At 53.5% G+C, this 57,671-nt stretch carries 39 protein-coding genes (2 of these 39 cut by a window edge); 24 read left to right on the top strand and 15 right to left on the bottom strand.

Annotated features, from left to right (window positions below; all coding sequences use genetic code 11):
* Nucleotides 1-1,775, top strand: partial view of a TonB-dependent receptor domain-containing protein gene (locus NW211_RS04845; protein ID WP_258327105.1) — the 3' portion only. It extends 736 nt beyond the left edge of the window; 1,775 of the gene's 2,511 nt are visible here — the last part of the coding sequence; its start codon lies beyond the left edge, outside the window; its stop codon occupies nucleotides 1,773-1,775.
* 137 nt (nucleotides 1,776-1,912) lie between these two features.
* On the opposite strand, the gene NW211_RS04840 is transcribed toward NW211_RS04845, so the two are convergent.
* The 3 genes from NW211_RS04840 to tgt form a co-directional block, all read right to left on the bottom strand.
* Entirely contained in the window at nucleotides 1,913-2,407 is a 495-nt protein-coding gene (locus tag NW211_RS04840; protein ID WP_258327104.1) for an RNA polymerase sigma factor, read from the bottom strand.
* A gap of 106 nt (nucleotides 2,408-2,513) precedes the next feature.
* Nucleotides 2,514-3,590 (bottom strand): LptF/LptG family permease, encoded by a 1,077-nt coding sequence (locus tag NW211_RS04835; protein ID WP_375379574.1) that lies wholly within the window; start codon nucleotides 3,588-3,590, stop codon nucleotides 2,514-2,516.
* A gap of 11 nt (nucleotides 3,591-3,601) precedes the next feature.
* Nucleotides 3,602-4,732, bottom strand: a complete 1,131-nt coding sequence (gene tgt / locus NW211_RS04830; RefSeq protein WP_087408388.1) for a tRNA guanosine(34) transglycosylase Tgt — start codon at nucleotides 4,730-4,732, stop codon at nucleotides 3,602-3,604.
* Between the two features lie 337 nt (nucleotides 4,733-5,069).
* Between tgt and NW211_RS04825 the strand changes: the two genes are divergently transcribed.
* Nucleotides 5,070-5,951 carry a hypothetical protein gene (locus NW211_RS04825; RefSeq protein ID WP_143240922.1) on the top strand — a complete coding sequence of 294 codons (882 nt, stop codon included), beginning with the start codon at nucleotides 5,070-5,072 and terminating at the stop codon, nucleotides 5,949-5,951.
* A gap of 281 nt (nucleotides 5,952-6,232) precedes the next feature.
* A complete protein-coding gene (gene clpB, locus NW211_RS04820) occupies nucleotides 6,233-8,821 on the top strand; it encodes an ATP-dependent chaperone ClpB (protein ID WP_258327102.1) in 2,589 nt (862 codons plus the stop codon).
* Between the two features lie 209 nt (nucleotides 8,822-9,030).
* On the opposite strand, the gene NW211_RS04815 is transcribed toward clpB, so the two are convergent.
* Nucleotides 9,031-9,522, bottom strand: coding sequence for a DUF4890 domain-containing protein (locus NW211_RS04815; RefSeq protein ID WP_258327101.1), 492 nt, complete (start codon nucleotides 9,520-9,522; stop codon nucleotides 9,031-9,033).
* A 207-nt stretch (nucleotides 9,523-9,729) separates the two neighbouring features.
* Nucleotides 9,730-11,361, bottom strand: coding sequence for a sialidase family protein (locus tag NW211_RS04810; protein WP_258327100.1), 1,632 nt, complete (start codon nucleotides 11,359-11,361; stop codon nucleotides 9,730-9,732).
* A 187-nt stretch (nucleotides 11,362-11,548) separates the two neighbouring features.
* On the opposite strand from NW211_RS04810, the gene NW211_RS04805 reads away from it, so the two are divergent.
* The 3 genes from NW211_RS04805 (at nucleotide 11,549) to NW211_RS04795 (ending at nucleotide 14,983) form a co-directional block, all read left to right on the top strand.
* Nucleotides 11,549-12,820, top strand: a complete 1,272-nt coding sequence (locus NW211_RS04805) for a replication-associated recombination protein A (RefSeq protein ID WP_087408384.1) — start codon at nucleotides 11,549-11,551, stop codon at nucleotides 12,818-12,820.
* 155 nt (nucleotides 12,821-12,975) lie between these two features.
* Nucleotides 12,976-14,043, top strand: a complete 1,068-nt coding sequence (gene serC / locus NW211_RS04800) for a 3-phosphoserine/phosphohydroxythreonine transaminase (RefSeq protein WP_258327099.1) — start codon at nucleotides 12,976-12,978, stop codon at nucleotides 14,041-14,043.
* 19 nt (nucleotides 14,044-14,062) lie between these two features.
* Complete coding sequence (locus NW211_RS04795) at nucleotides 14,063-14,983, top strand: NAD(P)-dependent oxidoreductase (protein ID WP_087408382.1); 921 nt, start codon at nucleotides 14,063-14,065, stop codon at nucleotides 14,981-14,983.
* 222 nt (nucleotides 14,984-15,205) lie between these two features.
* On the opposite strand, the gene NW211_RS04790 is transcribed toward NW211_RS04795, so the two are convergent.
* Nucleotides 15,206-15,883, bottom strand: coding sequence for an MIP family channel protein (locus tag NW211_RS04790; protein ID WP_087408381.1), 678 nt, complete (start codon nucleotides 15,881-15,883; stop codon nucleotides 15,206-15,208).
* Between the two features lie 203 nt (nucleotides 15,884-16,086).
* On the opposite strand from NW211_RS04790, the gene NW211_RS04785 reads away from it, so the two are divergent.
* Complete coding sequence (locus NW211_RS04785; RefSeq protein ID WP_164470574.1) at nucleotides 16,087-17,280, top strand: FprA family A-type flavoprotein; 1,194 nt, start codon at nucleotides 16,087-16,089, stop codon at nucleotides 17,278-17,280.
* 237 nt (nucleotides 17,281-17,517) lie between these two features.
* Here NW211_RS04785 and NW211_RS04780 read toward each other — a convergent pair whose 3' ends face one another.
* The 3 genes from NW211_RS04780 to NW211_RS04770 form a co-directional block, all read right to left on the bottom strand.
* Nucleotides 17,518-19,929 (bottom strand): tyrosine-protein kinase family protein, encoded by a 2,412-nt coding sequence (locus tag NW211_RS04780; protein ID WP_258327098.1) that lies wholly within the window; start codon nucleotides 19,927-19,929, stop codon nucleotides 17,518-17,520.
* Nucleotides 19,930-19,934: 5 nt separating this feature from the next.
* Nucleotides 19,935-20,660 carry a polysaccharide biosynthesis/export family protein gene (locus tag NW211_RS04775; protein WP_158096847.1) on the bottom strand — a complete coding sequence of 242 codons (726 nt, stop codon included), beginning with the start codon at nucleotides 20,658-20,660 and terminating at the stop codon, nucleotides 19,935-19,937.
* A gap of 277 nt (nucleotides 20,661-20,937) precedes the next feature.
* Nucleotides 20,938-22,272, bottom strand: a complete 1,335-nt coding sequence (locus tag NW211_RS04770; protein WP_258327097.1) for a DcaP family trimeric outer membrane transporter — start codon at nucleotides 22,270-22,272, stop codon at nucleotides 20,938-20,940.
* A gap of 112 nt (nucleotides 22,273-22,384) precedes the next feature.
* Between NW211_RS04770 and NW211_RS04765 the strand changes: the two genes are divergently transcribed.
* The 3 genes from NW211_RS04765 to NW211_RS04755 all read left to right on the top strand — a co-directional run bounded on the left by NW211_RS04765 (nucleotide 22,385) and on the right by NW211_RS04755 (nucleotide 24,073).
* On the top strand, nucleotides 22,385-22,735 hold the full coding sequence (locus NW211_RS04765; RefSeq protein ID WP_258327096.1) for a hypothetical protein: 351 nt from the start codon (nucleotides 22,385-22,387) through the stop codon (nucleotides 22,733-22,735).
* Nucleotides 22,736-22,750: 15 nt separating this feature from the next.
* Nucleotides 22,751-23,335, top strand: a complete 585-nt coding sequence (locus tag NW211_RS04760; RefSeq protein ID WP_087408375.1) for a uracil-DNA glycosylase family protein — start codon at nucleotides 22,751-22,753, stop codon at nucleotides 23,333-23,335.
* Between the two features lie 108 nt (nucleotides 23,336-23,443).
* Entirely contained in the window at nucleotides 23,444-24,073 is a 630-nt protein-coding gene (locus NW211_RS04755; RefSeq protein WP_258327095.1) for a DedA family protein, read from the top strand.
* 98 nt (nucleotides 24,074-24,171) lie between these two features.
* Here NW211_RS04755 and NW211_RS04750 read toward each other — a convergent pair whose 3' ends face one another.
* Nucleotides 24,172-24,384 (bottom strand): hypothetical protein, encoded by a 213-nt coding sequence (locus NW211_RS04750; protein ID WP_258327094.1) that lies wholly within the window; start codon nucleotides 24,382-24,384, stop codon nucleotides 24,172-24,174.
* Nucleotides 24,385-24,443: 59 nt separating this feature from the next.
* On the opposite strand from NW211_RS04750, the gene NW211_RS04745 reads away from it, so the two are divergent.
* Both NW211_RS04745 and NW211_RS04740 read left to right on the top strand, forming a co-directional pair.
* Nucleotides 24,444-25,178: a copper homeostasis protein CutC gene (locus NW211_RS04745; protein WP_258327124.1), complete on the top strand. Its 735-nt coding sequence runs from the start codon at nucleotides 24,444-24,446 to the stop codon at nucleotides 25,176-25,178.
* A 12-nt stretch (nucleotides 25,179-25,190) separates the two neighbouring features.
* Nucleotides 25,191-26,387 (top strand): transglutaminase family protein, encoded by a 1,197-nt coding sequence (locus tag NW211_RS04740; protein WP_258327093.1) that lies wholly within the window; start codon nucleotides 25,191-25,193, stop codon nucleotides 26,385-26,387.
* 91 nt (nucleotides 26,388-26,478) lie between these two features.
* Here NW211_RS04740 and rpe read toward each other — a convergent pair whose 3' ends face one another.
* On the bottom strand, nucleotides 26,479-27,129 hold the full coding sequence (gene rpe / locus NW211_RS04735) for a ribulose-phosphate 3-epimerase (protein WP_258327092.1): 651 nt from the start codon (nucleotides 27,127-27,129) through the stop codon (nucleotides 26,479-26,481).
* A gap of 97 nt (nucleotides 27,130-27,226) precedes the next feature.
* Nucleotides 27,227-28,552 carry a retropepsin-like aspartic protease gene (locus NW211_RS04730; RefSeq protein WP_258327091.1) on the bottom strand — a complete coding sequence of 442 codons (1,326 nt, stop codon included), beginning with the start codon at nucleotides 28,550-28,552 and terminating at the stop codon, nucleotides 27,227-27,229.
* A 699-nt stretch (nucleotides 28,553-29,251) separates the two neighbouring features.
* On the opposite strand from NW211_RS04730, the gene NW211_RS04725 reads away from it, so the two are divergent.
* Nucleotides 29,252-31,702 (top strand): phosphodiester glycosidase family protein, encoded by a 2,451-nt coding sequence (locus NW211_RS04725; RefSeq protein WP_258327090.1) that lies wholly within the window; start codon nucleotides 29,252-29,254, stop codon nucleotides 31,700-31,702.
* 82 nt (nucleotides 31,703-31,784) lie between these two features.
* Here NW211_RS04725 and NW211_RS04720 read toward each other — a convergent pair whose 3' ends face one another.
* The 3 genes from NW211_RS04720 to NW211_RS04710 form a co-directional block, all read right to left on the bottom strand.
* Nucleotides 31,785-32,438, bottom strand: coding sequence for a helix-turn-helix domain-containing protein (locus tag NW211_RS04720; protein ID WP_258327089.1), 654 nt, complete (start codon nucleotides 32,436-32,438; stop codon nucleotides 31,785-31,787).
* A complete protein-coding gene (locus NW211_RS04715; protein WP_258327088.1) occupies nucleotides 32,435-33,796 on the bottom strand; it encodes an MATE family efflux transporter in 1,362 nt (453 codons plus the stop codon). The genes NW211_RS04720 and NW211_RS04715 overlap by 4 nt, the downstream gene beginning before the upstream one ends.
* Before the next feature lie 485 nt (nucleotides 33,797-34,281).
* On the bottom strand, nucleotides 34,282-35,184 hold the full coding sequence (locus NW211_RS04710) for a nucleotidyltransferase (RefSeq protein ID WP_087408367.1): 903 nt from the start codon (nucleotides 35,182-35,184) through the stop codon (nucleotides 34,282-34,284).
* A gap of 330 nt (nucleotides 35,185-35,514) precedes the next feature.
* Between NW211_RS04710 and NW211_RS04705 the strand changes: the two genes are divergently transcribed.
* From NW211_RS04705 to NW211_RS04655, 11 genes are all read left to right on the top strand, one after another.
* The gene (locus tag NW211_RS04705; protein ID WP_258327087.1) at nucleotides 35,515-36,105 is read left to right on the top strand and encodes an RNA polymerase sigma factor; all 591 of its coding nucleotides are present in this window, start codon (nucleotides 35,515-35,517) and stop codon (nucleotides 36,103-36,105) included.
* A gap of 76 nt (nucleotides 36,106-36,181) precedes the next feature.
* Complete coding sequence (locus NW211_RS04700) at nucleotides 36,182-36,343, top strand: hypothetical protein (RefSeq protein WP_164470573.1); 162 nt, start codon at nucleotides 36,182-36,184, stop codon at nucleotides 36,341-36,343.
* A gap of 342 nt (nucleotides 36,344-36,685) precedes the next feature.
* A complete protein-coding gene (locus tag NW211_RS04695; RefSeq protein WP_087408364.1) occupies nucleotides 36,686-37,228 on the top strand; it encodes an RNA polymerase sigma-70 factor in 543 nt (180 codons plus the stop codon).
* Between the two features lie 140 nt (nucleotides 37,229-37,368).
* On the top strand, nucleotides 37,369-38,301 hold the full coding sequence (locus NW211_RS04690; protein ID WP_087408363.1) for a FecR family protein: 933 nt from the start codon (nucleotides 37,369-37,371) through the stop codon (nucleotides 38,299-38,301).
* A gap of 127 nt (nucleotides 38,302-38,428) precedes the next feature.
* Nucleotides 38,429-41,986 (top strand): SusC/RagA family TonB-linked outer membrane protein, encoded by a 3,558-nt coding sequence (locus NW211_RS04685; protein ID WP_258327086.1) that lies wholly within the window; start codon nucleotides 38,429-38,431, stop codon nucleotides 41,984-41,986.
* Nucleotides 41,987-42,000: 14 nt separating this feature from the next.
* Nucleotides 42,001-43,701 (top strand): SusD/RagB family nutrient-binding outer membrane lipoprotein, encoded by a 1,701-nt coding sequence (locus tag NW211_RS04680; RefSeq protein ID WP_258327085.1) that lies wholly within the window; start codon nucleotides 42,001-42,003, stop codon nucleotides 43,699-43,701.
* 116 nt (nucleotides 43,702-43,817) lie between these two features.
* A complete protein-coding gene (locus NW211_RS04675; RefSeq protein ID WP_258327084.1) occupies nucleotides 43,818-47,648 on the top strand; it encodes a LamG-like jellyroll fold domain-containing protein in 3,831 nt (1,276 codons plus the stop codon).
* Nucleotides 47,649-47,733: 85 nt separating this feature from the next.
* The gene (locus NW211_RS04670; protein WP_258327083.1) at nucleotides 47,734-49,767 is read left to right on the top strand and encodes a LamG-like jellyroll fold domain-containing protein; all 2,034 of its coding nucleotides are present in this window, start codon (nucleotides 47,734-47,736) and stop codon (nucleotides 49,765-49,767) included.
* Between the two features lie 211 nt (nucleotides 49,768-49,978).
* On the top strand, nucleotides 49,979-53,323 hold the full coding sequence (locus NW211_RS04665; RefSeq protein ID WP_258327082.1) for a beta-N-acetylglucosaminidase domain-containing protein: 3,345 nt from the start codon (nucleotides 49,979-49,981) through the stop codon (nucleotides 53,321-53,323).
* Between the two features lie 64 nt (nucleotides 53,324-53,387).
* On the top strand, nucleotides 53,388-55,658 hold the full coding sequence (locus tag NW211_RS04660) for a GH92 family glycosyl hydrolase (protein WP_258327081.1): 2,271 nt from the start codon (nucleotides 53,388-53,390) through the stop codon (nucleotides 55,656-55,658).
* A gap of 38 nt (nucleotides 55,659-55,696) precedes the next feature.
* Nucleotides 55,697-57,671, top strand: the 5' portion of a protein-coding gene (locus NW211_RS04655) for a beta-N-acetylhexosaminidase (protein ID WP_258327080.1). The gene runs 368 nt beyond the window's last position; only the first 1,975 of its 2,343 coding nucleotides appear in the window; it begins with the start codon at nucleotides 55,697-55,699; the stop codon falls past the right edge of the window.

Genomic DNA, 57,671 nt, shown 5'->3' with positions numbered 1-57,671 from the left:
GGGCCAACGCCGACAACCGCGGCGGATTCGGCGGCAACATCTACCTCTCCTCGCAAATCGGCAAGTTCGCCTTCTCGGGCCGCTACTCGGGCAGCCGCTACACCAACGGCCACGGAGGCCGCTCGAAAGCCTTCTCCGAGACCTACGGCAGCGACGAGTTCAACCACTCGGCCGGTTACGGCAAGTCGCGATTCGAAGGGCTCGGCCACAACCTCTCGATCGAGGCCAGCTACGAAATCGACACCCTCAACCTCATCAGCTTCTCGGCCTTCGGCTGGCTGGGCAACAACAAGTCCAACTCCAACCTCGACTACACCTACTACAACCGGGCCAACGACATCAGCAGCCAATACCAGTCGCTCTCCCGCTCGAGCAGCGACTACGGTTCGGTGTCGGGTACGCTCGACTACCAGCGCTCGTTTGCCAAGAAAGACCGCACCCTCACGGCTTCGTACCAGTTTGAATACAACCCCAACAACTCGGACTATACCACCGAGAGCAACGGCCTCATCAACTGGAACAGCTACATCGAACGCAGCAAGAACAAGGCTCACGGTACCGAACAGACCGTACAGATCGACTACTTCGACCCCCTCACCGAGATGCACCAGATCGAGGCCGGCGCCAAGTACATCATGCGCTGCAACGTGAGCGACGGCAACCGCACCCAAAGCCTGTGGGACGAGCCTACCGACACCTGGAGCGACGTGCTGCTGCCGGTCAACGACCTCGACTACACGCAGCACATTCTGGGCCTCTATGCCGGCTATGTGTTGAAGATCAAGAAGTGGAGCGGCAAGGTGGGTGCCCGGCTCGAATCGACCTGGAACGACGGCCGCACCACCAACCACAACGCCGAGGGAGGTACACAAGAGACACGCTTCGACAACGACTTCTTCAACGTGGTGCCCTATGTAACCCTCTCGTGGCAACCGCGCGAGATGCAGACCGTCAAGTTCTCCTACACGCAGCGGCTCAGCCGTCCGGGCATCTGGCAACTCAACCCCTTCAAAGACACCTCTACCCCCATGCAGGTGACCTATGGTAACCCCAACCTCGACTCCGAGATTTCGCACACCTTCTCGCTGGGATATACCCTCTTCACCGCCACGGGCATGAGCCTGGCCGCCGAACTGAACGGACGCGTGCAGAACAACGGCATCGAGCAGACCATCTTCATGGACGAGAACGGTATCGCCAACGTCACCTACGACAACATAGGCCGGGTACGCGAGGGCAAGCTGAACGTATTCTTCTCGGGCAACGTGCTGCCCACGCTCAACCTCTACACCAACCTCTCGGGCGGATACGGCGACTACAGCTCGGCCCGGGCCGGTTACTCCAACAAGGGGTGGGACTACAACGGTTTTCTGGGTGCCCGCTGGAATGCCTGGAAAGACGGCGCCATCAGTGCCAACGTGGGTTACTATTCGGGATTCCGCATGCTGGTGGGAACCTCGGCTCCCTTTGCCTTCTGCGGCTTCAGCGTGAGCCAGTCGTTCTTCAACAAGCGGTTGCAGGTGAACCTCTCGGCCAGCGACCCCTTCTCGAAAGAGCGCAAGTTTGTCATGCACATCAAGAACGACGATTACCGCATCGACAGCTACAACTACAACCCCTGCCAGTATGTGCGGCTGGGTATAACCTACTCGTTCGGCCAGATGAAAAACTCGGTGAAGAAGGCCCGCCGCAGTATCAACAACGACGACCTCAAGAGCAGCAGCGGTGCCGGTAGCGGCGCAGCCGGCGGCATGGGAGGCGGCTCGGGCATGTAACGGTTTTTCTCATTCACTCCCTGGATTTAAATAAACGAAAAGGCCCGTATCCCTGCGAAGGGGTGCGGGTCTACTTTTATATGCGCGAGCGGCAACGGGGAAGCGACACGCACGTCGGGTGCCCCGGCCGGGAGCCATCAGACAATCTGTTTGCCGTAACTTCTCAACTTGCGCTTGATGCGGAATATCTGCACCTTCACCGTACCCACCGGCATATTCAGGCGCCGGGCAATCTCGTCGTAATGGTATCCTTGCAGATAGAGGGAGAAGAGTTCGCGGCTCTTGGCCGGCAACAAATTCATAATCTGCTGAATATCGGTAGCCGATATGGCACATTCGGCATTGATTGCCTCCTCCATGTCGTCGGCAGCGTCCAGTTGGAAATCGGCTATCATGGCCTGCTGGCGGGAAGAAAGACGGCGGCAATTCAGGAAGAGATTGAACATGATGGTGCACAGCCAGCTCTTGATATTCCCCGAATCCCGGTACATTTCTTTATTCACCAAGGCTTTCAGAGCGGTCTCCTGCCACAGGTCTTTTGCCTCGTCGTCGTTGTGGGTCAGACTCTTGGCAAAGCCCAACAGAGCACCTTGCAGTTTTACCACATGCTGCTCAAAATCTTCTTGAATCATTATTTGTACTTGAAATTAAATAAAAGAATAGGGTGGTAAAGGTAGGCTATTATTTCCACAGCAAAAAATAAAAAGGCATTTATTTTCAGACAATAAGAAATTATTCCTATTTAGGAGCCTTTTTATACAGCACGACCGCGATTACCGTGTAGAGGATATTGGGTATCCACATGGCCAGCATGGGCGACGTGGCTCCCGTGACGGCAAAGGTCGAGGTGACTGTCGAGAAGAGGATATAGCTGAAACTCAATAACAAGCCTATACCGATGTTGATACCCATGCCCCCCTTCACCTTGCGCGACGAGAGCGACATGCCTATGGCCGTGAGGATAAAGGCGGCCGCCGCCATGGCGAAGCGCCGTTCATACTCGATTTCGAAATTCTTGATGTTGGCAACGCCCCGCTCCTTCTGGCGGACGATGTAGCGGCGCAGCTCAGGAGTTGTCATCATCTCGCTGTCGTTCTGCGAGATAAGGAAGTCGGAGGGCTCGATGGGCACAATCGTATCGAGCGAAGTACCGCGCACCAGTTCCTCACGCATGCCGTTGAAGTTGCGAATCAGGTAATTGTTGACCCGCCAGTGGTAGGCCGAATCGTAGTTGACCGTCTGGGCCGTGAGGCGCGACTTGAGCACCTTGTCGTCGAACTTCTCGAGCGAAAATCGGTAGCCGGTCTTGTTGCTGTTGTCGTAGCGGGCGATATAGGCGATGACACCGGGCTCGACCTGCAACTGGATGTTGCTGGCATAGTCGACCCGTTTGTTCTTCACATAGGTATTCATGTACTCGATGCGGGTCACGTTGGCCGGCGGTATCACATAACAGCTCAAATAGAGGTTCAGCGCCGCAATGATGGCCGCCGAAATCATATAGGGCACAAAGAGCCGCTTGAAACTGATGCCGCTCGAGAGCATGGCGATAATCTCGGAGTTGTCGGCCAGCTTCGAGGTAAAGAAGATGACGGCAATGAAGGTAAAGAGCGGGCTGAAGAGGTTGGCAAAATAGGGCAGAAAGTTGAAGAAATAGTCGAATATCGTAGCCGACAACGGCGCCTTGAGAAACGAATCGAGCTTCTCGTTGATGTCGAACATGATGGTGATAGCCAGAATAAGGGCTATCGCAAAGAAGTACGTTCCCAGAAACTTCTTGATGATATAGATGTCTATTTTCTTCAGTACCTTCATCATGCGACGTTTTACAACCGTGTAGTCACCCGGCGCACCATCTCGTCCTTCCACGGCTTGAATGTGCCGGCCAGAATCTGGCGACGGGCCTCCTGGGTGAGCCATACATAAAATGCCAGGTTATGTATCGAGGCAATCTGCATGGCCAGAATCTCTTCGCTGATGAAGAGGTGGCGCAGATAGGCCTTGCTGTAACAGGTATCGACAAACGAGGTACCCTCGGGGTCGATGGGCGAAAAGTCGTCGGCCCACTTCTTGTTGCGCATGTTCATAATGCCGTTGCGGGTGAAGAGCATGCCGTTGCGGCCGTTGCGCGTGGGCATCACGCAGTCGAACATGTCGACCCCGCGCTCGATACCCTCCAGAATATTGGCCGGCGTGCCCACCCCCATCAGATAGCGGGGCTTGTCTTGGGGCAGAATATCGTTCACCACCTCGATCATCTCGTACATCTTTTCGGTAGGTTCGCCCACGGCCAGACCGCCGATAGCGTTGCCGTCGGCCCCCAGGTCGGCCACATGCTTGGCCGCCTCGGTACGCAGGTCGCGGTAGACGCACCCCTGCACAATGGGGAAGAATGTCTGCCGATAGCCATAGAGCCCCTCGGTCTCACAGAAGTGTTTCCACCCCCGGTCGAGCCAGCGGCGGGTAAGGGCCAGCGACTTCTTGGCGTAGTCATAGTCGGCATCGCCCGGCGTACACTCGTCGAGCGCCATCATGATGTCCGACCCGATGATGCGCTGCGTGTCCACCACATTCTCGGGCGTAAAGAGGTGTTTCGACCCATCGATGTGCGAGCGGAAGTGAGCCCCCTCTTCGGTGAGCTTGCGGCGGTCCGAGAGCGAGAATACCTGAAAGCCCCCGCTGTCGGTAAGAATCGGGCGCTCCCACCCGTTGAACTTGTGCAGTCCGCCGGCCTTGTGCAAGATGTCGAGGCCCGGCCGCAAGTACAGGTGGTAGGTATTGCCCAGGATAATCTGGGCCTTGATGTCGTCGCGCAACTCGCGCTGATGCACGGCCTTGACCGACGCCACCGTGCCCACGGGCATGAAGATAGGCGTCAGTATCGTACCGTGGTCGGTCGTGATGACGCCCGCCCGCGCGCTGCTACGCTCATCGGTATGTATCAGCTCAAAATCCATCGTCTGTCGTTCAAGTTTGAAAATAAGGGGAGACACCGCACTGCCCCGACCCGCACCTCGGTGCAGCCGCCGGAAGCCCCGGGCTCAGATTTTTCCAGGGCAAAGATAGTGCAAGCCGCGGGTAAAATCAAATTTATTTGTGTTTTGCCAGAAGCATCAAGCATTTATATAGATGTGGAAGAGATCAGGGGCTCTGCTGTTTCGGGGTCATGGCCCGACTTTTTCTAAATATTTTTATAATATTATTAACGGTTAATTTTCGGGAGAATCGCCAAAAGGTTACCAAATTGCGGGTATCTTTGCAAATGGTATGGTGAAACCACGAACGACAAGAGATATGCGACTATGGTTGTGCGGCCTGTTTCTGACGGCCGTCGGTACCGTGTGCGCACAATCCACCCCGCCCCCCATGCGACCGGGCAACGGCTCGGAGCTGGAAATCAAAGGGGGCGAACAGTCGTGGCCCCGCACCGAGCAGATGCCTACCTCTACCCCCAACGACCACTTTATCCAACGTCGGCTGGACGACCATCTCGAGAAGGCTTCGATTCAGATGATGAGACCCTCGACCCTCTTCCCCGAAAACCCCTCGGAGTTCATGCTCAACGTCATCCTGCTGCACGCCGTGAAGGACAGCATCGCCAGTCTGCACGACGAAACGATTGCCCGCATGGTCGACCATTTTCTGGTGCGCAACCTGCTGCGTCCCCTCTCGGACGACCGGCCCGGCCCGGTCAACAACTTCACAATGGGGGCACCCAACACCATGCCATTCGGTGCAAGTATAGCTTATGTGGGGATTATCGACCCCGTGGAGCTCTATCGCGAATGGAAACGCAAGAAGCGGGCCCTGCGCACCAAGATGGTGCTGATGACCCTCTTCGGCGACGACAACCGGCTGCTCACCAAACAGGAGACCGACTCTATCAAACAGAACCTCGAGAAGAAACGGAATGCCCCGGTGAGCCGCATCGCCAACCCGGTGCTCATCTCTACCCTGCTGGCCAACGATACCATCGTGGCCCCGTCGAAACCGAAATTTACGGCTCCGCTCTGGGGCAAGGAGCGCCCCCAATTCAAACTCGAATTGCCCGCCACGACCAACGATTCGAGCGCCCGGCGGCCGGAGCTTCCCGCCATCGCAACCGATACCCTCGCCCTGCCCGACTCGACGTCTACCGACCGCCCCGATTCCCTTTCAGTCCAACCTCGGAAATAACTCCGCCTTTACCCGTTTCCACCCCATAATCACCCGCCTGCCGCCGAACTTTCGAGGGCCGTGCGTGTTGTACGTGTGAAGTGACGACATTTTGTCAGAAACAGAACATGCTACAAATGACCCCGTTACCCTACGCCCCCACGGACGGACGGATAAACGAGGACATTTTGTCATATTAACCGACTGATTTTCAGACAATATTTCATCCTTTTGGGTTTGGCACTCCTTTTGACTATACAAGGGCGTAAACACAATCAAGAAATCAGAAAGGAGAACATCATATGAACTTTGACAATTTTACAATCAAATCGCAAGAGGCCGTGCAAAAGGCCGTGCAGATTGCCCGCGACCACAACGAGCAGTCGATCGAGCCGGTGCATCTGCTGAAAGGAATCTTGCAGGTGGGCGAAAGCGTCACTTCATACCTCTTTCAGAAGTTGGATGTCAACACCGGTTTGTTGAACAGTCAGCTCGACCGAGAGATCGAATCGTTGCCAAAGGTAAGCGGGGGCGAACCCTACTTGAGCCGCGAGGCTAACGACGCTCTTCAAAAAGCCATCGACTACTCTCAGAAACTGGGCGACCAGTTTGTGGCTCTGGAAGCCATGCTGATGGGTCTGTTCCTGACCAAAAGTTCGGCTTCGTCGTTCCTGAAGGATGCCGGCGTTACCGAGAAGGAGTTGGGAGCTGCTATCGATGAGCTGCGGAAAGGGAAGAAAGTAACCGAGGCTTCGGCCGAGGATACCTATAATGCACTGAGCAAATATGCCATCAACTTGACCGAGCGTGCCCGCAGCGGCAAACTCGACCCGGTTATCGGGCGTGACGACGAGATACGTCGGGTGCTGCAGATCTTGAGCCGGCGTACCAAAAACAACCCTATCCTGATAGGTGAACCGGGTACCGGTAAAACGGCTATCGCCGAAGGGTTGGCTCACCGTATCGTACGTGGCGATGTGCCCGAGAACCTGAAGAGCAAACAGATCTTCTCGCTCGACATGGGTGCCCTTATCGCCGGCGCCAAATACAAAGGTGAGTTTGAGGAACGACTCAAATCGGTAGTCAACGAGGTAATCCAGAGCGAGGGCGAAATCATCCTCTTCATCGATGAGATTCACACCCTGGTAGGTGCCGGCAAGAGCGACGGTGCCATGGATGCCGCCAACATCTTGAAACCTGCCTTGGCCCGTGGCGAACTGAGGGCCATCGGTGCCACTACCCTCGACGAGTATCAGAAATACTTCGAGAAGGATAAGGCTCTGGAGCGTCGGTTCCAGATCGTTATGGTCGACGAGCCCGACGAGATGAGCAGTATATCGATTCTGCGTGGTTTGAAGGAACGGTATGAAAACCACCACAAGGTGCGGATTAAAGATGATGCCATCATCGCTGCCGTACAGTTGTCGGAGCGGTACATCACCGACCGGTTCTTGCCCGATAAGGCCATCGACCTGATGGATGAGGCTGCCGCCAAACTGCGTATCGAGGTCGACTCGGTGCCCGAGGCCCTCGATGAAATCACGCGGCGTATCAAACAGCTCGAAATCGAGCGCGAGGCCATCAAGCGTGAAAACGATACCGAGAAGCTGCAACAGCTGGCCAAGGAGATTGCCGACCTGAAAGAGGAGGAGACCAAGTTCCGCGCCAAATGGCAATCGGAGAAAGAGCTTGTCAACCGCATACAGCAGAACAAGATCGACATCGAGAACCTGCGTTTCGAAGCCGATAAGGCCGAACGCGAAGGCGACTACGGCAAGGTAGCCGAAATACGGTATGCCAAAATCAAAGCCAAAGAGGACGACATACACGCTACCCAGCAACGCTTGCACGAGTTGCAGGGCGACAAGGCCATGATCAAGGAGGAGGTCGATGCCGAAGATATTGCCGACGTCGTATCGCGGTGGACCGGTATCCCCGTGAACAAGATGATGCAGAGCGAAAAAGACAAACTGCTCCACCTCGAAGAGGAGTTGCACAAACGGGTAGTGGGTCAGGACGAAGCCATCACCGCCATTGCCGACGCCGTGCGTCGGAGCCGTGCCGGCCTGAACGATCCCCGCAAACCTATCGGTTCGTTCATCTTCCTGGGCACGACGGGTGTAGGTAAAACCGAGCTGGCCAAGGCCTTGGCCGAGTATCTGTTCGACGACGAGAACATGATGACGCGTATCGATATGAGCGAATATCAAGAGAAGTTCAGCGCTACGCGACTCATCGGTTCGCCTCCCGGATACGTGGGCTACGAAGAGGGCGGTCAGTTGACCGAGGCTATCCGCCGGAAACCCTATTCGGTAGTGCTGTTCGATGAAATCGAGAAGGCTCACCCCGACATCTTCAACATCCTGTTGCAGGTACTCGACGATGGCCGTCTGACCGATAACAAGGGGCGGTTGGTCAACTTCAAGAACACGATTATCATCATGACCTCCAACATGGGTTCGTCGCTGATTCGTGAGAACTTCGAGAAGATGACCGATGCCAACCGGGCCGATGTAATCGAAAAGACCAAGGAGCAGGTTCTGGAGATGTTGAAACAGACCATACGTCCCGAGTTCCTCAACCGTATCGACGAGACCATCATGTTCACGCCGCTTACGAAGAACGAAATCGAACAGATTGTATCGCTGCAAATCGACAACATCAAGAAGATGCTCGAGAAGAACGGTGTTACGCTCGAAATCACGCCCAAGGCCTTGAGCCTCATCGCTACCGAGGGCTACGACCCCGAGTTCGGTGCACGTCCTGTAAAACGGGTTATCCACCGGCTCATCCTCAACCAGCTGTCGAAAGACCTGCTGGCCCAGAAAGTGGATCGGTCGAAACCTATTGTGGTCGATGCCGAAAACGATCAAATCGTATTCCGCAACTGATGCGGGTGTGAAATAAACCATACGGAGCCGTGCTGCCTGAGGCGACACGGCTCCTTTTTTTATATTCTTTCCCTCCCTCGAAGCCCGAGCTCCCGCCAGGGAGTGAACCGGGCAAAAACAGAGAGGCTACGTTCCCGCGAGGAAGCGTAGCCTCTCATTTTTTTTTCAGCCTACCTAAAAAACCTATAAATCATGTATGAAGTGGTTGTTTACTTTGCTGCGGCATCAGGAGCCGGGGGATTGATGGCCGGAGCATCGGAGGCCGGACTCATCGGGCAACGCCCCTGACGCATCTGCTTGCCGTCGAAGCGTTTGTTCATGGGACGAGCGTTCCGGTCGAAACGGCCATCGGGACGACGTTCGAGACGTTTTATTTTCTGCTCCAGATACTGGATATACTGGTCTTTGGTCAATACCGATTTCAACGTAGAGTCGCGGCGAGCCTTGGCAGCCTTCATCGACTCGCGATTGTTCTTTTGGAACTCCTTGCTTTTCTCGCGAAGCGCTTTCACCTCGGCATCGAAGGTCTCATCGGCCTCTTTCAACTGTTTCACCTGCTTGTCGCTCAGGTTCAAGTTTTTCACCATCTGTTCGCAGGGGAACTCACATTTTTCCCGGGGCTGTTTTTTATTTTGATTTCCGGCAAAAGCACTCATGGTCAAAGCCAATACCAACGCTACCGATACAACTGTTCTTTTCATAATCGTTTTCCTTTCGTTAAATGGTTAAGTAATTCATCTATTGGTCTGCTAATTCGAATTGCGTTTCTGCTTATATGACTACGGTTTGCCCCAAAAGTTTAATCCGTCCCGGATGTTTATTCTTAAATTTAAGACTTTTAACAAAAAAGGAGGCAAACCCTTCGGTGGGTCTACCTCCATTTATAGGTTTATAATCAATAATTTATACTATTTCTTACGGATTAGTTCGGTGAGTTTCAACGTCTGGAAAGTCATGTGAGCCACACTGCTTTCGTAGAGAATCCCCACCGTCTCGGGGTCGATCATCGTCAGGCAGGTATAGCCCCAGCTATCCTCCTCGTCGAGCATAACCTGGTTCTCGGGGAGCCAGGTCACCCCACCGTCGAGGCTGGCCTTGACAGTGATATGGTTGCGCCCCTTCGTCGTGTTGGGGTTGGAGAAGAGCAGAATATCGCGCCCCAGCACATTGTCCTGGGCCTCGACCCGAATGAGGCTGGCCATGCACACCGGCTCGGGCAACGCCTTGCGCGACGATTCATGTTCGGTCCAGGTACGCCCCAGGTCGCGGGTGATGGCCACGGCCCGACTGCCGCCCCGGTTGTCGCGCATGTTGAGCATGAGCACCCCCTCCTCAATCTCGACTACCTGCGCCTCGGTGGTATTGGTACGGGCCAGGTTGTGGATATGCCAGCTCTTTCCCGCATCCCGGCTGTACATGATGCCGGCATTGGGCACGTCGGTCGAGTCGATAAACTGGATGGGGAATACCAGCGTGCCGTCGTGCATGGTGATGCCCCGCCCCGGTCCTTGCAACAGGAAACGCCACGAGGGGTCTTTCACCTGCGAGGTGATATTGATGGGTTCCGACCAGGTTTTGCCGTCGTCGGTACTCTTGGTGAGCACGAGTTGTGCCGTGTGGTCCAGGTCCATGCCCCGCTGCGAACTCCACCAGGCCCGCTGGTTGCCCATGCCGTGTGTCCAGGCGGCGGCAATCCACACCGTGTTGGTTTTTGTATCGACCAGAATCGAGGGGTCGCCCACCCCGTTCTGTGCGGCAGGCAATCCGCCATACTCGCCAAACGAGAGCGGCAGGCGCATGGGTTCCCACGTCTTACCGCCGTCGGTGCTGCGGCTCAACCCCACGTCGATATGCTCCTGCAAGTCGACACTGCTGTTGTAGCGCACGTCGTAGACACCGAGCAGCGTACCCTCGTTGGTCGTCACCAGCCCGGGGATGCGGAAAGCCGCAGCCCCGTCGTTACCGGCATGACGCACCCCGATACCCATGCGATGCACGATACCGTCGGGCGAAACCCTATGGCACAAGGCTTTCTTACCGTCGAGCGAGACCGAGGCCAGCTCGGCACCGACCTTCGCCGAGAGCGAGGTGCCCGGCTTCATCTGCAGGCTCACCCAAAAGAAGTTGACACCCGGGTACAATTCGTAGTCGGCCTGGAGCACCACCCGTTTATCGGGACTGGTCACCTCGGCACACTTGACCGAATAGGAGGGATAGGCCGAGAGGGTCTTCCCGGCACTGAAACTCGATATGTAGCCTACCGGCGCAAACCGATTCTTCCCCTCGTCCTGCCGAGCCTCGACACCGCCGTAGTAGAGCTTCACCGCAGCCACCGAAGCCCGGTCGGCACAGCGTGAGAAATCGAGTACCACCTGGTCGAGCACGCGGCTCTCCCGGGCGGGAATACGCAGATAGAACATCACATTGTCCTGCCGCTCGAGCAGCACAGGCACCTGGGCCTCCTTGACAAAGACCGTGTCGGCTGCCGGGGCTATCGAAGCCAACCCCGCCAGACACAAAAGAAGAATAAATTTACGCATAATACATTTCATTAAATTGTCGGGGGTAAAGATAACAGTTTTTCACGAATCGCTCCAAGAAACATTCAATTTTTACCCCCGCTTTTACGCCTCCGACAAAACGGGGTGACGGGTGTATCTTTCGGCCACTTTCCTTTGGAAATACGGGCCGAAAGGAGTATATTTGTATCAACGGAACGAAGCGAATATGTTACAACCTTTGGCAGAACGACTCAGGCCCAAGACCTTGGACGAATACATCGGGCAGGAACACCTGGTAGGCCCCGGTGCCGTCTTGCGCCGCATGATCGACTCGGGCAAGATCTCGTCGTTCATCCTGTGGGGTCCCCCGGGTGTAGGCAAAACCACCCTGGCCCACATCATCTCGCAACAGTTGCAGGCCCCGTTTTTCACCCTCAGCGCCGTACAGTCGGGCGTAAAGGAGGTGCGCGAGGTGCTCGACCGCTGCAAGGCCAACATCTTCTCGAAAGTGCGCCCCATCCTCTTCATCGACGAGATACACCGGTTCAGCAAATCGCAGCAGGACTCGCTGCTGGGAGCCGTCGAGTACGGCACGGTGACCCTCATCGGAGCCACCACCGAAAACCCTTCGTTCGAAGTCATCCGCCCGCTGCTCTCGCGCTGCCAGGTCTATGTGCTCAAGCCGCTCGAGGTGAAACACCTGCAACAGCTGCTCGACCGCGCCATCCACTGCGATACCTATTTAAAGACTCGCGAGTTTGAGGTGCGCGAGACCGACGCCCTCTTCCGCTACTCGGGAGGCGATGCCCGCAAGCTGCTGAACATCATCGACCTCATCTCGCAGGCCGTAGGCGAAGACGAAAAGATTGTCATCGACGATGCCATCGTCACCGAGCGGCTGCAACAAAACCCGGCCGCCTACGACAAAAACGGCGAGATGCACTACGACATCATATCGGCCTTCATCAAATCGATACGGGGCAGCGACCCCGACGGTGCCATCTACTGGCTGGCCCGCATGGTCGAGGGAGGTGAAGACCCGGCATTCATTGCCCGACGGCTCGTCATCTCAGCGTCGGAAGACATCGGTCTGGCCAACCCCAACGCCCTGCTGCTGGCCAACGCCTGCTTCGATGCCGTGCAGAACATCGGGTGGCCCGAGAGCCGCATCATCATGGCCGAGACCACCATCTACCTGGCCAGTTCGCCCAAAAGCAACTCGGCCTACATGGCCATCAACCAGGCTCTGGAGACCGTGCGCGAAACGGGTAACCTGCCGGTACCTCTGCACCTGCGCAACGCTCCCACCCAGCTGATGAAGGAGCTCGACTATGGCAAGAACTACAAGTATGCCCACGACTATCCCGGCCACTTCGTCGACCAGCAATACCTGCCCGACGCCCTCAAAAACCACGGGTGGTGGAAACCGCAGAACAATCCGGCCGAGAACAAGCTGAAAGAGCACCTGAACGAACTATGGAAAGGTCGATATAAATAAGATGTCAGGAATGCCAACTCAAGTTAGCAAATAGACACAAAATCGCCTTTTATAACGACAAAAAAGATATAAATTAAACAAAAACATAGAGAAAAAGAAGTACCTTTGCAATCTATCAATACCAAATTTATACCAACCACTAAACAAATATCGTTATGAAGAAGCACAATTTCTATGCAGGACCCTCTATCCTGAGCGAGTACACCATCAAAAACACGGCCGACGCCGTCCTCAACTTTGCCGGTACAGGCCTGTCGCTGATGGAGATTTCGCACCGCAGCAAGGAGTTTACAGCCGTTATCGAAGAGGCTCAAGCGCTGGTCAAAGAGTTGCTCGAGGTCCCCGACGGATACTCCGTACTGTTTCTGGGCGGCGGCGCGAGCCTGCAATTCTGCATGGTTCCCTATAACCTGCTGAACAAAAAAGCGGCCTACCTCGAGACCGGTACCTGGGCCGTCAACGCCATCAAAGAAGCCCGACTCTTCGGCGAAGTAGACGTAGTAGCTTCTTCGAAAGACGCCAACTTCTCATACATCCCCAAAGGCTACACCGTACCCGACGACGTGGACTACTTCCACTTCACCTCGAACAACACCATCTACGGTACCGAAATGCGTTTCGACCCCGATGTGAAAGTACCTCTGGTAGCCGACATGTCGTCCGACATCTTCTCGCGTCCCATCGACGTATCGAAATACGACGTCATCTACGCCGGTGCCCAGAAGAACCTGGCTCCTGCCGGTGTGACCATCGTCATCGTCAAAGAGTCGGCCCTGGGTCATGTAGAGCGTGTCATCCCCACCATGCTCGACTACCGCACCCACGTGAAGAAGGGTTCGATGTTCAACACCCCGCCGTGTCTGCCCATCTACGCTGCCCTGCAAACCCTGAAATACTACAAGGAGTTGGGTGGTATCAAAGAGATGGAGCGCCGCGACCTCGAAAAAGCCGCTATCCTCTACGATGCCATTGACTCGAGCAAGATGTTCGTAGGCACCGCCGCTCACGAAGACCGCTCGATCATGAACGTATGCTTCGTAATGAAAGAGGAGTACAAGGAACTCGAAAGCGCCTTCATCGAATTTGCCGGCACCAAAGGCATCGTAGGCATTAAGGGTCACCGCTCGGTAGGCGGCTTCAGAGCTTCGATCTACAACGCCATGCCCAAGTCGAGCGTCGAAGTGCTCATCGAGGCCATGAAGGAATTTGAAAAGAACCACTAATCCATAGGAGTATATCGACATGAAAGTATTGGTTGCCACAGAAAAACCGTTTGCCGCCGTAGCCGTGAACGGTATTAAAGAGGTACTCGATGCCGCCGGTATCGAAATGGCTCTCTTGGAGAAATACACCGCCAAAGCCGATCTGTTGAAAGCTGTCGCCGATGCCGACGGCTTGATTGTACGCAGCGACATCGTCGACGCCGAAGTACTCGACGCCGCCAAGAATCTGAAAATCGTCGTTCGCGCCGGTGCCGGATACGACAACATCGACCTGAACGCCGCCACCGCCAAGGGCGTGTGTGTAATGAACACCCCGGGCCAGAACTCCAACGCCGTGGCCGAGCTGGTATTCGGCATGACCATCCTGATGATTCGTAACCACTTCAACGGGACCTCGGGTACCGAACTCAAAGGCAAAAAGCTGGGTATCCACGCCTATGGCCAAGTGGGCCGCAATGTAGCCCGCATCGCCAAAGGATTCGGCATGGAGCTCTACGCCTTCGACCCCTACTGCCCCAACGAGGTGATGGAGAAAGACGGCGTGAAACCCGTGGCTTCGGTCGAGGAGCTCTACCGCACCTGCCAGTTCGTATCGCTGCACATCCCGGCTACAGCCGAGACCAAACAGTCGATCAACCACGCCCTGATGTCGCTCATGCCCAAAGGTGCCGTGCTCATCAACACCGCCCGCAAGGAGGTGATTCACGAAGAGGATTTGGCCCGCGTGCTCGAGGAGCGTCCCGACTTCCGCTATGTAGCCGACGTGGCTCCGTCGACAGCCGCCGCACTGACCGAGAAATTCGGCGACCGGGTATTCTTCACCCCCAAGAAGATGGGTGCCCAGACGGCCGAGGCCAACATCAACGCCGGTATCGCCGCCGCCCGTCAATCGGTAGGATTCCTCAAAGAGGGTATCGACAAATTCAGAGTCAACAAATAAACTCGCCCACGAGTTACCGTATCGAATAGAGAGCCCCTCCCGCCACGCGCGGGAGGGGCTCTTGCTTTTGTCGCAATACCCGACCAAGAGAGACAGGCCTCACAAGCACGACCCGCGCAACACCCCTCCAACGACAATCGGTCGCCCTATACAATCACAAAAAAAAGAGCAGAGCCCCTTGACTGGAGCCCCGCTCTTCCTGTATCTATACGATTCTGTTTATCAATCGTTGGTCAGTGCACGCCAAACGATGGCCGAAATGGCTGCCCCGAAGAAGGGTGCCACGATGAAGAGCCACAGTTGCGAGAGAGCCACGCCACCCTCGAAGAGAGCCGGGGCGATACTGCGGGCCGGATTGACCGAAGTTCCCGTGATGGGAATACAAACGATGTGAATGAGTACCAGTGCCAGACCAATGGCCAGACCGGCAAAATTGCCGGCACCCCGTTTCTCGTCGGTCGCACCCAGCACGACCAGCACGAAGATAAAGGTAAAGACCGTCTCGGCAATGAAGGCTTGCAACATTTCACCCTCGCCAAAGCTGTTGGCTCCCGTCATGGTTACTCCCGACGAGCCGCCCGTCGACACCAGTGCATAGATGATGGCCGAACCGATAATGGCTCCGATAACCTGGAAAATCATATACATGGCGGCATCCTTCCCGCTCATGCGTTTCGACAGCCACACGCCCAACGTGATGGCCGGATTGATGTGGCAGCCCGAAATACCGCCGATGGTATAGGCCATGGCTACTACCGAAAGGCCGAAGGCCATAGCCACGCCCAATGTTCCTACACCTGCACCGCAAACACCGGCTATGTTACCGGCAAAGACGGCGCTTCCGCAACCCATCAATACGAGTACCATGGTACCCAACATTTCTGCCAAATACTTTTTCATAATGTCAATGTTTTTCCGGTACAATTTTGCACCTTGGTTAGTAATTAGTTGATTCAGCGATTAAGATTCTCTATACAAAGAAAAAAAATAAATTCTAATTTGCATATAGATTCGCACTTTTTTTCTTACTTTTGAGGCCTTTTTTAAACAAAAGGATTGATTTTTAGGTTTGAATTTATATCATATCGGGTTAATTTAATTGGATTATGAAGATAACAGAAATCGCAGAAGGAATACACTATGTAGGAGTCAACGACCGCAGTAAACACAAGTTCGAGAACCTTTGGCCGCTCCCTTACGGAGTTTCCTACAACGCCTATCTGATTACCGACGAAAAGAATGTTCTGGTCGATACGGCCGATGCCGCCTATACCGACCGTCTGCTGGACCACATCGCCGAAATTATCGGAGACCGCACAATCGACTATCTGGTCATCAACCACATGGAGCCCGACCACTCGGCCTCGATCCAGTTTATCCGCCAGAAATATCCCCACATGACTATCGTGGGCAACGCCAAAACCCTCGAAATGGTGAAGGGTTACTACGGCATCGACGACAACACGCTGTGTGTGAAGAACGGCGATACCCTCACCGTGGGCAAACACTCGCTCACCTTCTACCTCACGCCCATGGTACACTGGCCTGAGACCATGATGACCTATTGCAACGAAACCCAAACGCTCTTCTCGGGCGACGCCTTCGGCTGCTTCGGGACTCTCGACGGCGGCATCAAGGACACCCAACTGAACACCGCCAAATATTGGGACGAGATGGTGCGCTACTACTCCAACATCGTGGGCAAATACGGCTCGGCCGTACAAACAGCCTTGAAGAAGTTGGCCTGCCTCCAAATCAAAACCATCTGCTCGACTCACGGTCCCGTGTGGGAAAACGAGGTGAATAGGGTTATCGACATCTACGACCGTCTGAGCCGCTACGAGGCCGAGCCGGGTGTAGTGATTGCCTATGGCAGCATGTATGGCCACACCGAACAGATGGCCGAGGTGATTGCCCGCGAACTGGCCGAAAACGGCGTCAAGAACATCGTGATGCACCACGTATCGCACGACGACCCCTCGTTCATTCTCCAAAGCATATTCCGCTACCAGGGTCTCATCATCGGCAGCCCTACCTACTCCAATCGTCTCTACCCCGAGGTCGAGATGCTCACCAGCATGATTGCCACCCGCGACATCAAAAACCGGGTATTCGGCTACTTCGGCTCCTTCTCGTGGGCCGGTGCCGCCGTGAAGCATCTGGCCGCCTTCGGCGAGTCGATGAAGTGGGAGACTCTGCCTTGCTGCGTGGAGATGAAACAGGGTCTCACCCCCGAAATCAAAGAGCTCTGCCGGGCTCTGGGGCGCGAAATGGCCGCTCGCATCAACAAAGCCTGACACACTACTGCTCGACGCTCCGGCATCGGGCCGACATACCCCTAACAAGAAACCCTCGAGAACCGTTATTGCGGTACTCTCGAGGGTTTCTCGTTTTATCAAAAGGGGGGGAGAAAAAAGAAGTGTGTGATTGTCGGAGGAAATGTGTGATTCTTCTCCTCCCCGACCAACAACAACGAGGGCGGTCCCTTTGCCAAGAGCCGCCCCCGCCGCTTTATCTTACAGCCTTACCGGCCTTTAATCTTTCTTCTTGAACAACCGCTTGTACCACGGCAACATCTCGCGCGACTGGTTGGCGTAACCATATCCGTAACCATATCGGCCACCGCCATACTGCCGGTAAGAGTAGGCTTTCGACTTCATGTTCACATCGTTCAAGATGAGATAGGTAGGCACGGCGATGCGTTTGGAGCGAATCCAGCCGTTCAGCATTTCGATAGCCGCCTTGTTGGTATAGTTGGCACGAGCCACATACACCACGATATCGACGGCACGCGTCAGCAGGAAGGTATCGGAAACCATGCCCAGCGGTGCCGTGTCGAGTATCACATAATCGTAGTGGGCACGGGCATAGTCAATCATCTGGTCGAAACGCTTGCTCATCAACAGCTCGTTGGGGTTGGGCGGTATGGGACCGGCCATGAGCACGTCGAGATTGGGGTCGACACCCGAGGGGTGAATGAGCGAAGCCAAGTCGGTATTAACGCCCGACAGATAGGTGGTAACACCCTCGCGATTGGGTATGTGGAAGTTCTCGGAGAGGCGGGGCCGGCGAATATCCACCCCGATGAGCAGCACCCGTTTGCCGGTGATGGCAAAGCTCAGGGCCATGTTCGAAGCGATAAAGGTCTTACCTTCGTGCATGACCGACGAGGTGACGGCCAGCACCTTCTTGTCGGAACTGGTGAGTACAAACTGCAAGTTGTTGCGCACCAAGCGGAAGAGCTCGGCAATGGGCTCCACACTCTTCTTCTCGACCACGAAGAACTTGCCCTCGGGCTTGCGCGAAATCTCGGCCAGAATGGGTATGGAGGTGAGACGCTCGAGAGTCTTCTTGTCTTTCAATACGGGGTAGAAGACCATGCGCAGGTAGATGACAAAGCCCGGTATCAGCAAGCCCAACAGGACGGCCGCGCACAGAATCAGCACCTTCTTGGGCGATACCGGCTCGTTGGTCGAGTCGGGGTCGTCGATGATGCGGGCTACCGGCACCACCATGCTCTTGGCCAGGGAGTTCTCCTCACGTTTCTCCAGCAGGAAGATATAGAGGTTCTCCTTGATACGTTGCTGACGAATGATGTCGGAGAGCTCCCGCTCGTAAACCGGCACATTCTTAATCTTGTCTTCGAGGCGTCTGTCCTGTTTCGAAATATCCCGTTTCTTGATTTCGACCCCCTTGCGGATACTCTCGATGCCCTTGAGCAACAGAGCCCGCTGGGTTTTGACACTGCGAGTCAGTTCGGCCACTACGGGGTTCGACTCCGACGAGGAGAGCAACAGCCGTTCGCGCTGCTGCAGGCTCTTGTTGTATTCGTTTATCAATGCGGCAAAATCTTCGTTGTCGATACCCAGCACGGGGATAGGCATATACTCGTTTTCGGGGACGGCCAGGAACTCTTCGACATAGTCGACCAGACTCTTTTGCAACTCCAACTCGGCCAGTTGACCATCGGCATAGCCGGTCTGCTCGAGGTAGAGCTGGGCCTCGGTCGAAATGTCTATCAGGTTGTTGTGGCTGCGATAAGCCTCGACTTGCGCCTCGACAACGGCCAGCTCTTCCGAGATGGACGAAAGGCGCGAATCGATAAACTCCTGAGTCTTCTCATTTCCCATATTTTTCAGGTTGGCTGCGTCGATGTTGTAGAAGTCGACCAGCGTACTGACAAAGTCCTTACCCTCCTGAACGACCGGGGTGCGGTAAATCACGGTGAGGATGGTTGCATCTTTCGAGGCAAAGGCTACCGTCAGGTTCAAGGTAATCGCCTTGCTCACGCTTCGCGGGTTGGAGAGGGTCATCAACAGCGTCTTCTCCAGCACGGGAATCGTATCGCCCGTGTAGCGCAACTGCACCGTACCGCCGGCAAACGGCAGCTCATAGGGCAACCCGTCGATAACCTGGTCGCAAAGCATCACCTTATCGCCATCGAGGGTGTGAGTCTTGGCTTCGAGGTGGAACTTACCCCCATGCAACGGTTTGAGCTCGACCTGAAGCGGCGACTGTATTGCTCGCAGGTCAATCGAATCGAGCGCAAACTCGACCGGCGAATTGCCATAAAGCGGCGTGGTGCGCATGAACGATTTCCACGCATACGACTTGTACAACCCCAGCGCTTCGACTACGGCCGTTATCTGATTTTTCGAGCGGAATACCTCGATTTCGTTGTCGATATTGTTTTTGTAGGGCGACAAACCCAGACTCTCCAACAGCACGTTGCCGTTGTCGCTCTTGTTGTCTTGAATATAGACGGCCGAGGTCACCTCGTAGAGCGGGGTCTGCCTGAAGCAGTAGAAGAGCGCTACCGCAGCCAGCACCACCACACAGGCGACAAACCATTTCCAGTGCGCAAGGCTCTCCAGCAGAAAACCCGTGACGTCGAACGACTCCTCCGAGTTTTTCTCCTCTGTATTCTTTTGCTTATCTTCTTCCATAGTTGTTATTTCGAAATACTCCAGGCCGTAATAATCAAGTTAGCAATCGTCAGCAAAATAGATGTGGCACTGAATATGAGCGTAGTCGTAGGCGGTACCACTACGGCCGAATTGGCTTTCGACTTGTTGGGCTCCACATACAGCACATCGTTTTGTTGCAAATAGAAATAGGGCGAAGAGATCAGATTTTTGTCATTCAGATTGATACGGGCAATAGACTTGGTTCCGTCGGCATTGACTCTCACCAGCAGCACATTGTCGCGCCGGCCGGTAATGGCCAGGTCGCCGGCCAGAGCTATCGCATCGAGAATGCTCACCCGCTCGTTTTCGATGGTAAACATGCCCGGACGGTTTACATCGCCCAACACCGAGATGTTGAAGTTTTGTATCCACACCGACACCTGGGGCAACTCGCTCAGATACTTGGGATAGAGCATCTCTTGAATCATCAGTTCCAGCTCGCTCTTGGTCTTGCCGGCTACGTGGATGCGACCGATTACCGGGAACTCAATATCGCCGTTCTGGTCGACCAGATAATACTCCACAGCCTTCGACGTATTGCCTCGTACATAAGCCTCGCCCTGGTTCAACCGCTTGTTGAACGGGATTACCACCTCGTGGTTCTTGGCCATCACCGAAATGTCGAGAATATCGCCCGGCGCCAAAATAGGCGACGGTTGCGGCGTAGCGGCATTCAGTACCTCGGACGGAATATTTTCCACATCAATCATATAGGGTACATTCTTCGAGGAAGAGCACGACGTGATTCCCCAAACAAGAAGTGCAATAAACACCCGATACAAATACTTCATCTTCTCCTTTTAATTTAAGTAAAGGTCTATTATAACCAATTTGCAAAAATAGCACTTTTTATACGGCCTGCAACATTTTTTACAAGAAAAACCTATTTCCAATCGGCCTCAAAAGGAGACAGCAAAAGCCCGCCCTCTCGCAACTATCGCAAACAACGAGAGAACGGGCTTCGCTAAAAAAAGCTATCGTACTGGCTTAGAAATTATAACGTATCATGGTGTTGATGCGGTTGGCCTGACCATCCTCGCGATTGAGGTTGGAACGTCGGCCATAGAGATACTCGATGCCTATGCTGCAATCGCTCGTGAGGTTGTAGAAGGCATTGCCCACGATATACTGGGCATAGCGATACGAGTCGGGCGAGAGTGCCCCCTGCTTGCTGTACACCCGGCTCTGGCTGTACGAGGCCGAGATGAAGAACTTGGGCGAGAAGGCATATTGCAAACCGGCCACATAGCCCAGGGTTTCGGGGGCATAGAGTTTGCCCTGCGTATCGGGGTCGGGAATCAGGTCGAAGCCCTCATCGTTCAATCCGTTCAGATACTCACCGTAGCCATAGCCATAGACTCCCTGGTAGTAGAGCGAGAGTTTGCGGGTAATGTGGGTGACGCCCGAGAGCTGTACCGCCCACCCCAGCACCGAGCGGTTGCGCTGGGCCACCAGGTCGCGGTAAGAGAGGCCGCGCAACAGACCCGAGGCCCGTATGTGGTCGTGACCGCCGTTCCAGCCATACTGGATATAGAAGGGTATATCGGGCATGCGCTGGTTGATGGCGGCGTTGTAGTCGCCGTCGAGCGTGCAGGTGACCGACGGAGCCTCGGCCGCCAGGGCCATCTGCCAGTGTTTGCCCATATTGAACGTGTAACGCATCATCACGTTGCGCACGCTGGTCATGCCGGTAGGCCCCTCATAGTCGATGGTAGGAGGCGCCGCAGCAGCATCGACAAAGGTGCTCCACGTCTGACCTATCAGGAAACCACGAGCCTGCACATAGGCCTGGTCGAGCCGGAAGCCGTAGTTTTGTCCCGCCCGGAAGTCACCGTCGATAAAGACCGTATACTTGCCCAACACCGAGTTGTCGCCCACCAACTTGAAGAAGAGGTGCGACGTGGTGGCATCCATCTGGAACTGGTTGCGTTCGGCCGGATTGCCGGGCACGGGAATATCGTAAGTGAGGAAGTCGCGATTGGGCACGGCTCCGTCGAAGTCGTATGAAGCGGTCACCTTCACATAACCACCCACACCGAAAGCCACCTTGCCCTTGCGGTCGACAAAGAGGAACCGGGGGGCACGCGGGTCTTGGAAGTGGAGTTGGCGCGTGTCGTAAAACATGCCTATCAGCTCACTGTTGGCTGCATTTCCACCCCACAGGAAGACGATACGATCCGAAACTTCGGAGGGCACTTGACGACCTCTCTGCTCGACCGCCTCGGTCGCCTGCGTGTCGGCGGCATCGGCAGCATCGGCAGCATATACCGGAGCCCCCACGAGGCACAGGGCGCAGGCACAAGAAAAGAACAATTTTTTCATATACACTCAGGATTTATAAGTTTTATTTTCAATTAAAACAACAGGCGGGTCAAATTGTTGAAGCAATCGTAAAAATAAGTAACTTTGCCCCCGACGAAAAGAGACTATACGCATGGATACAATCTTGTTAGCACTCACTCCCGAATTCGAGATGTTGAGAGATGAATTGGGATACGACGAGTATGAAGATTTCGATGCCTATGACATCATGTTTCAACAGGGATACGACCGCCAGCTCATCGAGGTAGCCGACGGCGAGACCTTCGAGGTTCCCGAGGGTTATCGAGCCACCCTCGAGAGCGACGACCCCGACAACGAATTCTATCTGCTCGAAGACGAAGCAGACCTGCTCGAGAAGGAGAATTTCATCGCCGACTCACTGCCGAGCGGCAACTACCGATACGATGCAGCCGAAGATGCCTTCTGGAAAACCGACATGGATTCGGACGACTCGTTTCTATAAACCCGACTTACCGTTATGGACACCGCATCTGTCGAAATCCACCCACTCGCCCCGTTTCTGCCGCCGCAGGCTCGCATCCTGATGCTGGGCAGTTTCCCGCCACCCCGCAAACGCTGGTCGATGGAGTTTTTCTACCCCAACTATACCAACGACATGTGGCGCATCTTCGGCCTTATCTTCTTCGACGACAAGGACCACTTTGTCGACACGGCCCACAAGTGCTTCCGCCGCGAGGCCATCGAATCGTTTCTGCGCGAACAGGGCATCGCCATCAGCGACACCGTGGCCGTGGCCCGCAGACTGAACGGCAACGCCTCGGACCTCACGCTCGAGGTGGTCGAGCCGCTCGACCTGGCCCGTCTGCTCGACCAGATACCCCGCTGCCACACCATCGTCACCACCGGACAGAAGGCCACCGATACCCTCTGTGCCATCACCGGAGCCACTCCGCCCCCGATAGGTAGCTACAACCAAATCGTCTACCACGACCGAACACTCAGAATCTACCGCATGCCCTCCTCCTCGCGAGCCTATCCCAAACCCTTGCCCGAGAAGGCGGCCATCTATCGCACCATCTTTCAAGCCCCGGCAATAGAGTAATATTACCATATTACATTTATGTTACATTTTTACAAACATTTTCATTTCTAAGCAGAATTATATTACTTTTGCAGTCTCAAAAATTTTAATTCTATACACTCTTTTTATATGGAATCGTTATCTTTCATACAGTGGTGTCTCGATAATATCAATTATTGGACCATCACTTTCCTTATGATGATCGAGAGTTCGTTTATCCCCTTCCCCTCCGAAGTCGTGATTATACCCGCCGCCTACAAAGCTGCCTATGGCGAACTGAATATGTATCTGGTTATCCTCTTCGGTACCCTCGGTGCCGATATAGGTGCCATCATAAACTACTACCTGGCCCTCTGGATAGGCCGTCCGCTCGTCTACAAGTTTGCCAACAGCCGCGTGGGCCACATGTGCCTGCTCGACCAAGGCAAGGTAGAGACGGCCGAACGCTACTTCGACAAGCACGGCAGCATATCGACCCTTATCGGCCGACTCATCCCGGCCGTGCGTCAGCTCATCTCCATACCCGCCGGTCTGGCCCGCATGAAGTTCTCGAAGTTTATCCTCTTCACCACGCTGGGTGCCATGTGCTGGAACATCGTGCTGGCCGCCATCGGATATGGATTCCACGCCGTCATTCCCGAGGACGAGCTCATCCTGAAGGTGCAGACCTACAGCCACGAGATACTCTACATACTCATCGCCATCTGTGTATTCATCGTGGGCTTCCTCATCTACAAAGGCACGAAAAAGACCAAATAAAAAAGATACTTTTGCCATCCGGTACAAAAGCCGTAGACTGGCGGGGCAACACCCGTAGCTGCGGCTTTTGTCGTACCTCTCCGACACGGCAACAAAATTTAGAAGACAGGAGTCGGCCCGGCATAGCCAAATACTGAAAACTGCGTTTTCGGTTTGTCACTGCTCTCTCTTTTCACTATCTTTTCATAAGACAGGATTCGGCTCGGCATAGCCAAATACTGAAAACTGCGTTTCCGTTTGTCCCTGCCTTCGCCTTTCACTATCTTTTCAGAAGAAAAGAGGCGGTTCGGCCAAGCAAATAATGCAAGCATCTTTGCTTGTCACTCACCTTTCTTTATCTTTGTAGCAACACACAAAAACCATCGCCATGATCGAAACCGAACTTTGCGCCTTCTCCCTCGAAGCCTGTCGGGCGGCAGCCCGCGCCGGCGTGACACGGGTAGAACTGTGCGCCTCGCCCTACGAAGGGGGCACCACCCCCTCGGCGGCCCTCATACGAAGGGCCCGCCAGATACCCCACCTGCAACTGAGTGTGATGATTCGTCCCCGCGGGGGCGACTTCCTCTATACCGACGACGAGTTCGACCTGATGCTCGACGAGATAGATTTCGTGCGCGAATGCGGCGCCGACTGTGCCGTGGCGGGTATCCTCACCCCCGACGGCCGTGTGGACGAAGCCCGCACCGCCCGACTCGTAGAGCGTTGCGGCTCGATGCAGTTTACCTTCCACCGGGCCTTCGACATGGTGCGAGACACCTCCGAGGCCCTCGAAGCTCTCGTGCGCGCCGGCTGCTACCGGGTACTCACCTCGGGCGGACGCAACACCGTCAGCGAGGGTATCGACACCCTGCGCTCGCTGGTACGTCAGGCCGATGGCCGCATAGCCATCATGGCCGGCAGCGGCGTGGGTCCGTCGAACGTGCGGACTCTGGCTCAAGCGGGAGTCGACGCCGTGCACTTCAGTGCCCGCTGCCTCATCGAGAGCCGCATGACCTACCGCAACCCCACCGTCTCGATGGGGGGTGTGGAGGGTATCCCCGAATATGCTTCGGTGGGCGCCGACGAACGCAAGATACGCGAAATTCTCAATCAATTAACTCAATAAAAACCATCCGATATGAAAAAAACTCATGCCCTCCTGCTGCTGTGCGCCGGGTTGGCCTGCACGGTTGCAGGTTGTACCTCGTCGGGAATCTCGGCCGACAGTCAGCGACAACTCGAAACCGTGCTCGACGATTCGCCCCGAGCCGACAGCTTGCGCACTCTGCTCAAGGAGACACCCCGCGACGAACAGGAAGCCATGGCCTATCTGCTGGCCTGGATGCCCCAGGGCGACCGCGACACCATGGACCTGGCACTGCTGCGCGAAAACGTGACCTACGCCTGCCGTGCCCGTGCCGAATTTCCCTGGACCAAGGCGCTGCCCGACTCGATTTTCCTCAACGAAGTGTTGCCCTACGCCTCGGTCGACGAGGTGCGCGATGCCTGGCGGAAAGATTTCTACGAGCGCTTTGCCCCTCGGGTGAAAGACTGTAAAGATATGCGTGCGGCCTTCGACACCATCAACCGCATCATTCCGCAAGTAGTGGGAGTTGAATATAATACCCTGCGCGAAAAGACCAACCAGAGCCCGTCGGAATCGATGCGCCAGGGCATGGCCTCGTGTACGGGTCTCTCCATCCTGCTGGTCGATGCCTTGCGCTCGGTAGGTATCCCGGCCCGCTTCGTGGGCACGGCTGCCTGGCACGACAACCGGGGCAACCACAGCTGGACCGAGGTATGGCTCGACGGGGTCTGGTACTCGACCGAATACTACTACCCCCCTGCCCTCGACGGCGCCTGGTTCATGGCCGATGCCGGACAGTCGACTCCGGGCGACCGCATCCACGCCATCTATGCCGTATCGTTCCGCCCCACGGGCGACTGGTTCCCGATGGTCTGGAATCAGGAGTCGCGCGACGTGCATGCCGTCGACGTGTCGCAACGCTATATCGACCTCTACGGCCAGCAGACCCAAACCATTGCCCGGGAGAATACCCACACCGTGGTGACCTTCGTCATGTACAAGGACAAACAGCATAGCACCCAATCGGAAGACCGGGTCGAGGCCAACGTCGATGTCTTCTGCAACGGCGTGCAACTGGGTGGCGGCCGCACCGCCGGTCCCTTGCAGGACATGAACGATGCCCTCAAGTTCCTGTTGAAGAAGGACCAGACCTACACCTTTGTCTATGAAAACGCCCGGGGCGAACGCGCTACCGTCGAGGCAACCGTCGGAGCCGACCCCGTAACCGTCACAGCCTATATGGAATAACGATACCAACTGCATAAAGAGAAGCCCTCGCCTGCCAACCGATGTGCAAGCGAGGGCTTCTGCTTTATCCTCTTTCAAGTTCTCTTTTTCGTTACAACTGTTTCAGCCGGGCTATGGTATCGAGCGGAGCCTCGGAGTGGAACACGAAGCTGCCGGCCACCAACGCATCGGCACCGGCCTCGACCAGCTGCCGCCCTGTCTCGAGGTTCACGCCGCCGTCTATTTCGATGAGGGCGTGCGAATTGCGCCGGGCAATCATCGCCTTCAGGTCGCGCACCTTGTCGAGAATACGGGGGATAAACTTCTGCCCGCCGAAACCGGGATTGACCGACATGAGCAGCACCACGTCGACATCCTCGATAATATCCTCGAGCAGCGACACCGGCGTGTGCGGGTTCAGCGAAACGCCCGCCTTCATGCCCGCCGCATGAATCTGTTGCACCACCCGGTGCAGATGTGTGCAAGCCTCGTAGTGCACCGTCATGATGGCGCCCCCTATCTGCTTGACCTCGGCGATAAACTTCTGCGGCTCGACAATCATCAAATGCACGTCGAGCGGCTTTTTGCACCGACGGTTCACAAACTCCAGTACAGGAAACCCGAACGAGATGTTCGGCACAAATACGCCATCCATCACGTCGATATGCAGCCAATCGGCCGCACTCTCGTTAATCATGTCTATCTCGCTGTTCAGATTTCCGAAATCGGCCGACAGCAACGACGGAGAAATTATTACGCTCATATCACTATCTTGTTTATACAAAAGTACAAAAAGAAATGCAGACGAAAAGAAGATAACAATAATTTTCTTTCGTCTGCATAATAGATTATTATCGTTTCTATTCAAATGTCGTCAATACAAAATCGACCATATTGAATCGTACTTTGTCAAAAAGCATCAACGATCTGAGCCCTAAATTACATTGATAAGAATACAATACACCGTCTGTATTCTTTTCCAACAAAACAACCATTTCAGGTACAGACACTTGACTATTTCCCAATTCGAGTGCTATGTTTTGCATTCGATAACACTCCGATACATGTACACCTCCAATTCCTGCACCTCTGACAGTATCCAATTTACAATGAGTAGTGATGTATTCTTTGTTATTCGCAAAGAATCTTTCGTCTAACGAACCATATGAAGCATCACCGGTATCAATATTCATCAACATTTTATTACCGTGTACGATACCCTTGCCCAATAAATTCATACTGGATGAAAAACACATGTTTGGAGACACTTGGCTCCGTTTGGGAGCGACTGATGGAACTGTAATTTTATGATTGACAAAATCAAGGGTCAGGTCTTTGAGTTGCAACATCAGTTCGCTACCGACCACAATATCGAAACAGTCAATATATTGGTCTGCCTCTTCGTTATGGGTTGTTATGTTTATGACATAAAAAGGAACATCCGTAACAACCATATCTCCAATTTTCAATTCCTTGGCTATTGCGTAGTTCCCATTTTGTATCCCCACTCCACCAACAGTACTTGATGCTTCAAGTGGAATTAAATTATATTTAAGGGCTAATGATTCGGTAATAATATTTACTCCTGCGCCTGTGTCAAAAGTAATATCGGCTTCAACGCCATTTATATAACTGTCTCTTAGATGCATCAATACCGAATTGTTCTTTTCCGGACCAACCGGTACAATCTCAAACGGAATAGTCCCTGCCGAATTTTCAAATGTGATTTTATATGGATTGTATTTAGATAGGGCTTCGTATTGATCGATAAATTGCTGAACCCCTGCAATGGTTGTACTATCAAGATACGAGCGTATTGAACCAAGAGTTGAAGATAACATGTTTGCAGCAGCCTCATTATCTCCAGTCCTGCTTAAGTCCATGGCAAACATCATGGACGAACTGAGCATATTACCCAAATCAAGATTGTCTGACTGAGTGTTGAATAATTCCGTAAAGGCAGGAATAGAAACATCTGGACGATTCAACCTATTTCCAATAAGGCAACGAGAAAATATTTCAAAAAAATCGCTGATTGAATCTCTGGGCTCTGTTTGATATAAAGAGTCCAATGCAAACCAGTTTGAATTATTCATTGCATCAGCTATTTTTTCATCTGAACTTTGACTGTATCCAAATGAAAATGAACCTAAACATATCCCTAATGTAAGAATGAGTTTCTTCATAATCTGTTGTATTATTGTTTATCATTACTATCGTAATCCTCAATCCAATGACAAAAATAGCGAAAGGCGAGAGCAAAGCAAAGTTGCTTGCAAAATTTGCTTGGCCGAGCCGCATCCTATCTTATCCAAAGATAGTGAAAGTCGAAGGTAGAAAAACAAACTTGCTTGATTTTTATACTGAGACGCATCCTATCTTCGTGTAACAAAGATAGCGAAAGGTGAGGGCAGGGACAAACGGAAACGCAGTTTTCGATATTTGGCTATGCCGAACCGACTCCTATTCTACACCCCTCCTCCTGGACCCCGCGTCGCAGCGCGGGGTGACACCCCGTCATACCGCACCCCAATGCGGTATCCAGAAATACCCTTGCGACAAAACATTAGCATCTTGTCAAAATGGAGCACTCATGTTTTGGAAATTAAAAATTTGTCTATCCCGAGCCGACTCCATCTCCACTTATATTCTCATATCGAATACAGCTACCCCATGAATCACAATAAATAATATTTAGATACAATATTTTAGGATAATTTATTTAGTGATTTCCAAAAAAGCACTTTATCTTTGTTAGTGTCAATACGTGCAGAGTTCTGCCTCACAAGGCAGTAGTCGCTGACGTACCAGGCCGCACAATCCCATAACATGCCTTGTGCGGACACTTGACCAACGACAGAAGTCTTACTAATATATAAAAACACATGAGAAAAAGATTTACTCTCCTTGCCTCGATAGCCATGGGTATTCTGGCCGGACAGGCTGCCGCTCCCGACTGGGGAGTGGCCGATACCTTGGAACACTACGAAATAGGCCCCGGCATCCAATACATCAAGATACGGTACGAATCGGTACCCCTCACGCTGTGGGCTACCACCATCGACATGACCAACCCCTACAATGCCATCGAGCAGGTGCAGTCGAACAACGCCGTGCCCGACCTCTCGCGCGAACTGGTGCAAGACATGTCGAAACGGCTCACCCGGCCGGGACATAAGGTGTGTGCCGCCTTCAACCACGACTTCTTCAGCTATGATGCCGGCATCTGCATCGGGCTCAACGCCAGCAACGGCCTCATCTCCTGGTCGTCGGGCAGCGGTCGCTCTACCTTTGCTATCACACAAGACAAAACGGCCTCGGTATTCTTCCCCGTGCCTCAGTGCTCGGCCTCGCTGCCTACCGGCGAGTCGGTAGCCATCGACCAGTTCAACTGGGGTATCGGCTACACCAACGGCGACTGCGTGCTCTTTACCAACCTCAACGCCCTCACGCTCGATGCCGAGGGGCGGTATATCAAGCTGCGCCCGCTCGGCGACTGGATTATCAACGGTGAGCCTACCGCGTGCGAGGTGCTCGAGGTATCGGACTCGCCGCTGCAAACCTCCGAGAGCGATTTCGTGCTCTTCCTGCGCAACACGAAACGCGATGCCCTGCCCGGTGTGGCTGTCGGCAGCGAAATCACTATCTCGCAGAAACTGATACCCGGCAAGTTCGGCACCCCGCCCGAGAATATCCTGCAGGCCTTCCACGGCTACCCCAGCATCGCCTTCGAGGGGAAACTGCACGAGGGCGAATACAACGATTTTGAAAACGGCCGCGAATACGAGCTCTCGTGCCGCACCATGGCCGGCATGTCGCAAGACGGGAAGACGGTCTACTTCGTAGCCACCGAACTCTCGGAGAACAGCGTGGGTATCAACTGCATCGACATAGCCAACTGGATGCTGGCCCACGGCGCCTGGAACGTGGTCAACTTCGACAGCGGAGGCTCCACGGCCATCGTGGTGAACCACACCATGCTCAACCTGCCGGGGCGCGGCTCGCTGCGTCCGGTCATGGACGGCGTGCTGGTGGTATCGAATGCCCCCGAAGACAGCGTGGTGGCCCACTACACCTTCTCGAAAAGTCAGTTGAACGTGCCCATTATCTCGATGGCACCGCTCACCCTCATGGCTCAGAACCAATACAAGGATATTGTCGAGCGTAACGTCGAAGGTTTCACCTTCCGCTGCGAACCGGCCGAGCTGGGTTGGGTCGACGACGAGGCCGTATTCCATGCCGGCGAAACGGTGATGGCGGGTAAAATCATTGCCGAAAAGGACGGTATCTCGGCCGAGCTGCCGGTATCGACCCGACCGGTCGAAGGCATTCATATCGCTGTCGACGAAGTGCTCATCGACAGTGTGCGCCCCTACCGCATCAACCTCGAGGGGAGCATCAACGGCCAGGTATATACGCTCGACCCGGCAGCTTTCACCTGGAGCTCGACCAACCCCTCGTGCTGCCGCATCGACGAGGGGGTAATCAAAGGCTTGGCCAACGGTGAGACTACCCTCACCGGCACCCTCGGTGACCTCACGGTAAATCTGCACGTAACGGTAGAGGTGACCCCGGCTACACTCGTACACGAAGACTTTGCCGACCTCACCGACTACCCCCTCGCCTCGACCGTAGCCAACACCCTCACCCTCACGCACGAGGGGCTGCCGGCCGGATGGAGCGACGGAGCCGTGCTGCGGTTCGACCAGAAGGCGGGACGCAACCCCTACGTCGAACTGGGCAAGAGCTACCGGCTGTACAGTCTGCCCGACTCCATTTCGCTGCAAATCAACCTCTCGGACGAGGCGCTGGCCGCCATCAAACACATCCGTTGCGACTTCACCCACCAAGGGGGTAAAAACTACTGGCAACCCGAGTATGTGCCCTCTCACACCGGCGACCAGACTATCACGTGGGCCTTTGCCCAAGAGGGTGGCGAATATCCCATCGAGGACTTCCCCCTCACGCTGCAGGCCATCCGCCTGGTGCTCAACGCCGGCAGCCGGTCCGAGGTAGCCATACCCCTGCGAGACCTGCGGGCCTACTACCCCGTGAAGGAGAACTCGGCCGTAACGCCCCCCGTTGCCGAGAGCCGCTTTGCCTGGATCTCGACCGAGGGCTCGCCCGTGCTGCACTACCGCCTGTCGCGCACCGGTGCGGCCGACATCGCGCTGTGGACCCTCGACGGACGGCAACTCACCGCCTACACCACCACCCGCGAACTGCCGGGCACCTACACCTACCCCCTGCCCGACCGCTTCCTCACGCCCGGGATATACCTCGTGACAATTCGGGCCAACGGCCAGACTCAAAGTTTGAAATTCAGGGTAAAATAAGATAAGGTTATTATAACAGCGGGGGAGAGCGGTGTGCGACCACTCTCCCCCGTTTTATGTTATCATTCGAGCTTATTCAACCTCACTCTTCGCTTTGCCGCAACCGATAATAAAACTTGTGATGCTCGAAGCAGACCTCGAGCAACCCGAAGCGGACAAAGCGAGCTATATGCTCCACGGCCGACCGATACGAGAGCCGGGCCAACCGGCTGTATTTGCTCACCGTTATCTCGCCATGCTCGGCCAGATAGTCGAGCAACATCTGCTCGCGCTCGGTATACTCCACAAGCGACCCGCGCTTGCTGTTCTTCTGCCGCCACACCGCCAGGTGCACGGCCGTAGCCAGTATGTTCTCGTCGGCAATGCGCACATAGGCCATGTATTTGCCGGGAGCCACCTGGGCCTGTATCGGTTTCTCCGGAGCCTTGGGTATCTCGGCAATGAGCACCGTCTTGCCATCGACCGTATAGGTGTGCATGACAATATCGACCTGCGGCTGGCAGTAGAGCCGGGCCGCCGCCTCGATCATGTAAATCTCCTCTTCGGAGCGCACCCCGGCAATGCGGCCGTTGTCCTTCACCCCGATGAGCAACCGGCCACCGTCGGTATTGGCAAAGGCCGACAGCGAGCGGGCTATCTTGCGGGCATCGGAGATTTCGAACTTGAAATCCTGCTGCTGGTGCTCTCCCTCGTCGATGAGCTGTTGCAGATAGGCTTTGTCGGATACCGGCTTCATACCTGCCCCTCCTTCATCAATCTACGCAGGCGGTAGCGGAACCGCAGCCAAAAGAGGAAGCCGGCCGAGAACAATCCTGCCGGGAAGGCGACCCACACCCCCACGACTCCACCGTCGAGCGTGAAACCACACAGGTATCCTACCGGCAAGGCTATCACGAAATAGGCCACGAAGGCAATCCACATCATGGGCTTCACGTCGGCCGTCCCCCGCAGGGCGTTGGCAAAGGTAATCTGCAAGGCATCGCCAAACTGGTAGACGATGAGCGAATAGATGAGCACCACCACAAGAGCCATCACCGCGGGGTCTTCGGTGAAACTGTATACGATAGGCACCCGAGCCAGGTAGAAGAAGAGACTGGCTGCCACGGCCAGCACCAGAATGATGCCCAGCCCGGCATGTACGGCCCGGCGCAGGTTGGGGAAATCGCGCTGTCCCATAAAGTGGCTCACCCGCACCGCCAGGGCAGCACCCATACCATAATAAATCATAAAGCCCAGCGTACTGACCGAAATCATAATCTGGTGAGCCGCCAATGGCACACTGCCCAGCCAACCCACCATGATGGCGCTCAGCGAGAAGGCAGCCGTCTCCATACCCATCTGCAAGGCCAGCGGCCACCCCAGGGCATTGAGTTGCACGAAGTCGTTGCGGTTGAAGCGCGAATGGCGCATCGCCTCCCGATAGGCCCGGTAGCGAGGCATCCACCACACCATCCCCACAAAGACCAGCAGCATGACTACCCGCGACACCAGCGTACTCACGCCGGCACCGAACAGCCCCCATTCGGGGCAACCGAAGCTACCGTAGATGAGCAGATAGTTCCCTATGATATTGAGAGCATTGCCCCCCAGCAAAATCCACATGGGCGTGCGTGTATCGGTGAGCCCCTCGGAGAACTGCCGGAAGCTGTTGAAGAGCATCACGAAAATGAGCGAGATGAGCTGCAAGACAAAATAGGGCCGTATGTAAGGCAACAACTCCACCGGCTGTCCCAGCCGATCGACAAAACAGTAGACCACATACATGATAACCGTGAGCAGCACCGCCACTGCCGTGTGAGCCACGAGGGCATTGCGGAAAACCCGCCCGATGCCCTGCACGTTGCCGGTCCCCTGCAACATCCCGATCAGAGGAGTAAGTCCGTACGAGAAACCCGTCGCAAAAATAATAGCCAGGTTAAATACATTGTTGACAAAGGCAGCAGCCGCAAGCTCCTCGGTACTGTGGTGCCCGATCATCACCGTATCGGCCAGTCCCAATATAATCATGCCCAACTGCCCCACGACAATGGGGAGTCCCAGTTTCAGCAACGAAACGACCTGTTGCTTATAAGGCAATAGTGGAATCGCATTCATAAATACCATTTCAAAAACAGCGTGCAAAGATAGTGAAAGGTGAGAGGAGAATAAAATATCGAAACATCGTTTCAGATATTTTTTATCCCGAACCGTATCCTATCTTCTATAAAGATAGTGAAAGGCGAGCGACAAGCAAAGATGCTTGCATGATTTGCTTGGCCGAGCCGCATCCTATCTTCGTGTAACAAAGATAGCGAAAGGTGAGAGTAGAGACAAACCGAAAACACAGTTTTCAAGGTTTGGCTATACCGAGCCGCCCCCTATCTTCTTCAAAGATAGCGAAAGGTGAGAGTAGTGACAAACCGAAAACACAGTTTTCGAGGTTTGGCTATACCAATTCGCCCCCATCCCTATCTGATTCTCCATTCAGCCCCCACGGGCCCAACATCCTGCCCCACCCCACCGAGAGACAAAGAGAGAGGGGTTGCACTCACGCGAGACAACCTCTCTCTTCTGATAAACTTTTATGTCAAGCCGCTCGATTAGAAGAGCTTGGCAGGATATTCACCGGCATCGACCAGTGCCTGAATCTTGTCGACAACCGACTGACGGTCGGCGGCATAAGTCACACCAAACCACTTCGACGGCGTGTCGAGTACCGTAACCGTAGCCTTACCCGATTGGATGAGGTCGTTGACTACCAGCGGGATAAAGAACTCGGCCTTGATATTGCCGGCATTCTCCTGGAGGAATTTAACGAAATACTCTTCGGAGTATTTGAAATAATCGGGCGTAAAGCCCCACATGTTCATCGACACGGGCGTATTGTCGTCGATAGCCGTCCAGCTGTCGTCGTCCTCCTTGTACATGACCCGGCCGTCGCGACGCTCGATTTGCGTACGCTCAACCACCGAAGTCAAGTGTTTGGCGGCATTGGTCTCGCAGATACCGCGAGCCACGGTACCGCTCTCCGACAAGGTGTTGCCTACCCGGTAACCCACCATGCAATAGTCGTTTTGCTTACCCTCCTGATTCTTCAGATAGTCGGCCAGGATGGCAAAGCTCTCGCGGCCGTAGAAGTCGTCGGCATTGATGACGGCAAACGGCTCTTTAATCACATCCTTGCCCATGAGCACGGCGTGGTTGGTACCCCACGGTTTGGTGCGGCCTTCGGGGCAGGTAAAGCCCTCGGGCAGGTCGTTGATCGACTGGAACACCAGTTCGCACGGGATATGTCCTTCGTATTTGGAAAGAATCTTCTCTCTGAAATCTTGTTCGAAATCTTTACGGATGACGAAAACTACTTTACCGAATCCCCCACGCAAAGCGTCGAATATCGAATAATCCATAATCGTTTCACCATTGGGGCCCAGTCCGTCGAGTTGCTTCAAGCCCCCATACCGGCTACCCATACCGGCGGCCAATACAAAAAGAGTTGGTTTCATAACAGTTTCTTGTTTTTTAGTTTTCCATGAGTTGCAAATGTAATTATTTTTTATGATAATGCACCCATGCGCTCCCGACTTTTCACCTCCGGCTCTGAGAAAGGTCTCGTTAATCGGCTCGAAAACAGAAGAAACACAATGCTAACAAACCGATTTTGTTCACGGCAACTATGTTAAAAATGAAACGATAGCACAAAAAAATTCTATTTTTGCTTTCCGTTTTCAAAAAAAACATCTTTATTTGCAACGAATAATAATTATTGAATCACTCTAAAATAAGATTGCCTATCGACAAAACATTACGCTGGAATAAAAAAAAGAGAGGTAGTAATGAACGATTTATTCGACCGCACCGACGAAGAATTGGTTGCGCTGTATGCCGAAGGTAATAATGGAGCTTTTGATGTATTGCTCAAGCGTCATCAGGCCCGTACTTTCAACTATATTTTCTACATTGTCAAAGACAAAGAGTTGGCCAACGACATCTTTCAGGAGACCTTTGTCAAGGCCATTATGACCATCAAGCAGGGACGCTACACCGAGAACGGCAAGTTCCCGGCCTGGATTTCGCGTATCGCCCACAATCTCATCATCGACTTCTTCCGCCAGGAGAAGGCCGACAACTACGTCGTATCGGACAACGAAACCATGGACATCTTCAACCGCAAGGAGCTGAGCGAGGGTACGGTCGAAGACGCCATCGTACACAACCAAATCGAGGCCGACATACGCAAACTCATCAAAGCTCTGCCCCACTCGCAGCGCGAGGTTCTCATCATGCGCTACTACAAAAACATGAGCTTCAAAGAGATTGCCGACCACACCCAGGTAAGCATCAACACCGCACTGGGGCGGATGCGTTATGCCATACTCAACCTGCGGAAAATGGCCGAAGAGAACAACATTGTTCTCACTCTGTAATAAAAAAGAGCACCTCACAGATAATAAATCACAGGCCGACGACGTTTACCATATACAAACATCAACACTTCGGCCTATGAAAAAAACCTCTACTCCCAAAGACACCCTGACAGTGAGAAGCTCAAAGACGCAACAACAGCCGTCGGCCTCGACAATCGACTTTATCAGGCAATTTGCCAGAGCCTACTCGTTCGAGCCGCAACTTCCGACCTCATTGGGCGGATTCGTGAATAACTGATACAAAGGGGGATTCCTGCCAACAGGGACTCCCCCTTTGAGTATCGGCCCCACCCCCTTCTCTCTCCGTCTGAATCGGTCCTGCTCCAGACAGACAATCAATCACCCCTCCTTTATCTTCTTCACATTTCTTTGTGCAACAACTTTTTTTAAAAAAATTAGGTTGCCTATTTCCGTTTTTATTCTATAAATATTATATTAGCACGCCGATTTTCCTTATGGAATGCACGATTTATGACCTTAAAAATCTAAGTATCATTGAAAAAAAACACAAAATAGACGAATTGCAAACCTTTGATATGCTTTTCAAGAGAGGTATAGATTTTGATATAATTCAAAGTTAATGACACCGATTACTCAAGAAGAAAACGATTTCAACCACATTTTTAGAAGCTCTAAAAATGGGTTCATTCAATTTGCATACTCCTATCTCGGGAATATGCAAGATGCCGAAGATGTAGTCATGGAGTCATACATTCAATACTGGGAAAACAAAGACAAAGAGACCTTCAAGTCGACCAACATAAAAGGATATATCTTTACCATCATCCGCAACCGGTGTATCGACGTACTCGAAGAGCGCAAAAACCTGCTGCAAAAGAACGACGAACTGCACCGCCATCTCATCGGCGAAATCGAAATCAACATCTCCTCGCTCAAAGGGTGCGACCCCTCCGAGCTCTTCACCAGCGAAATCGAAGAGATTGTAAACGACACCATCAAAACCCTGCCCAACCGTACCCGCGAAATCTTCTACGAACGGTACCTCGAACAGAAACCCTACAAAACCATCGCCGAGAACTTCGGCATATCGGTCAAAGGTGTGGAATTTCACATCTCAAAAAGTCTGAACATGCTGCGCAAAAACCTGAAAGACTATCTGTAACCGACAACAGCCTCCGTATTTCCAACGAAAGAGAAGCAGAGCCTCACCCCAGACATCCACGACCCGCCTTAACTCCCCCCTTATAAAAGAATCTTATTTTATAACTAGGGATACAACGATTTATAAGGTTTATATAATGTATGAAAAAAGAAACATTATATAGATATTTTGGGAATTGCGCCACCGAAGAAGAGCGCAATGAGGTCGTGACATGGGCACAGGCCTCGCCCGAAAACCTGAAGGAATTTTGCCGGGAACGCAACATATACAATGCCGTTTTATTATCGACCGACGCCATACAGCACACCCAGTACGACTTCCGCCGCCACTACCGCATACAGCTTCTGCGCATTGCCGCAGTAGTCATTCTGCTGCTTTCGGTAGCCTTCGGAGCCTTCTACTTCACGCTGAGCGACCGTATCGTTCCCCTCTACTCACTCACGGTTCCCGCCGGTAACAGCAACACCCTGCTCTTGCCCGACGGTACCAAAGTATGGCTCAATGCCGAATCGACCATCAAATACCCCTCGTCGTTCATGGGGCTGCAACGCAACATCGAAATCGAGGGCGAAGCCTACCTCGAAGTTGCCCACAACCGATGGAGACCCTTTATCGTCAACACCCCCAACGGAAAGATAAAGGTGCTGGGTACCAAATTCTACGTCACTTCAACCACCGAAGAGAAAGACTTCATGGTATCGCTCATCGAAGGCTCGGTAAAAATCTCGTCGGGCGACAAGAGCGCGACCCTCAAACCGGGCTACCGCGCTCAATTCAAAGACGGCGAATTCAAGCAATCGGTCATCCGCTCGCTCGAGTCGGAACTGTGGAAAGACGGTATCTACTATTTCAAAAACCAATCGTTCGCCGAGCTCATGGATGGTTTTGAAAAGTGCTTCGGCGTAAAAATCAGTATCGACCGAGAGATACAGAGCAACGAGCGCTATACCGGTAAATTCTATCGCTACAACGGTGTACAACATGCCTTACACGCCCTGCAACACGACTTCGATTTCGATTTCAAATGGAACAACGAACATAATACCATTTACATAACTGCAAAACACAAATAACATCTCCATGCCTATGAACATATAACACACCTATTACCCTGAAACGCCCAAAACATTTTTTATTCACAATCCTTGTTGAATACCCATAAACACACATATGTATAGAAAAAGTTTAAAAGCACTTATCATGGCTTTTGCTCTGGCTTACGCATTCGAAGCCAGCGCCGATGCGTATTCTCGCATCTCCCTATCCGAAGTGAACACTCCGGTAGAAGACGTTCTGAAAAAGATCGAAAAAGAAGCGAAGTGTCTGTTTGTCTTCAATACACAAGTGGATACCCAGCGTAAAGTAAACCTAAACGTCAAGAATAAAACCGTCAGCGAAGTTCTCGACATCATGTTCAAAGGGACCGACGTATCCTATTCGATACAGAACCCCAACATCATGCTTTCGAAAAGAGCTGTCGCTCAAGAGCAGGGCAAAGGCAACAAGGGTGCTGCCACTGCCGCTCAAGCCACCAACGGCTCGAGAATCGTAACCGGTAACGTGACCGACGCCTCGGGCGAAACCCTCATCGGCCTCACCGTAAAAGTAGCCGGTACCAGCGTAGCCACCGCCACCGACATCGACGGCAACTACTCGATCAAGGTTCCGGCCGGGAGCAACGAACTGGAGTTCTCCTACATCGGTTACCAAACCGTGAAACAACCCATCAACGGGAAAGATAAAATCGACATCGTCATGCGCGACAACACCAAGCTGCTCGACGAGGTAGTGGTTACCGCCATGGGTATCGCCCGTAAGGAAGAGACGCTTTCCTACTCGACCCAAACCGTAGGCGGCGACGAGCTGACCCGAGCCAAAGAGGCCAACCTCATCAACTCGCTGCAAGGTAAGAGCGCCGGTCTGGTCATCACGCCCAACTCGGGTGGTGCCGGTGGTGCCTCGAAAATCCTGTTGCGTGGTAACGCCTCGATGCTGGGTAACAACTCACCCCTTATCGTTATCGACGGTGTGCCCATGCAGAACAGCGTAAACGGTCAGATGGACATGGACGGCGGCGGTGCCACGATGATGGCCGACGGTTCGAAAGAGAGCAGCGACGCCCTTTCGCAACTCAACCCCGACGACATCGAGTCAATCACCGTGCTGAAGGGTGCCAACTCGGCCGCCCTGTACGGTAGCGCCGCTTCGAACGGTGTACTGATGATTACCACCAAGAAAGGTAAAGAGGGTCAGTTGCGTATCGATGTATCGAGCAGCACCACCTTCGAGACTCCGCTCAAGTTGCCCCAGATACAAAGCGTATACGGTGCACAGATGTCGGGTTCGGTAGAAAACGGATTTTCGATGGGATCATACAGTTGGGGCCAACGCATGAACTCCCTCGGCAACGAATATTACGACACAGCCAACTCGCCCTATCACCTTACCCGCAACTCATACGATATCAGCGACTTCTACCGCACGGGTACCAACTTCAACAACTCCATCTCGTTGAGCGGTGGTACGAAAGTGGCCCAGACCTATTTCTCTTACGGAAATACGACGGCCAACGGTATCGTCGAGACCAACAAGTTCGAGCGTCACAACATCGCCCTGCGTCAGAGCTTCTCCTTCTTCAAGGACAAACTCAAGATTGACATCTCGGCCAACTACATCAACCAGAAGACCAAAAACCGCCCCACCGGTGGTACCTTCTTCAACCCCATCTATCAACTCTACACCTCGCCGCGTAACCTCGACATGAACTGGTATCGCAAGAACTACTACGACACCAACGCGACTTGGGAATCCAACCCATACAGCTATATTGTATCGCAAGTAGGTAGCAATGGAATGCCCATATCTGTAATAGAAAATGGTAGAACCGTTACACTCTCCGACTCGAATTACGGCAAACAAGTATGGTTTACCGACGCCATCAACCTGAACAACCCCTGGTGGTTGCTCAACCGCATGACCAGCGAAGAGGTAATCAACCGTACCTTCGGCAGCATCACGGCCAACTGGCAGATTATCCCCGACCTCAACCTGCAGGCCCGTATCAAATACGACTACAACGAGCGCAACGACGAGAATCGCCAATATGCCTCGACTTGGGGTAATGCCGAAATGATCGACCGCGGCCGCCTCATCCTCGACCACACCAAATCGAGCGACTTCTACGGCGACTTCATGTTGAGCTACAACAAGCAGATTCAAGACTTCACCATCGGTGTAAACGCCGGCGGTAGTATGATGAACTCGTCGTACGACCAATGGATGATTACCCCTATCGCCAAATCGGGTGCTCCCTATACCGAAGACCTCTCGTGCAACCAGTTTGTGCTCTCCGACATCTACATCAACAGCAGCGACAACTACGGAGGTCTTACGACCAAAAACTGGGAACGCGCCATCTTCGCTACTGCTCAGGTAACCTGGCAAGACAAGGTAACCGTCGAGGGTAGCTACCGCGACGACTGGTACCGCGCCTTCACGCAGTTCAAAGACATGGACCCCCACTTCGCCTACTATTCGGCAGGAGCTTCGGCCCAGATGAACAAACTGCTCTCTTTGCCCGACCAAATCAACGAACTGAAGCTCCGCGCCTCTTACTCCGAGGTAGGTAACTCGATTCCCAACAACTTGTTCCTGGCTTCGGCCTCGCGCAACCCGGCTACCGGTGCCTACATCAGTAGCGCCATCATCAACTTCAAGGATCCCAAACCCGAAACGACTCAATCGTTCGAGGCCGGTTTCGATGTAAGCCTGCTCGACCGCTCCATCTCGTTGCAAGCTACCTACTACAACGCCATCATGAAAAACCAGTTCATGAAATACGAAGGTGCCGCCGGTAAAGAGATCTATATTAACGGTGGTAAAGTGCGCAACCAAGGTGTCGAGTTGACCGCATCGTATATCTTTGCTCCCAACAACGACTTCAGTTGGATTACCACTTTCAACTACGCCTACAACGACAACAAGATCCTCACCGTAGCCCGCAAGCAAAACGGTCAGAAATATATCCACGAAGTTGACATGGGTAACCTCAGCGGTCTGAAAATCAAATTCGAAGAAGGAGGCTCATATGGCGATCTCTATGCTGTGGACTTCATGCGAGACGAAATCACAGGTGAAATCGTAGTTGATCCAGATACAGGAGCACCCTTCAAACTCAATGGTCAAGCCAATGAATATCTGGGGAACATGAATGCCAAACACACTTTGGGATGGTCCAATACGTTCAATTACAAAGATTTATCATTCTACTTCCTCATCGACGGTAAAGTAGGGGGTAAAGTCATCTCTTTCACCGAGGCTTATCTCGACCAATTCGGTACCTCGCAACGCACAGCCGAAGCCCGCGACCTTGCCATAGCCAACAACCTCTACTGGACCTCGGAAGATGGGACCATAACCAAACCCGCTATGTATATCCCGGGTACCAACACCTTGGTACCGGTCGACCAATATTACCAAACCATCGGAGGTGGTTCGCCAGTAGGTCGTAATTATGTATACGATGCCACCAACTTCCGTCTGCGCGAGATTTCGTTGGCCTATACCTTCCGCAATCTCTTCGGACCAAGCAAGAACCTCACGGTTTCGGCTAACGCCCGTAACCTCTTCTTCCTCTACATCAACGCTCCCATCGATCCCGATACATCGTTGAGTACGCAAAACGCTCTGGGTAATGTCGATATCTTCAGCATGCCCACGACCCGTTCATTCGGTATCTCTCTTAAAGCATCATTCTAACGAAAAGTAGCATTATGAAAAAGACAATATATTCTTCCGTATTTGCATTGGCCGCTGCTGTGACTCTGGTAGGCTGCGGCGACCCCCTGCTTGACGACCTGAACTCCAACATCGAAGTCGGGTCAGGCGACCTCTCCATAGCCGAGACTTACGAACAAGCTGCCGGTATGTTCCTGACAGCACAACAAAAGATGCACGACATAGGAGCCCAGAACGGAGCACACATCTACCAAGTGCAGTTCAATATCCACATCGATAATTATTCAGGTTATTTAGCCGGAACTCAGAACTTCAGTGGTAACCTACCCTCGACCTATCGCTACTTCGCCCAATACTGCGACGGCCCCAAAGCCAGTTTCTTTCTGGTAGCACAGGCCGCCCTGCCCGTGATGCGGTCGGCTAACCAGCTCAACCTGAAAGAGCTCGGCGCCATGTGTAACATCATGTACTGCTTCTCGGCCCTCGAGTTGTCAGACATATATGGACCCTTCCCCTGGACCGACTACAAGAACGACGTTCAGGAACCGCCTGTTACCTACGAGCCCATGGACCAGATTTACGACTCGCTCTTTGTCAACCTCAAAGATGCCGGTGAAGTGCTGAAGAAATTCAACGAAACACCCAAGGAGCATCAGGATACCATCAACGCCATTCTGGCCCAATATGACAAAATCTGTGGCAGCGTAGATACCTGGCGCCAGTTCTCCAACTCGATTCGTCTGCGTATGGCCATGCGCATGAGCAACGTCAATCCCGACCGGGCCAAAACAGAAGCTGAAGCTGCCATCAACGACGGCCTCATCGAAAAGAGCATCGAGTACAACACTATGGTCAACCACGGTACCAACCACCCGCTGGCCTTCATCTCGATTCTGTGGGACGATACCCGCATGAACGCCTCGCTCGAGAACATCATGAAGCGGCTTAAAGTTCCCTTTATGGACAAGCTATTCGACAAGAACAGCGGTGATATCCGCAACGAAGACGGAGAAGTCACAATGACTGCCAATTCGGCCATCGTGGGTGTCCCCGCCGGAGTCCAGCTTACCCCGCGCGACGACAACAACCAATACACTAAATACTCGGGAGTATCGAGTGCATTTGCCAACTTCCCGCTGGCCATCTTCAAACTCTCGGAGCGTTACTTCCTCCAAGCCGAAGCCGCCTTGCGTTGGGGCATCGGAGGTTCTATCAATACCAACTATCTGAGAGGTATAGCTGCCATGTTCGACGAATACAGCATTGCCCAAACCGATCCCGAGTTTATTGCATATTGGAACCAAGAATCGGCCGACACCACAATCGATTATGTCGATCCGCATAACGAGCGTAACAACAAAAAAGGTCTGCTCACCGTGGGTGTAAAAATCAACAACAGCGATGATAACAAGACGAAACTCGAGAAGATTATCACCCAGAAGTGGCTGGCACAGTTCCCCATGGGCCTCGAGGCTTGGAACGACCTGCGCCGTACAGGTTATCCCCGTATCTTCCCGGTTAAAGATATCGGTGATGGTTCGCTGGGGAAAGGCCGTATGGTTCGCCGTATACCTTGGAACATGACCGACGCCGCAGCAGCCCAGGATGTAAACACCTCGGGTATCGAGGCTCTGGGTGGTAGCAACTTGATGCGTACCTACCTGTGGTGGGATGTTGTAGATCCTGCCGGATTGGGCGACAACCGCCGTTGGGAAACCGAAGCTGCCGGTCAGTAATCCCGTATAACAGAAGAGGCTGCTCCACACAAATGGAGCAGCCCTCTTCCTCCCTCTTATCATACATCAAGAATTTTTTGAGATCTTATTATTCACTAAAAAACAAAACAAAAAACATGAAAGCACCGAAACTACTTCTGTCCGTACTGGCTTGTGCCGCCGCAGTGGGTAGCTATGCCCAAAACGTGCCGACACACGACTCTTACGTGATGCCTTTCGATGATGGAAAATCCAAACCGTTCTCTGAATACTTCAGAGAGTGGGAACCCGGGACTCCCCTCTCGGAAGACGAGAACTTCTACATCTCGCGTGTTCCCCTGAAACAACGCTTCGAGAACCCGGCCACACAGGTAGATCCTACCATGACTACCGATCGTAAATTCTGTATGTGGACCCCGATGGGTATCTCCGATACCTACTGGCAATCACTGCCCCGCTATGTATTTGACGGCGATAACTTCAGCATGTGGTCGTATGTAGACTCGCAAGGCGGCTGGTCGCTCCCCTGGGTACGTGTACCGGGCGCATACAGCGACGTGACTCACCGCAACGGTGTAGCCAACAGTGGCGGTCTCGTATTCTTCGACTCGTGGGGCGGTGACAACACCGAGTCCAACAACAGCGTAAATATGCTGGTTGAAAAAGAGGGAGGCCAATTCAAATGGGTTGAGAAATTCGTGAAATTCCTGCGCTACTACGGTCTTGACGGTGTAGGTATCAACCCCGAGGGTACCGTGCCCCAGGCTTCGGCCCTGCAGGACTTCTTCACGGAGTGCCGCGAATATGCCGAGTCGATTGGCTGGCAATTCCACGTATACTGGTATGGAACCAACACCAACAGTGGTTCGATGGACCTGGGTTCAGACCTGAACAGCGGCAAATCGAACTGGTTGTGGAAAAACGGCAAACAGGTTGTCGATATGTACATGCTCAACTACAACTGGAGTGGTACATTAGCCAGCTCGGCCAATTATGCCGAAGGTCTTGGAGCCGATCCCTATACCGTATATGCCGGATATGATATCCAGGGCAAATGGCTTAGCCATGGTAACTGGTGGGACATTAAGAACGCCAAGGCATCTATTGCCTTCTGGGGTAACCACACCACCAACATGATTTACCAGAACTCGTCGGAGTACGGTTCGGGCGACGAAGCCGTACAAAACACCTATCTGGTAAAACAAGAACAAGTTTTCTCGGGAGGTAACCGCAACCCGGCCAACCGCCCGGCTATCAACAGCAACGTAACCAGCTCGAGCGATGCCGGCATGAAACTGTTCCACGGTATCGCCGAGTTCCTGCCGGCCCGAAGCGTGCTGCAAGAGTTGCCGTTCGTTACCCGCTTCTGCTTGGGTAATGGTAAGACCTTCCGCAATGAGGGTAAGGTGACTTTCGACCACAAATGGTTCAACGTGGGTGTACAAGACTACCTGCCCACCTGGCGTTGGTGGATTACCGACGACAACAAGAAGGTTCCCAACGATCCCATCGACTGTGGCTTCACCTTCGACGACGCCTGGTTTGCCGGTTCGTCCATGAAGTTCAGCGGTGCAACCGCAGTATCGAACGTACGCTTGTTCAAGACCAACTTCGACATATCGGAGAGTGACGACGTATCGATGGTTGTCAAACTGAAAAGCGGTACCGATACCCACATGAAACTCTTCTGGTCGTTTGTAGGTAGCGAAGATCAACTCCACTACTGCGATATCACAGGTGCTCAAGAGGGTGCATGGACCAAGATTTCGGCCAAAGCCTCTGAAATCGGCATGAACGGTAATGTAGCCCTCGTCGGCCTCAAGTTTGAGAATACCCCGGCCAACTACGAAATCCTCATCGGCGAGATGTCTATCATCCCCGCCAAAACGTTTGCTCCGGTACAACCCGCGATTACGACCGCCGAAAGCAATATCCTGAAAAAACGTACCTACAACTCGCTTGACTTCAAGTTCAGCTGGAACTGCGCATCGACCAAAAACGCCAACGATCCCTCGATACCCGTCTATAACGAAGATGTAGATACCTGGTATTTCGAAGTATATGTACAGGCCAAGGGCGAAGATCCTATCCTCTGCGGTACTACCTCGTCGTGGGCACACTATGTAGTGGGTGCTCCCGTATCGGCCAATACCGAAGTGTCCGACTACCGCGTGGGTGTTTGCGCCGTAGCGCCCGACGGTGTAACCAAGAGCGCCATCACCTGGACCAACTACATGACTACCGGCTTGACGCTGATCGATGGTATCGTATGCAACAAATCGGTGATCAAAGCCGGCGAAGAGTTCACCCTCTCGCTCATCGACCCCAATCAGGAAGAGCCTTTCTCGTGGGAAATCTATAACGCCACTACCGGCGGAACTGCAGTAGCTACTCAAGACGGCGGCCGTTCGTTCACAACCTCTCTCAACGAAGAGGGTTACTACGATGTAAAACTGACCAAGTTCGACTTAAGCGAGCTCAACTATCGTGGCTATGTACAAATCTCGCCCGAGAGCACAGGTGCAATCCCATCGATCGAAGATTTCACGGCTTCGAAGACCAACGTAACCAACGCCGACGAAGAAGTCACGCTGAGTTACACCGGTAACAAAGGCGAAGGTACCGTATCGCGCGGTCTTCGTATCGACGACCCCTATATCTTCCGTATCCCCGCTGAATTCTTGCCGATGAATCAGAACCAATACACCATCGCTTTGTGGATCAAACCCGAGAAATTCACCTTCGCAAAGTATGGTATGGGCCTCATTGGACAAAGAGACCTGAATATTAGTTGGCCGGATAACAACTGGGGGGCTATTTGGGTAGATGTTTGGCCCGGAATAGCAAATGCCAACAATGAAAAGGATCTTCCGGCCAATACGGTTTCATTCTCCATGTGGGGAGATGCCGGACGTGGATACCAAGATCTTAAATATCCTGTGAACGGAGCCACAAACCCGCACGAGAATCCTAACTTGGCTTGCTGTACCGACGGCCGTTTCGCCGGAACAACGACCGAATCGTATAGTCTCTCAGAAAACCAATGGTCTCATATCGTGATTTCTTACGACGGTGCCAAACAACGCATCTACTTCAACGGTAAGAAAACGGGCGAAAACGAAAGACCCAAATTAACATATCGTCAAGTAAACAATGGGTCCAAAACTGTTACAGAAGCTCCTATTTATATCGGTGGTTCTCGTGTGTACTTTGCCGGATTTATCGGAGAAATCGACGATGTACAAGTTTGGCACAAAGCCTTGAGCGACAACGAAGTAATTGATGCCATGAAGGGTTACGACGGTCGTGAAATCCCCAGCGACCTGAAAGGTTACTGGACATTCGAAAGTGACGACTACAACGAAGCCGACAAGACCTTCGAAAACAAAGGTACACTTTCGACCGATGCCAAAGCTGCTTACGTTGAAATCAGAGGTTCGGGTGGTGAAAACACTTCGAAAAACGAAGAGAACCTCATGCCCGCCAATATCAACGTAGAGGGTAACCCCGCCATGTCGGGTACTATGCCCATCACCACCACCTCGACCTTCTCGATTCCCGATGCCGAGGTAGTGAACAACGGCGACAACGCTACGGCCACCTTCAGCAAAGACGGCAAATACAGCGTAACGCTCACACTGACCAACGGCTGGGGGTCTGCTACGATGACCAAAGACGAGTACATCGTAGTAGTTCTCGAAGGATCGGGCGTTGAGGACAACCTGGTGAACAACCTCACCGTATATCCCAACCCCTTCATCGACAACGTGAACCTGCAATTTGCTGCCGATGGCAACTATGTAATCGACGTATATGACGCACAGGGTCGCCTGGTAACAACCCGCAAACACGAGGCTATGGCCGGCGAAATCTGCACGCTTACGATCAACGGCGGTAAAGGTGTTTACTACGTTGCTGTTTCGAAAGACAACAAACGTATCAGAACACTCAAAGTAGTAGCCGAGTAATCGGATAATGCAATCTCAAATCCTCCGCACGGCATCGTGCGGAGGATTTTATTCCAAAAATCATTTTCATTTTATTATTGATCCTATGAGAAAATTTTATCTCTTGTTACTTGCAACTTTGCTGGGCGGAGCCTTGGCAAACGCTCAAAGCCCTCTCGAAGGGTACAACGCTCCTACCTATACAGGCGGAATAGGTAATGTAGGAAATATCATGACATTCAGTACTTCGGGTGCCTTGGAAGACCTGAACAGCATCTCTATTCCTAAAGAACCCAGCGGCAAAATTGCTCAAGAGTTGTTGGTTGCTCCGGGTAGCAAAGTAGATCTCACCATCAATATCGACACGTGGTGGGGACAATTCGTTACCTTCTGCGATGCCAACGAAACGAAAGAGATGACCCGCCTTATCCTCTGCGGTAACTCGGGAAACGGTGGATTTGAGAATCATACTACCGGTGTAACGGTATATGTTGAAGATGGAGCTACCAAAGTCTCGGAGGGTACGCTTCCCTCGTTCACGGTTCCTGCTTCGGCCGAAGAGGGTACCGTCTATCTGCTACGTATGATGTTCATCGGTGGAACCGACAACGTCACCACCTATGACGGGACCTACGCCGAGGGTACTTACTACGACGTGAAGATAACCGTAAAATCGAATATCCAGAGATATGCCATCAACTTTACCACCCCCGAGAACGGAACGCTCTCAATCAAGAACGGCGAAACTGCCCTTACTTCGGGTACTGAAGTTGCCGAGGGTACCGTACTGACCATCACCGCTACCCCCAACAGTGGCTACGAACTGGTATCGGTAAAGAATAATGGCGAGGTTTATCCCAACTCGACCTATACGGTCAATGCTGCTGCCAACTTCACCGCCGAGTTCAAACAACTGGCCACCACGGGCGACGCCATGTTGATGTCGGCTCCCGGTTACGGAAGCGAAGAGGCTCAACTGCGATTCAGCGATACGGCTCTGGGCTCTCACAATACCGATCAAAATCAAGTATCGAGCGATCAACGGTCGCACAACTACACCTTCTCGGCCTGGGTTTCGCCCATGGGCTACAACGGTGTATTCATGGGTCACGTACAAAACAGCATTACCTGGAAAGTCGAAGGCTCTTACGGTATAGGTGTACAAGACGGTAAACTGGCCGTATGGTATCGTATCTGGGATGGCAACTCGACGGCTTGTGCCGGTGCTACGGCCCCTGCCGTATCGGAAACAACTACGCTCTATCCCGGCGAATTTGCCTTCATTACCTTGGCAACCAGCAACAACGGCAATACATTCACCGTCTACAAAAACGGTGAGGTAGCCCTCACGCAAGAGGTAGGTCAAGGTGGTCTGGCCCTGCTCTACGATGCTTGCGACTTTGCTCTTGGCGACTCGAAATACAACCAGATGGCCTCGAAAGTAGAAGAGGTTCAGCTCTGGAACCGCACGCTTACGCCCGAGGAAATCAAAGCTTCGATGTACGGCTTCAACGAAATCCCCGACGGTCTGGTAGCTTACTATCGCCCCGAATCGGCCACGAGCACTACGGTCGAGAATCTGGCCGGCGATGTCGATGCCTACTATCGTCAGAACGGAACACTCTCGAACAAGAGCTTCCCCATGGCTTCGGCTATCCAAATGACCAACGGTCGTGAAACGGTGAACGTAACCTACAACACCCCGGCCGAAGAGAATGCCGCTTATGAGCTGCAACGCTACAACGTGGCTCTGGCTCAATCGCCTGCTGCCGTGAAAACATACAGCAACCTCTATGCTGTAAACCAAGGCAACACCTACGAAATCAACTCGATTACGGTAAACGGTGAAGCTCTCGCCAACGTAACCGACCCCATTCAAGTAGGAACCGAAGATGTAACTGTCGATGTTACCTTCTCTTTGGCTTCGGCCATCGATGAGGTAGCCGCCGAGACCATCTACTTCAACAGCAACGTGCTCTACATGCCCCAAGGTGCAACAGCCGTAGTTTACAACCTGCTGGGTAGTGCCGTAGCCGAAAGTGCCGAACCGGCCACCGATCTCTCGAACCTGCCCGCCGGTATTTACCTGGCCAAGGTTTCGATAAATGGCAATCACACGATTGTTCGTTTCAAAAAATAATTTACCTTTGCAGTGCGCCCCGTACCCGGCTCTTACGAGTGCGGGGCGTTTTTCAAAAACAGAACGGACTTCATGGAATCGCGGGACTGAGAATCTTCCATTTCACTATCCTCAAAACCATGAGAAACAAGAATACAAGACAATTGAAACTTTCAATGCAAGTAACTATCATACGTCATAGAAAAACCGATACTTTTACTCTTTTGTAGCAATGAAAAACATATTTATCCTGCTTACCTTATTCATCTCGAGCTCCATTTTTTGCAGTCAAGCACAATCTTATACCATATACCCTACCCCGCAAAAGGTCGTAGAAGGTGAAAACTCCATAGAACTCTCCAGCCTCATCAACGTAATTTGCGAAAGCAGCATCGGCGATGTGAGCCGCAACCGCATGGAAGAGGTTCTGGAAAAAGCAGGATACACCATCACTTACGCCGACGAGGCCTCGCAAACCGCAACCAACCTCTACCTCGGTGTGAGCGGCTCCGACGGAGCTGCCGCACAATATGCCTCCGAACATAGCCTGCCTCTCACCGTATTCGATGCGGGCAGCAACAAATTCGACCCCTACCTGTTGCAAATCAACAGCAACTCACCCCATGGCGACATCGTCGTTCTGGGCAATAGCGAAGGTTCGGAATACTACGCCTTCGCCACGCTCGAACAGATATTCGAGCAAGCCGGCGGGAACTCAATCCGTCAAATTACTTTCGAAGACTATTCTCACACACAATATCGCGGTATCGTAGAGGGTTTCTACGGACACCCCTACTCGGTCGAAAACCGCCTCAGCCTCTTTGAATTCTGCAAACGATTCAAACTGAACGTATTTGTATACGGTCCCAAATCAGACCCCTACCACCTGGGCAACTGGCGCGACGACTACCCCACCTCGCTCACCGAGCAACAACGCTTTTTCGGCATGATTACCCAGGACGACCTCCGCACCATCACCCAGGCCGCCAAAGCCTGCCACGTCAATTTCATCTGGGCGGCTCACCCCGGCCTGCAAAACGGCATCAACTTCAACTACAAAGACCAGATGGACCAAGGCATCGATGCCCTGATGACCAAATTTGAGCATCTTTACAACCTCGGCGTACGGGGATTCGGCGTATTCATCGACGACATGAGCTATACCCCCAGCGGCAGCATGCAGGCCTACCTGGCCGACGAGACTCAGAAGCGGTTGCGCGAACGCTTCGTCACCGACGACCCCGACGACGAAATCGCTCCCCTCTTCTTCGTACCTACCGCCTATGCCCTCAACTACGGAGGCTCCTATACCCTCAACGACCTGAAGAGTGTCGACAGCGAGGTGGTCATCGCCTTTACCGGATACGACTGCTTCTCCAACATCCGGGCCTCGGCCATCAACGACATGGCCGGCCGCGTGGGCCGCAACCCCGTGATGTGGTGGAACAACCCTGTGAACGACGACCACGACGAACGCATCTACATGCGCGAGATGACTACCCACTGGACCATCGAGAACTCGGGGGCCATCAATACCCTCAACGGACTTATACTCAACCCCATGAGCCAGGCCCAGGCCTCGAAGGTAGCTCTCTTCGGCGCCGCCGATTACAGCTGGAACCCCAACACCTTCGACGTGCACCAGAACTGGGAAGATGTCTTTGCCCGCATGGCTCGCCCGGGCGATAGTCAAACGGCCGAAGCCCTCAAATGCTTTGCCCGCTTCTCCGACGCCCTGGTCGAGGACGACGAGATGATTGCCCTCTACGACGGTTTCAAATCGCACTTCGGGGGCTCGACCTTCCCGGCCGAAGCTGCCCAACTGCGCACCGAGCTGGGGAACCTCAACCAGGCCTGCAACTACATCGAGACCCTGAAAGACAGCGAATACAACGACTACCGTCTGATCTACGAAGACCTGCGCTGCTGGAATGCCAAGCTCAAAACCTTGAGTGCGATTGCTCTCACCGCCCTCGACATACTCGAAAACGACGGCTCCATGTCGCGGGCCGAAGGGTGGGAGAAATACCTCTCGCTGCAACAGCTCTACAACGGCATGAGCAACGACTCGACCTACCTCATCAGCGCACTCGAAGGGTACGGCACATCGACCTACGAGGTACACTACGAAGTGACCCCGGGCGACAGCTACCTGCGGCCTTTTGTCGAATACCTGGTCGGGAAAGCCGGCAACAACGTGCCGGGAACATGGCCCGAAAAGGATACCATTCAAATCATCTCCAACCTCGAGAGTTGGGAAGGGGTGAACCTCACGACCGAGTCTACCTCGTTCGAGTTGAGCGGACTCGACGCCCTCACCCTCGACCCGAATGAATATATCGGTATCTACTTCGGCAACCTCGAGAAAATCGACGTGGCCGCCACCGAGCTCACGCCCGGCATCGAGGTAGAGGTATCGGTCAACGGCAAACAGTGGAGCGCAGTACAACTGCCCGTCAGCGAACAGACCGTAGCCTACATACGACTCAAGAATACCGGCGACGAGAGCTTGACCGTCGGCTCCGACCGGCTGAGCGGCTCGTGCCTGTTCACCCCGGTAAGCACCACCCCCACGGTATCGACCAACATCCCGCAATACGAATATTACGACCTCGACCGCGTTATCGACGGTAACCCCGACTCCTTCTTCTGGAGCAGCGAAGCCCAGGCCGAAGGGCAATACATCATGCTCACCTACCCCAACTCGCAACCGCAATACGAGATTACGGTCACCTTTACCGCCAACGACCAACCCTCGGGAACGGTCGCCATCGAAATATCGGACGACAATACCCAGTGGACTCCCATAGCCGAATTTACCGCCGAGCAGCTCGACGATACCTACTCGTTCACCTGCAACGCCAACGGAGAGTCGGCCCGCTATGTGCGGTTCGTCATCCGCAGCTACTCCGGCGGCTATTGGCTGCAAGTAGCCGAGTTCAAGAGCGAGATGGCCGCCAAAGAGACCCAAACCGCCGACCAGGACGGCAAGCAGATTGCCACCCTCTCAGACCGCGACCTTACGACCAGCTATCGTCCCACCACAGCCGGATACATCGAGCACCGCTTCATCGAAAACCTCAACATCGAGACAATCGAGATTTTCCACAACACGACGTTCGACAACCGGTATGAGCTCCCCACCATCTACGTCAACAACGGTACCGAATGGATAGAGACGGGGCAACTCAGCTCGCTCTGCACCATCATCGACACCCACGAAATGGAACTGGTTACAGCCATCAAAATCGAGTGGAACGAAGAGAACATTCCCACTCTGTACGAGATACTGCCCTGTGGTACCCCCTATGTAGAGAAGCCCGGCACCGCTACCGCCATCGAGCAACCCGCCAGTGCAGGCACACGCCTCTATACCCGCGACAACCGTCTGCATGTAGAGTCCGATGCTACCATCACCAGCCTTACGCTGTACGACTTGAGCGGCCGTATCGTAGCCCGCTTCGCTCCTCAGGCAAGCACATTCGAGACGATGCTCGACACCACTATGCCCCGGGTACTCATTGCTCGAGTAAGCGACGGCAATCAAAACATCTCGACTTATAAAATAATATGGTAATCCAATCAGTTAATATATAAAGGAGAAAAACAAGAAAGAATATAAACATCTATAAATAAACAACATGAAACAAACAATGCTTTGGCTGGGATTGGGATTGCTCCTCTTTTCGAGCTGTACCAATTCATCGGAAACCCAGTTACAATATTCCGATTTTGTGAATCCGTTCATCGGGACGGGTGGTCACGGACACACGTTTCCCGGTGCAGTGGTTCCTCACGGAATGATACAACCGAGTCCCGATACCCGCATTTACGAGTGGGATGCCTGCTCGGGATACCACTACTCCGACAGCACAATCAACGGTTTTTCCCACACTCACCTGAGCGGTACCGGGTGCGGCGACTACGGCGACATTCTGCTGATGCCGACCGTAGGCAAACAAGACTACCGATACCTGGGTGCCGAGAGTCAGCAAACGGCCTACGCCTCGCCCTTCTCGCACAGCCGCGAAACGGCCACCCCGGGCTACTACTCGGTCATGCTCGACCGCTACCAAGTCAAAGCCGAACTGACGGCCACCGAACGGGCCGCCATGCACCGCTATCACTTCCCCGATAGCCAGCAGGCCGGTTTTATCGTAGACCTCGACTACAGCCTGCAAGGGCAGCAGAATCTCGATATGAAACTCAATACCCTGAGCGATACCGAAATCGTGGGTTGGAAACGCACCAAAGGGTGGGCCGACAACCAGTCGATCGGATTCTACATGAAGTTTTCGAAACCCTTCACCTGCCAGATTGTCGACACGGTAATCGACATCATGCGCAACGGCAAACCGTATAAACTGGAGCAGAAGAAAGCCCTGCTTCAATTTGCCACGACCCAAGACGAAGAGGTGCTCGTGAAGGTAGGTATCTCGGCTGTCGACATCGACGGGGCCCGTCGCAACGTCGAGACCGAAATCCCCCACTGGGACTTCGACAGCATTGCCATACAGGCCAAAGAGAAGTGGAACGACTACCTGGGTACCATCGAGGTCGAGACCGACAACGAGACCCAGAAGCGCATCTTCTATACCGCCCTCTACCACACGGCCATACACCCCAGCCTCTTCTCCGATGCCGACGGTCGCTACCGCGGACTCGACCAGATGATACACCAGACCAAACCGGGGAAAGAAATCTACACCGTATACTCGTTGTGGGATACCTTCAGAGCATTGCACCCCCTGCTCACCGTCACTCAACCCGAGTTGAACGACAAGCTGATCATGTCGCTCATGGAGAAATATCACGAGGGAGGTATCCTGCCCATGTGGGAGCTGGCCGGCAACTACACCGCCACCATGATCGGCTACCACGCCGTACCGGTCATTGTCGATGCCTACATGAAAGGATTCAACAAAATCGACGGCCACGAACTGCTCGAGGCCTGCATCAGAAGCTCGGTATACGACACAACCGGTATCATTGCCCCCAGCCGCATGGTCAACGGCCTGGTACCCATCTCGAAATATTATAAAAACAAAATCGGTTATATCCCTTACGATAAGGAAAACGAATCGGTAGCCAAAGGTCTTGAATATGCCTACAACGACTGGTGCATCTCCCAACTGGCCGAAGCCATAGGCGACACGACCACCTACGAAAAATACAAGGGTCTCAGCCAAGCCTATGCCAACTATTACGATGCCCAGACCAAATTCATGCGGGGCAAAGACCTCGACGGCAAATGGCACTCGCCCTTCCACCCCCGTTCGTCGGACCACCGCAACGACGACTATTGCGAGGGTACCGCCTGGCAGTGGACCTGGTTCGTACCCCACGATATAGACGGCCTCGTAACCCTGATGGGCGGTCAGGAGCAATTCATCGACCGGCTCGACTCGCTCTTCCTGGCCGACTCGAAACTCGAGGGTGACCTCGTGTCGTCCGACATCTCGGGCCTCATCGGCCAGTATGCCCACGGCAACGAACCCAGCCACCACATCGCCCACCTCTACAACTATGTGAACCAGTCGTGGAAGACGCAACAGCTCATCGACACCATCCTCTACAACCAATACTTCGACGACCCCAACGGTCTCTCGGGTAACGAGGATTGCGGACAGATGTCGGCCTGGTACATACTCAACGCCATGGGCTTCTACCAAGTATGCCCCGGCTCGCCCATCTACTCGGTAGGCCGCCCCATCTTCGACAAGGTCACCATCAACCTGTCGAACGGCAAGAAGTTCGAAATCGTAGCCAACAACAACTCGCGTACCAACAAGTACATACAAAGCATACGTCTCGACAACATCCTGCTCGAGTCGCCCTTCTTCATGCACAGCGACATCATGAAGGGCGGACGCATTGTCGTCGACATGGGCAACACCCCGGTAAAGCAATAAATCCTTAAGCAATAATCATCCATAATACACAATCCAGTATGAAAAGATTCAATCGTTATCTCGCACTCGTGGCAGCAGTCCTGGCCTTGATCTCCTGCCAGAGCGAAAAAAACAGTTACGACCTGATTCCCTACCCCAACCACATCGAACAGATACCGGGGCGATTCTCCTTTGACAAAGGGACACAGATATTTGTCTCGCCCAAATGCGGCGACGAGGTAACCGGCGTACTGCAACAATTTGCCGACCAGTTCCAAAAGACCAGCGGCATGGAGTTGAAGTTTGCCGATGAAGAACGCAACAACGCCATCGTGGTGAAGGCAAACCCCGATTTGGCCGACGAAGCTTACCGCCTGAACATCGGTAAGAGCAAAATCGAAATTGCCGCAGCTACCCCCAACGGCGTACGCTTTGCCTTGCAGACCGTCAAACAACTGCTCCCGGCAGCTGTCTACGGCGATACGCTGGCAACAGGTGCCAACTGGTCGGTTCCCTGCGCCGCCATCGACGACGCTCCGCGATTCGGATACCGCGGCCTGCACTTAGACGTAGCCCGCCACTTCTTCTCGACCGACGAGGTGAAACGCATTCTCAACGTCATGGCCGTGCACAAGCTCAACACGTTGCACTGGCACCTCACCGACGACCAGGGCTGGCGCATCGAAATCAAGAAGTACCCCCGTCTGACCGAAGTGGGCAGCATGCGCAGCAAAACGATGATTGCCAAAGAGTGGGACAACTACGACAACACCCCCTATGGCGGATTCTATACGCAAGACGAACTGCGCGACATCGTGAAGTATGCCGCCGACCTGGGTATCACCATCATCCCCGAAATCGACCTGCCCGGCCACATGATGGCCGCCCTGGCCTCCTACCCCGAGTTGGGTTGTACCGGTGGCCCGTATGAGGTTTCGGGACAGTGGGGCATCCGCGACGATGTGCTCTGCGCCGGTAAGGACAAGACTTTCGAATTTATCGACAACGTACTGCTCGAGGTGATGGATATTTTCCCCTCGAAATACATTCATATCGGTGGTGACGAGTGCCCCAAAGTGCGTTGGGAGAAGTGCCCCGCCTGCCAGGCCCGCATCAAGCAACTGGGTCTCAAAGACGATGAGCACGGCACGGCCGAACACTACCTGCAAGGCTACGTAACCGAGCGTGTCGAGAAGTTCCTCAGCGACCACGGCCGTGAGATGATCGGTTGGGACGAGATTATGGAGGGCGGACTCTCGACCCATGCCACCATCATGTCGTGGCGCGGTGTAAGCAACGGCATCGAAGCTGCCAAACAAGGACACGACGTGATTATGACCCCCACCAACCCGCTCTACTTCGACTACTACCAGTCGCGCGACACCCAAAGCGAGCCGCTCGCCATCGGCGGATACAACCCGGTAGACCTGGTCTACAAGTTCAACCCCGTGTCCGAGGAGTTGACCGAAGAGGAGGCCCGGCACATTCTGGGTACACAAGCCAACGTCTGGACCGAATACATGCCCACCAACGAACAGCTCGAATACATGATTCTCCCCCGTCTCGCCGCCTTGAGCGAAGTACAGTGGGACCAACTGGAAAATAAGGACTACGACCGATTCCTCAACCACATCGGCCACATCCTGGAAATCTACAACGCCATGGGACTCAACTACGCCAAACACCTCTTCGAGGTAGAGGGCGAGTACACCGTAAACGACAGCAAAAACTGCATCGAGGCTACGCTGCGCACGCAGGGCGATGCCCCCATCTACTACACCCTCGACGGCTCCGAGCCCACCACGGCCAGCACCCTCTACACGGGCCCGATCGAAATCAGCACAGACAGCGACACCTGCACCTTGAAGGCTATCGTCGTGCGCGATCAGGTGAAGACCCGCACCCTGGTGCGCCCCTTCTCGTTCAACAAAGCGACTGGGCACCTGGCTGAACTCAAAGATGCTCCCAACCCGAAATACACGTTTGGTGGAGCTTCGGTACTGACCGACGGTATCCGCGGCGATTTCAACTACA

It is taken from the genome of Barnesiella sp. ET7 (assembly GCF_024733785.1).
Classification (GTDB): Bacteria; Bacteroidota; Bacteroidia; order Bacteroidales; family Barnesiellaceae; genus Barnesiella; species Barnesiella merdigallinarum.
This window is presented reverse-complemented; position numbering and strand designations above follow the sequence as displayed.

Excerpts from the sequence above, each read along its gene's own strand:
- NW211_RS04840 (WP_258327104.1), bottom strand. The coding sequence starts at position 2,407 with ATGATTCAAGAAGATTTTGAGCAGCATGTGGTAAAACTGCAAGGTGCT.
- NW211_RS04835 (WP_375379574.1), bottom strand. The coding sequence starts at position 3,590 with ATGAAGGTACTGAAGAAAATAGACATCTATATCATCAAGAAGTTTCTG.
- tgt (WP_087408388.1), bottom strand. The coding sequence starts at position 4,732 with ATGGATTTTGAGCTGATACATACCGATGAGCGTAGCAGCGCGCGGGCG.
- NW211_RS04825 (WP_143240922.1), top strand. The coding sequence starts at position 5,070 with ATGCGACTATGGTTGTGCGGCCTGTTTCTGACGGCCGTCGGTACCGTG.
- clpB (WP_258327102.1), top strand. The coding sequence starts at position 6,233 with ATGAACTTTGACAATTTTACAATCAAATCGCAAGAGGCCGTGCAAAAG.
- NW211_RS04815 (WP_258327101.1), bottom strand. The coding sequence starts at position 9,522 with ATGAAAAGAACAGTTGTATCGGTAGCGTTGGTATTGGCTTTGACCATG.
- NW211_RS04810 (WP_258327100.1), bottom strand. The coding sequence starts at position 11,361 with ATGCGTAAATTTATTCTTCTTTTGTGTCTGGCGGGGTTGGCTTCGATA.
- NW211_RS04805 (WP_087408384.1), top strand. The coding sequence starts at position 11,549 with ATGTTACAACCTTTGGCAGAACGACTCAGGCCCAAGACCTTGGACGAA.
- serC (WP_258327099.1), top strand. The coding sequence starts at position 12,976 with ATGAAGAAGCACAATTTCTATGCAGGACCCTCTATCCTGAGCGAGTAC.
- NW211_RS04795 (WP_087408382.1), top strand. The coding sequence starts at position 14,063 with ATGAAAGTATTGGTTGCCACAGAAAAACCGTTTGCCGCCGTAGCCGTG.
- NW211_RS04790 (WP_087408381.1), bottom strand. The coding sequence starts at position 15,883 with ATGAAAAAGTATTTGGCAGAAATGTTGGGTACCATGGTACTCGTATTG.
- NW211_RS04780 (WP_258327098.1), bottom strand. The coding sequence starts at position 19,929 with ATGGAAGAAGATAAGCAAAAGAATACAGAGGAGAAAAACTCGGAGGAG.
- NW211_RS04775 (WP_158096847.1), bottom strand. The coding sequence starts at position 20,660 with ATGATTGATGTGGAAAATATTCCGTCCGAGGTACTGAATGCCGCTACG.
- NW211_RS04770 (WP_258327097.1), bottom strand. The coding sequence starts at position 22,272 with ATGAAAAAATTGTTCTTTTCTTGTGCCTGCGCCCTGTGCCTCGTGGGG.
- NW211_RS04765 (WP_258327096.1), top strand. The coding sequence starts at position 22,385 with ATGGATACAATCTTGTTAGCACTCACTCCCGAATTCGAGATGTTGAGA.
- NW211_RS04760 (WP_087408375.1), top strand. The coding sequence starts at position 22,751 with ATGGACACCGCATCTGTCGAAATCCACCCACTCGCCCCGTTTCTGCCG.
- NW211_RS04755 (WP_258327095.1), top strand. The coding sequence starts at position 23,444 with ATGGAATCGTTATCTTTCATACAGTGGTGTCTCGATAATATCAATTAT.
- NW211_RS04750 (WP_258327094.1), bottom strand. The coding sequence starts at position 24,384 with ATGCTTGCATTATTTGCTTGGCCGAACCGCCTCTTTTCTTCTGAAAAG.
- NW211_RS04740 (WP_258327093.1), top strand. The coding sequence starts at position 25,191 with ATGAAAAAAACTCATGCCCTCCTGCTGCTGTGCGCCGGGTTGGCCTGC.
- rpe (WP_258327092.1), bottom strand. The coding sequence starts at position 27,129 with ATGAGCGTAATAATTTCTCCGTCGTTGCTGTCGGCCGATTTCGGAAAT.
- NW211_RS04730 (WP_258327091.1), bottom strand. The coding sequence starts at position 28,552 with ATGAAGAAACTCATTCTTACATTAGGGATATGTTTAGGTTCATTTTCA.
- NW211_RS04725 (WP_258327090.1), top strand. The coding sequence starts at position 29,252 with ATGAGAAAAAGATTTACTCTCCTTGCCTCGATAGCCATGGGTATTCTG.
- NW211_RS04720 (WP_258327089.1), bottom strand. The coding sequence starts at position 32,438 with ATGAAGCCGGTATCCGACAAAGCCTATCTGCAACAGCTCATCGACGAG.
- NW211_RS04715 (WP_258327088.1), bottom strand. The coding sequence starts at position 33,796 with ATGAATGCGATTCCACTATTGCCTTATAAGCAACAGGTCGTTTCGTTG.
- NW211_RS04710 (WP_087408367.1), bottom strand. The coding sequence starts at position 35,184 with ATGAAACCAACTCTTTTTGTATTGGCCGCCGGTATGGGTAGCCGGTAT.
- NW211_RS04705 (WP_258327087.1), top strand. The coding sequence starts at position 35,515 with ATGAACGATTTATTCGACCGCACCGACGAAGAATTGGTTGCGCTGTAT.
- NW211_RS04700 (WP_164470573.1), top strand. The coding sequence starts at position 36,182 with ATGAAAAAAACCTCTACTCCCAAAGACACCCTGACAGTGAGAAGCTCA.
- NW211_RS04695 (WP_087408364.1), top strand. The coding sequence starts at position 36,686 with ATGACACCGATTACTCAAGAAGAAAACGATTTCAACCACATTTTTAGA.
- NW211_RS04690 (WP_087408363.1), top strand. The coding sequence starts at position 37,369 with ATGAAAAAAGAAACATTATATAGATATTTTGGGAATTGCGCCACCGAA.
- NW211_RS04685 (WP_258327086.1), top strand. The coding sequence starts at position 38,429 with ATGGCTTTTGCTCTGGCTTACGCATTCGAAGCCAGCGCCGATGCGTAT.
- NW211_RS04680 (WP_258327085.1), top strand. The coding sequence starts at position 42,001 with ATGAAAAAGACAATATATTCTTCCGTATTTGCATTGGCCGCTGCTGTG.
- NW211_RS04675 (WP_258327084.1), top strand. The coding sequence starts at position 43,818 with ATGAAAGCACCGAAACTACTTCTGTCCGTACTGGCTTGTGCCGCCGCA.
- NW211_RS04670 (WP_258327083.1), top strand. The coding sequence starts at position 47,734 with ATGAGAAAATTTTATCTCTTGTTACTTGCAACTTTGCTGGGCGGAGCC.
- NW211_RS04665 (WP_258327082.1), top strand. The coding sequence starts at position 49,979 with ATGAAAAACATATTTATCCTGCTTACCTTATTCATCTCGAGCTCCATT.
- NW211_RS04660 (WP_258327081.1), top strand. The coding sequence starts at position 53,388 with ATGAAACAAACAATGCTTTGGCTGGGATTGGGATTGCTCCTCTTTTCG.